This is a genomic window from Glutamicibacter sp. NPDC090743 (assembly GCF_044769125.1).
Lineage (GTDB): Bacteria > Actinomycetota > Actinomycetes > Actinomycetales > Micrococcaceae > Glutamicibacter.
Genome location: NZ_JBIVXE010000005.1, coordinates 1 through 56,590, shown reverse-complemented (window position 1 = coordinate 56,590; position 56,590 = coordinate 1). Strand labels below are relative to the sequence as shown.

The following is a 56,590-nucleotide window of genomic DNA, read 5'->3' as shown; positions in this document are numbered from 1 at the left end:
CAATCCGCTGGCCAAGCTCGGTGCGGTGGCTGCGGCAACACTGCCGTTGATCACCACCTTGGATTGGGTTTCGGCGCTGGTCGTGATCGTGGCGACCGTGGTGTTCTTCCCCCTGGCAGGGCTGAGCCCGCTGAAATTCCTCAAGCGCGCGGGGCCACTGCTGATTGCCGGAATCCTTGCGGCGTGGGGCATCGCCTTGGTGGGCCAGGATAGCGGCATGGTCTACGCCCAATTCGGCGCCTTCAGCATCACCGAGGGATCGGTGGCCGGGGGCATTGCCACCGGACTGCGCGCTTTCGCGCTGGCCATCCCGTGCATCTTGCTGCTGGCCACCACGAATCCAAGCGATTTGGGCGGGGCGCTGTCTCAGCAGCTGAAGGTACCCCACCGGTTTGTGCTCGGGGCCTTGGCCGGCATGCGATTGCTCGGGTTGATGGTGGAAGAATTCACCACGCTCACGCTGGCCCGGCGCGCTCGCGGTGTCGGGAACTTCGGCACCGTGGGCCAACGCATCAAGGCAACCCTGGGTCAGGTGCTGGCCTTGCTGGTGCAAGCGATTCGCCGCGCCGGACGGTTGGCCACCACGATGGAGGCCAAGGGGTTCGGCACGGCCAAGCGCACATGGATTCGCACGGCCACCTTCACCTGGCGTGATGGCATGGTGCTGGCCACGGGGATCCTGTTTGGCACGGCCGCAATGGCTGCGGCCGTGCTGGCAGGGACCTACAACTTGGTGTGGTCCTAGCGGATTGCTTCGCTCAGGGCGCTGAGCTCTTCATGGAGCTCAGCGTCCAGGCGCAACGGCTTGGCATCGATGGTGCGCACCGGGGTCAGCAGGCGGATGGAGGAAACCAGCCACACGCCATCGGCCTGATACAGGTCTTCCGGGCGCAACGGGCCGTAGCCCAGCTCCCAGCCATCCTGGGCCGCAGCGTCGAAAATGGCGCTTTGCGTGGTGCCTGGCAGGATGCCGGTTTCAAGCATCGGGGTCAGCAGCCGCTTGGTCTCGCCATCGCGCTGGGCTACCAGCACGGTCGAGGTCGGAGCTTCCAGGATGATCCCGTCGGCGGAGGTGAAAATGACATCATGGGCGCCGTGCTTGTGCGCGTAGCGCAGGGCGGCCATATTGATCGAATAGGAAAGGGTCTTGGCGCCCATCATGAGCCATGGCGCACGTTCGGCCAGCTTCGAGTCGTAGCCGCGATCCAGCATCAGGACATCCACACCGGTTTCACGCTGTTCCCTGCCCAAAGCCGGGGCAGGGGTCACGGTGACCCAGCAAATGGCAGGATCATTGTCGTGCTCGCCGCGCGCGGCGACCAGCTTGACCACCGCTTCTTCAGCGCCGCCGGTGGCATCGAAATCGGCCACAGCGGTATCTACCGCGGCAAACCAGCTGCGCGCATCGGGAATGGCCAAGTCGGCAACTTCAGCCGAGGTCGCCAAGCGTGCCAGGTGCGCTTCGAATTTGCGTACGGCCTGGTTGGTGTAGAGCATCGATTCAAAGATGCCATCACCTCGCGTGACTCCCTGTGCTGTGACCAGAAGTTGCGGTGCAGTGATGTCTGCAAGACGACCAGCCGGATAGGCCGGATCCAAGAATACAAGTGAGCTCATAAAGACAGATTATCGAACCCCAGCGTCTTCTGCGCGATTTCTGCAGGCGGAGATTCAGACAAGTCCGGCAATGTTCGATAAGCTAAGCGAAGGATTTTGGCCTGTACATCGCAGATCAGAGGCCGATAATGCCGAATTCGCGGGGTGTAGCCAAGGGGGTGCCCGAGTGTGGCCAAGTAATGAAGTCTTCTTGCAGATTGGCGGCGTTCTCTGGAGCGTGCTGGTCGCAATAGAGCTAGCGGTTCGCTACTTCATGATCGGCATCGTTCCGGGCAACCGGCGCCCCACCACCGCCATGGCATGGCTATTGGCTATCTTCTTCCTGCCCGTTGTGGGACTTGTCGCATACTGGCTTTTCGCCAATCCGCACCTGTCGCGCCGCCGCTTGGAAAAGCAGCGGCGTGCGCACGATGAAATCATGAAGGCCACGAGCCACATGCAGCTGCCTGAAGAATTCCATTCCCAGGAGGAATGGGTCGAATCGGCAGTCATGCTCAACCGCAATCTTGGTGCCATGCCGCTGGAAGGCGGCAACCAGGTAGAGGTCATCTCCGATTACCGGGCTTCGCTCGATGCCATGCGCAAGGAAATCGATAACGCCACCCGCTATGTGCACATCCAGTTCTACATCATGGGCGATGACCCGGATTATGTTGGACCGGTACTCGATGCGCTGGAAGCGGCCGCGGAGCGCGGCGTGCACGTCCGGTTGCTCTTCGACCACCTGGGAACCTTGCGCGTCAAGGGCTACAAGGATTTCAAGAAGCGGCTGAAGAAATCCGGTATCAACTGGCGCCCGATGCTGCCCATCGACCTGATCGGCCGTCGTTGGCGCCGCCCGGATCTGCGCAACCACCGCAAGATCCTCGTTGTTGATGGCGAGGTGGCCTTCACCGGAAGCCAGAACCTGATTGAACCCGGCTACAAGCGCGAGTCCTCGCATAAGGTGGGCCGCGAATGGGTTGAAATGATGCTCCGGGTCGAAGGTCCGCTGGTGCGCAGCCTCGACGTCACTTTCGCTACCGACTGGTGGCAGGAGGACGACGACCAGGAAGTGCTGATGGATATGGCTGAGGCCCGCCACCCGCTGGCCTATGAGGAACGTCCCGGTTCCACCCTGGCGCAGCTGCTGCCCAGCGGCCCCGGATACGGTACCGAGAACAACCTCAGGCTGTTCAATACGCTGATCTATTCGGCCTCCGAACGCCTGGAAATCACCAGCCCGTACTTCGTTCCTGACGATTCGCTGCTCTATGCCATCACCACTGCCGCCCAGCGCGGAGTAGAAGTGGAATTGTATGTTTGCGAAGAGGGCGACCAGTTCCTGGTGCACCACGCGCAGCAGTCCTACTACCAGCAGCTGCTGGAAGCCGGCGTGCGCATTCACCGCTACCCGGCACCGATGGTGCTGCATACCAAGTGCTTCACCGTGGATAACGACGTGGCCGTGGTGGGATCCTCGAATATGGACATGCGCTCATTCAGCCTGAACATGGAAATTTCCGTGATGCTGCTGGGCAAGGAAATGGTCGATGCGGTTAACCAGGTGCAGAACCACTACCGCGGGATTTCCTCGGAAATCACCCTCTCGCAGTGGCGCCGCCGTCCTCGCATGCAACGCTGGATCGACAACGTGGCTCGCTTGACGGCCACCTTGCAATAATTCAGTTGGCTTAAGTGTCTTGCGGGAAACTGGCGCCCAGTGCTTGAAGGACGCCGCGGGATTTGGTGATGACCTCGTCCCACTCTTCAGCGGGCACCGAATCAGCGGTGATTGCCCCGCCAAGGCCCAAGCTCAACCGCCATGACTGGTCAGCTAGCCGGTCGCATACCAGGGTTCGGATCACCACGGAGAAATCGGCGGCACCATCAGCACCCAGATACCCCACGGCCCCGGAGTACAGGCCGCGGGCACGGTGCTCTTCGAGCTCATCCAAGATGCTCATCGTGGACAGCTTCGGTGCACCGGTCATGGAGCCCGGCGGGAAAGCTTCGCGCAGGGCTTCGGCGGCCAGCTGCGGGGAGGATAGCGTGGCGTCGATGGTGGAGACCATCTGGTGCACGGTCGCGTAGGTTTCCACCGCGCACAGCCGGGCGACCTTCACCGACCCGGGAATGGCATGGTGCGACAGGTCGTTGCGCAACAGATCAACGATCATGATGTTCTCGGCCCGGTCCTTGGGATGGGTAGCCAGATCATGCTTCAACGCGAGATCTGATTCTTCATTTTCGCCACGCGGCCGGGTGCCCTTGATCGGCTCGGCCCGCAACTGCCCGTCCTTGGACAGCGCGAGGAACCGTTCCGGTGAAATGCTGGCGATTTGCAGATCAGTGAAACGCAGGTAGTGGGCAAACGGTGCAGGGCTGGAGCGGCGCATCCGGCAGTAGGCCTCGAACGGATCGAACAGTTCGGCATGGGCCGTCAGTTCGGTCGTCAGGCAAACTTCGTAGGTGTTGCCTTCATAGATCTCGCGTTGGGCCTGGCGTATCTTCTGCTTGTAACCGGCTTCGGTATCCGCGCAGCTGAACTGCGGGATAGGCAACGGGTGGTGGGCGCGCAGTTCTGGAGGATTGCCCAACAGGATGCTCAGCGCTGCTGCCGGTTCGCTAATGCTGTGCAGATGCATCTGGCCTTCTTGATGGTCAATGACCACCACGGTATCCGGCGCAAAGAACTGGGCATCGGGGCGCACCCGCCCGGGTTCAACGACTGCCTGCAGATCCGCGGCGCCGAGCTCGCGCTTGAGCTCATAACCGAGGTACCCCACCCATGCCGGCAGCGGGTAGCCCGCTTTAGCGGTGGTTCCGGCAGGCCAGAGGCCTGCCAGCGCGCGGAAGAAATCCTCGCCCAGCCGTACTTGCGCTCCGGGCAAGCTGACGGTGGTGCCGTGGCTGGTGGCGCTCAGTACCGGGGGCTGTTCTGCCGCCGAAAGCGCGATCAACGAATAGCGGTTGCGTCCCAACGGGTCGCTAAGCTTATGGCTTGTTGATTCCAGTAGTGCGGCATGCGGACGGGACCGGGCCAGTTCCTCGAAGAGTGACGCCGTATCGGCTGGCGCCTCGTAGCTCTGGCGGAAGGTTGGGGCAGTGGGGGACTGGTTGGAGCGGAGGCAAAGCTGGCGCATCATGGCCGGCAGGTAGCGGCAGGAACGCGCCCAGATCTCGATGGGGTCGTGGTCGCCAGCGGCATCAATGATCAGGGTTGCTGCGGCGTGCGGCTGATGGGCCAGCAGATACCGTTCCTCTTGTTCGGCCCACATCTGCCAGTACGGACGGTAGGCCTGTCCATCGCGTGCCAGCGCCCGGTCGCGGCGGAAGCTTTCGGGTGCTTCCAGCCAGATCCCGATATCGAGGAATTCTTGGGCGTCGGAATGGATCGCTCCTACTCCTTCGATGATCACTACCTCGGCCGGAGTGAAGTTCTTGGATGCGCCAAGGGCACCCGCGGCCCAATCCCAGGTGGGGTAGGTGATCGTGTTGCCTGCTGCGAGCTGAGGCAGGATCCGGTGGTAGAGATCGAAGGACCGGTGCAGCCCGTCCCAACCGTGGTAGAGCTCTTCAAGGCGCAAAATAGCTACGGAGGCGGTGGCTTCCAGGTATTTCGCTAGGTCTGTTGCAAAGGTGCTTTTGCCGGATCCGGAACGCCCGTCAATGGCAATCAGCGTTGGTCTAGCGGTTTCCACGAGAGGCGATGTTACTCCGCACGTAATCTACAAGGGCAGGCAGGGAAGCAGAAATGAGTTTCCAGGTCTCGCGGAAGTCTCCGGCATCACCGTACCAGGGGTCGTAGATGCCCTGCTGGTCGTGCGGGGAGCTCGCGGTTCCCGGATCAAAGGAACGGAACATCCGCAGTTGCGGACGTTCGCTCGGATCGATTTCGGCCAATTCGGGAACGAGTTCCTCGAAGTGGTCGGTGTCCATCGCCAGTACGAGATCCATCTTGGCGATTTCGTCCGAGTCGATCTGGGCGGCAATGTGCTCAGATGCATCAAGGCCATGGCTGCGCAGAGTACTGGCAGCACGCTCATCGATGCGCTTGCCGACTTCACCGTCGGTGATGGCTCGCGATATGACCTCGACCTGCGAGACCTCGGCATCCTTGAGCGCATTCTTGAGCATGTACTCGGCCATAGGCGAACGGCAAATATTTCCCGTGCACACGATCATTATCCGGAACATGGCATCAGTCTATGGGCACAAGGCGATTCGATCGATAGCTACGCGCCCGTTTCCCGGCAACAAATCGGCAACGATTCGGAAATTGGCCCGGGAATCGGTTCACGGCTAGGAGTTCTACGGCAAGAGCGGGGCGAAAATGCTAGTGCATGAGCAGCAGGAGCGCGGCGACCAGGATGAACAGTACGCCGAAGAGGATGTTCAGCAGTTTGACGCCGCGGTAGGTCGCGGTGAAGCGCTGGAAGGTGCGGGCCGTGCCGGCAAAGAAGAAGAACATCACCGCGATGTCCACCACGATGACCGTGCCGATGAAGATGGCGTATTGGGCCAGGAGCGGCTGATCGGTGCGGATGAACTGCGGGGTGAAAGCCAAGAAGAAGACGATGGCCTTCGGATTGAGCAGGTTGACCAGGATGCCCCGGTTGAGCATGGACCAGCGGGTCAGACGGTGCCCGGTGCTGGTTCCATCGGAGGCGACCTCCGGCTTGGAAAGCAGCATGCGGATACCGAGATACACCAGATAGGCAGCGCCTGCGTAGCGGATGATGGCGAACAGCAACGGCGAGCTGGCCACGAGCAAACCGACTCCTGCGGCAACGATCACCACGTGGATCAGCAAGGCGATCTGCTGCCCGAGCACGCCCCAAATGGAAGCGCGCCAGCCTTGGCGCATTGAATTGCTCATCGTGTTGATGGCTCCGGCGCCGGGGGTGAAGCTGATGACGATGCAGGCGCTGAGAAGGGATATCCAGAGTGAAAGGGTCACTGCTTAAGGCTAGTGTCCGTCGCGCTCTTGGCTGGTTTCGTTGTCCGCTGTGTTACGACCTCTTCGCGCGCGCTGTCCACGCCGGCGACGGCTTCTGCCATGAAGCGGGCTATGACCTGCAGCTGCTGCTCGTCGTAGTGGCTGATCACTTCCCGCATTTTGGCACCTAGCGGCATGAACATTTCCATGCCCTTGCCGCGGGCTTTGGGTGTCATGGCGATGCGGATGACACGGCGATCCCGGTCCGAGCGCTGGCGCTCGATCATTCCCAGTTTTTCCAGGCGGTCGAGCATGGCGGTGGTAGCCGGGGAACTCAGTTGCAGGTCGCGGCTCAGGTCGCGCGGGGAAGGCAGAAGGCTGCGCTGCTCGTATTTCATGATGATCGACAGCGCATTCATGTCCGTGCGGTGCGTTGCGTAAAGTGCTCCGGTGGACTCAACGTAGCGGTCCGAGGCTTGGCCGAATTCCTGCAGGAGCATGACCAAATTGTGCTGTTCTCTTGCGCTCATAGGCGCAATCCTAGTCGGAAAAGCATTTAATAGCCTGGGAAGTATTTCTACCATGGAAGTAAGTCTTGTAGTATGGCATTCGGATCGCCCTTTGATCCACCGCCAGCAATCACGAGTGAGGACGGATCAGTGGCGCATGTAGCGAAAACCGACCAGCCATCGGGCAAGAAGCGATTGGACAAGAAGGGTATCGGCATCAGGGCAGGAATCTACGCCCTGCTGATCATCCTCTGGCTGGGTGTAGCAGGAATCGGCGGCCCGACCTTCGGCAAGCTTTCCGAGGTCCAGACCAACGACCAGACCTCGTTCCTCCCGGCCACCGCCGAAGCAACCGAAGCCCTGGAATGGCAGAATAAATTCCGCTCCACCGAAGCAATCCCCGCGGTGGTCCTGCTCACCAGCGATGGCGAGGTCAGCAAGGAAACTGCTGGAGGGATCGGCGAGGCGCTGAAGGACTTCACGCATCTGGACGGGCAGATCACCGGGCCCTTCCTTTCCGAAGACGGCAAGGCCGCTGAATTCATCGTTCCGGTCTCCGGCGAGGTGGAGGCCGATACCGGAGTCGAAGAGCTGCGTTCGCTCCTGGCCGCCGAGAAGCCCGAAGGTACCACCGCCTATGTCACTGGGCCGGCAGGCTTCAGCGCCGACCTGGTCGAGGCCTTCGGCGGCATCGACGGCGTGCTGCTGGGCGTGGCCCTGGTAGCTGTGCTGGTGATCCTGCTGCTGGTCTACCGTTCGATCCTGCTTCCCTTCACGGTGCTGCTCACCTCGGTCGTCGCGCTGTGCGCGGCAATTGTCGCGGTGTACTTCATGGCATCCGAAGGCTGGATCCGGCTCGACGGCCAGGCCCAGGGCATCTTGTCCATCCTGGTCATCGGTGCGGCTACCGACTACTCGCTGCTGTTCGTGGCCAGGCACAAGGAAGCGCTCATGGCCGGCCAGGACAAGTGGCAGGCCGTGGCTTCCGCATGGAAAGGCTCGCTGGAACCGATTGTCGCTTCGGGCGGCACCGTGACGGTGGGCCTGCTGTGCCTGCTGTTCTCCGATCTGAACTCCAATAAGGCACTGGGACCCATTGGCGCCTCGGGCATCATCTTCTCGATCATTGCCGCGTTGACGTTCCTGCCGGCGGTGCTCGGCTTGCTGGGACGGGCCGCTTACTGGCCCTTCCCGCCCAAGCCGGCGGCCGTGGACGCCCAAGGCCAGGAGAAGGAAGGCTTGTGGGGCCGCATCGCGCGGTTCGTTGCCAGCCATCCGCGCCCGATCTGGATCATCACCGCTCTGGTGCTCGCCGTGGGAGCGCTGGGCATGACCCAGCTCAAGGCCCATGGCGTGCCACAGAGCGAGCTGGTCGTAGGCGGTTCGGAGTCGCGTGACGGGCAGATCGCCCTGGGCGAGCACTTCCCTGGCGGCTCGGGATCCCCGGCCACGGTGATTGTCGATGAAGCCGAAGCGCAGACGGCCCTGGAAAAGGCCCTTGATGTCACCGGCGTGGATTCGGCCTACTTGCAGGCTGAAGACGGCGGACCGGCCATGGCCGCCCGCGGGGCCGAGCCAATGAGCGTCGAAGGCCGCAACCTGATGTCGGTGACGCTGGCCGATGCGGCCGACTCGGATGCCGCCAAGCAGACCGTGGTCGAACTGCGCGAGCAGCTGCATGCGGTCGACGCCGACGCGCTGGTCGGCGGCACCACTGCGACCCAGCTCGATACCAACGAGACGGCCATCGCGGATCTGTTCAAGATCATTCCGATTACCCTCCTGGCCATTTTGCTGATCTTGATGCTGCTGCTGCGTTCCATTCTGGCTCCGGTGCTGCTGATCCTGACCACCGTGCTGTCCTACGGCACGGCGATGGGTGTCAGTGCGCTGGTCTTCAACAATGTCTTCGGCTACGTGGGTGCCGATCCATCCGTACCGCTGTTCGGCTTCGTCTTCCTGGTGGCGCTGGGCGTTGACTACAACATCTTCTTGATGACCCGTGTGCGCGAGGAATCCTTGAAGCGCGGAACCCGTGAGGGCATGCGGGTGGGCTTGAAGGTCACCGGCGGCGTGATTACCTCCGCCGGCGTGGTGCTTGCCGCTACCTTCGCCGCACTGGGTGTGGTGCCAATCATGTTCCTGGGCCAGTTGGGCTTCATCGTGGCCTTCGGGGTGCTCTTGGATACCTTCGTCGTGCGAAGCCTGCTGGTGCCGGCGCTGGTCGAAGAAATCGGACCTAAGGTCTGGTGGCCCTCGAAATTGGCGAAGAAGGAATTCGAGCTGAACTAGGCAGCGCGGTGGACTGTCCCGGGAGCCCTAGTGGTGAACGTCTCCCGGGGCGGCAGTGCAAAGCGGGGCCGCTCACAGACGGGCCCCGCTTTTGCACTGTAGTATGGATACTTGTGCGTCACCGGAAAATTCTGTGGCGCATGCGTCGACAGTTTAGATTTCCCTCCTGTGGATCGCCCGGAAAACCTCCGCCGGTCCACTTTTGGCAGCAGGCCTTCCTTGGCCTTGCATGTTGCGGACTTCCTCCTGGCTCGGCGAAACCCAACGCCTGAAACAGGCGTGCGAATCAGAGAGAAAGTTTGAATATGTCCGTAACTTTTAGCGCCCTCGGCGTGCCCGAATACCTGTCGAAGGTCCTTGCTGCCAGCGGAATCGAAGCCGCTTTCCCGATCCAGGAAGCCACCTTGCCGTCGACCTTGGCCGGCGGCGACGTCCTGGGCCGCGGCCAGACCGGCTCCGGCAAGACTTTGGCCTTCTCGCTGCCCCTGGTAGCTCGGCTGGCAGATCGCCCACAGCGCCGCAAGGCCCGTTTCCCACGAGCGCTGATCATGGCTCCAACCCGTGAACTGGCGACCCAGATTGCCAAGACCGTTGACCCCCTGGCAAAGGCCGCAGGCCTGCGTACCACCGTGATCTACGGTGGCGTGGCCCAGAGCCGCCAGGAAAAGGCCATGAATGAGGGCGTGGACATTGTCATCGCCTGCCCGGGCCGCCTGGATGACCTGATCAAGCAGAAGGTCGTGGACCTGTCCCAGCTGGAAATCTCCGTGCTGGATGAAGCCGACCACATGGCCGACATGGGCTTCCTGCCTGTAGTTCGCCGCATCATGGACCGCATGCCAACCGGCATCCAGCACATGCTGTTCTCCGCTACCTTGGACAACGGTGTGGACAAGGTGGTCAAGTGCTACCTGAGCAACCCGACCATTCACTCGGTGGATGCACCCAAGGCCGCTGTGAACACCATGGAGCACCACGTCTTCGTCATCGGCAACGATGATAAGAAGGACCTGATCCGCGTTCTGGCCCAGGGCACTGCCCGTCGCATCATGTTCATGCGCACCAAGCACCACGCCAAGAAGATGGCGCTCACCCTGTCCAAGGCTGGCGTTCCGGCGGTAGACCTGCACGGTAACCTCTCGCAGAATGCCCGTGACCGCAACCTTGCTGCTTTTGCTTCAGGCGAGGCGAAGGTTCTTGTCGCCACCGACGTAGCCGCTCGTGGCGTGCACGTTGATGGTGTGGAGCTGGTTGTCCACGTAGATCCACCAGCAGAGCACAAGGCCTACACCCACCGCTCCGGCCGTACCGCACGTGCGGGTTCGGATGGAACTGTAGTGACCATCTGCACCCCTGATCAGCAGGGCGACGTTTCGACTTTGCTGAAGCAGGCCGGACTGAAGGTGCCTTTCGAAAAGGTCAACCTGAATTCTCCGGTTGTGGCCAAGGTCGTCGGCGAAGTTGCCGAGCCGGTTGCCTACGTTGCTCCGGCTCAGCAGAAGCGCAATCCTGCCAAGAGCAAGCCTGCCGGTGAAGGTGCCGGCCGCGGTGGCCGCGGCCAGCGCCCGGCGCGTGGCGCCAGGCCAGCTGCCGAAGCCCAGGGCCGTGGCGGCGAACGCCGCCGTACGGAACGTGACGGCGCTAGCCAGGGCGAGCGTCCAGCGCGCAGCGCCCGCGGTGCGAACTCTGACCGTCCAGCCCGCGGCGCACGAGGTGCCAACGCTGAACGCCCGTCGAGCCCTTCGCGCTCACCGCGAACCGACGGCCGGAATGCCGCTGGCGGTGCAACCGGTGGCCGTTCGCGTGGCCCGCGTCGCGCATCGAGCCCAGCTGGTCGTGGCAACTAGGCGCTGGCACTAATCCTTGCGGAGTACTCCCTCACATCCATCCCAATGGATGCGGGGGAGTTTTGCGTTATACCCGGGAAATTGCGCGTCAAAAGTTTAGCTCCGCTGATTGATCCCTCCTCGACTAGGCGATACATAGGATTGAAGCAACGAGTCGCCGATTAACCTTCACCGCTTCAGGAGCACCAGCCATGATTGAATCCCTGCAGAACTTCGCCGCGTCCTTCCCAGAACCGCTACAGTTCTTGGCTGTTGCTTTGCTAGCTGCCATTCCGCTGATCGAGTCCTACTTTGGTTCGGCCATTGGCGTGGTTATCGGTGTTCCGGTGGTTGCTGCCATCGCCACCGCCGTGATCGGCAACGTGATTTCCATGCTGTTGTTCGTCAACAGCGCCCACGCCGTGCGCAACAAGGTTCGCAAGGGCAAGGACTCGGAGAAGAAGGAACGCAAGTTCGAGAAGCTGCGCCGAGCTTTCGATAAATACGGCATTGCCGGGGTGAGCCTTCTGGGGCAGACCATCCTGCCTTCGCAGGTGACCTCGGCTGCCTTGGTCTCCTTCGGCGCCAATAAGCAGAAGGTGATCATCTGGCAGATCATCTCGATTATCTTGTGGGGCACCGCGTTTGGCGTTCTGGCTGCCCGGGGAATTAGCCTGATGGGCTAACCGGAAATCGCTGAAAGCGAACAAGCCGTCCTCGAACCAACGAGGACGGCTTGCTTTCCAGTGGCTATGGAATGCCAAGGGATTACTTGCGGCGTCCAAAAGCAAAATAGGCGATGGGGCCAAGGAAATTGATCATGCTGGCCGCTGCCCATGCCGGCTTTGGACCCTTGACTTGTTCGGCAGGGCGCTTGTACAAATCCCGCAGTGCCGCAACCATCAAGGTCAGCTCGGCAATTGCCGCAGAGGCGACCGCGATCTTTCCGCCCGGTGGCAGATCCTGGAACTTGCGCTTCGTTTCCATGAGGTGGCTCCTAGCTGCCGCTTTTCCCGCCCGCTGGAAGCGTTGAAAGCGGATGAATGAAAAATTTTTTCAGGATGGGAATTATTCTCTCACCACGGCAGTTGAAATGAGCAGAACGCAAAGTTGAGTCACCTTCGCTCAAGTTGATTTGACAGTCGAAAGCGGCTGAGTAAACTTGAGTGCAGAACGCTCAATGAGGATAAATGTCCTCAGCGTTAGTACTTTCAACCAAGGCAAAGGAGAGCCATTATGTCGCGTGCCGTAGGTATCGACCTAGGAACCACCAACTCCGTAGTTTCCGTGCTCGAAGGTGGTGAGCCAACCGTTATCGCAAACGCGGAAGGCAACCGCACTACCCCGTCGATCGTTGCTTTCTCGAAGAGCGGCGAAGTCCTGGTTGGCGATATCGCCAAGCGCCAGGCCGTCAACAACATCGACCGCACCATCGCATCGGTCAAGCGTCACATGGGTACCGACTGGACCATTGACGTTGACGAGAAGAAGTACACTGCTCAGGAAATCTCGGCTCGTACCCTGATGAAGCTGAAGAACGACGCTGAGTCGTACCTGGGCGAGAAGGTCACCGACGCGGTGATCACCGTTCCTGCATACTTCAACGACGCAGAGCGCCAGGCCACCAAGGAAGCTGGCGAGATCGCCGGCCTGAACGTCCTGCGCATCGTCAACGAGCCAACCGCAGCTGCGCTGGCTTACGGCCTGGAAAAGGGCCAGGAAGACGAGCTCATCCTGGTCTTCGACCTCGGTGGCGGCACCTTCGACGTTTCCCTGCTGGAAGTCGGCAAGGACGACGACGGCTTCTCGACCATCCAGGTCCGCTCCACCGCAGGCGACAACCGCCTGGGCGGCGACGACTGGGATCAGCGCATCGTGGATTGGCTGCTGGCCCAGGCCAAGGCCAAGGGCGCGGACCTGTCCAAGGACAAGATTGCGCTGCAGCGCCTGAAGGAATCTGCTGAGCAGGCCAAGAAGGAACTGTCCTCGGCTACCAGCACCAACATCTCGCTGCAGTACCTCTCGGTGACCCCGGAAGGCCCAGTGCACCTGGACGAGCACCTCTCGCGTGCCAAGTTCCAGGACCTGACCAAGGACCTGCTGGAGCGCACCCGCAAGCCATTCAACGACGTCATCGCCGAGGCAGGCGTCAAGGTTTCGGACATCGCCCACGTGATCCTGGTTGGCGGTTCTACCCGCATGCCAGCCGTTGCTGAACTGGTCAAGGACCTGGCCGGCAAGGAAGCGAACAAGGGCGTGAACCCAGATGAGGTTGTCGCCGTGGGCGCAGCGCTGCAGGCAGGCGTGCTGAAGGGCGAGCGCAAGGACGTTCTGCTCATCGACGTCACCCCACTGTCCCTGGGTATTGAGACCAAGGGCGGCGTGATGACCAAGCTGATCGAGCGCAACACCGCGATCCCGACCAAGCGTTCGGAGACCTTCACCACCGCCGAGGACAACCAGCCTTCGGTATCCATCCAGGTCTTCCAGGGCGAGCGCGAGTTCACCCGCGACAACAAGGCGCTGGGCACCTTCGAGCTGACCGGTATCGCACCGGCTCCTCGTGGCATTCCGCAGGTTGAGGTCACCTTCGACATCGACGCCAACGGCATCGTGCACGTATCCGCCAAGGACAAGGGCACCGGCACCGAGCAGTCGATGACCATCACCGGTGGTTCCTCGCTGTCCAAGGAAGACATCGAGCGCATGGTCCAGGAAGCTGAAGCACACGCCGAAGAGGACAAGGCACGCCGCGAGGCCGCTGAGACCCGTAACGCCGCTGAGCAGGCTGCCTACTCCGTAGACAAGCTGATCAAGGACAACGAAGACAAGCTGCCTGAAGAGGTCAAGACCGAGGTCCAGGCTGACGTCGACGCCCTGAAGGCTGCCCTGGAGAAGCAGGACAACGACGACGAGGTCAAGGCCGCGTTCGAGAAGCTGCAGGCATCGCAGACCAAGCTGGGCGAGGCAATCTACGCCAACGCGCAGGCCGAGGGCGCCCAGGCTCCTGAGGGCGAGCAGGCACCGAACGCTGATGAAGACATCGTCGACGCCGAGGTCATCGACGAAGACGAAGCCGACAAGAAGTAAGGAGTTTAGGAATATGTCCGAGGCAAAGGACCAGAACGAGAACTCCGGCCAGGAGCCGGAGAACCAGCCAGAGGCCGCCAACGAGCAGCCAACCGCTGACGCCCTGGGTCAGGCCGAGGCGATCCTGAACGAAGCTGCTGCTGGCGCTGAAGCCGATTCGGCGCAGCCGGAAGAGGCCGGTGCGGTGGAAACCGAACTGCGCAACGACCTGCTGCGCCTGCAGGCCGAATACGTCAACTACCGCAAGCGCGTGGAACGCGACCGGGCCGTAGCGCGTGAAAACGCCGTGCAGTCCGTGCTCAACACCCTGCTTCCGGTGCTTGACGACATCGATGCGGCACGAGCCCACGGCGACCTCGCCGACGGCCCGTTCGCATCGATCGCCAACAAGCTGGATGGAATTCTGGCTCAGCATGGCCTGGAGCGCATCAACGAGGCCGGCGTGGAGTTCGACCCGAACATCCACGAAGCCCTGCTTCGCCAGGCTGTTGACGAGATTCCAGCCGACCACGTGGGACAGGTGCTGCGCACCGGTTACCGCAAGGGAACCATCATCCTGCGTGCAGCTCAGGTGCTGGTAGCAACCGGCGAATAGCCACGAATAGCACAATCGATACTGCCCACTGCCGAGTCTTCGACAGTGGGCAGTGTCGAATTGGCACTGAAAGGATGGGGCCCTGATGGCAAGTCAGGACTGGATCGAAAAAGACTTTTACGCCATTCTGGGCGTCTCCAAGGACGCCAGCGAGGCGGACATCAAGAAGGCGTACCGCAAGCTTGCGCGCAAGTACCACCCGGATACCAACCAGGGTGATGCGGCCGCTGAAAAGAAATTCAAGGACATCTCCGAAGCCAACTCGGTGCTTTCGGACAAGGAAGAGCGCGAGCAGTACGACGCGATCCGCGCCATGGGCGGCGGAGCGCGATTCTCTGCTGGTGGCGGACCGGGCGGCCCCGGCGGGCAAGCCGGCTTCGAGGACATCTTCTCCAACCTCTTCGGAGGCGGCGGAGCGGGCCCACGTGGCCGCGGCGGGCAGCCGGACTTCTCCGACCTCTTCGGTGGTGGCGGCGGTTTCGGTGGCGGCGGCTTCGGCCAGAGCGCACCACCGCGCAAGGGTGCTGACCGCACGGCGAGCACCACGATTTCCTTCTCCGGATCTATTAAGGGCACCACCATTGGCCTGCGCGAGCAGAATGGCGAGGTCATTGACGTGCGCATACCGGCGGGCATCAAGGATGGCCAGTCGGTGCGCGTGCGCGGCAAGGGCCAGCCTGGTGCTGCCGGCAACGGCGACCTGCTGGTCAAGGTCAAGGTCAGCGAGCACCCGTTCTTCAAGCGCGAAGAGAACAACATCCGCATCCACGTGCCGGTGACCTTCGCTGAAGCGGTGCTTGGAGCAAAGATCCACGTACCGACCCTGGACGGGGATTCCGTTGCGGTGAAGGTTCCCGCTGGATCCAACTCCGGGCGCACCTTGCGTCTGAAGGGCCGCGGCGTGAAGACCTCCAAGGCCACCGGCGATCTGCTGATCGTCCTGGATGTCGCGATTCCGCAGAACCTCTCGGATGCTGCAAAGAAGGCCGTGGAGGACTTCGCATCAGCCACCGAGGGCGAGGATCCACGAGTGGATTTGGCTGCCAAAGCCAAGCTCTGAACCCAATAGGCTGTCTTCCCTGCCCCGTCATCGAATTGGCTGGGCAGGGAAGATAGACTCGAAGGCAATAGGGACCGAATCCAAGGTCCTTGCAGAAAGGTGGTAGAAGCAACGTGAACGGGGAGTACCTGCGACCTGTCTTCGTCATTTCCGTCGCCGCGCAACTTGCAGACATGCATCCGCAGACGCTGCGCCAATATGACCGCATTGGTTTGGTTTCGCCCAGCCGCCAGAGCGGAAAGCAACGCCGCTACTCGCAGCGCGACGTATCACTGTTGCGCCAGGTGCAGGCCTTGAGCAAGGAAGGCGTCTCGCTCGAGGGCATCAAGCGCATCCTGGACCTGCAAGATCAAGTCGCCTATCTGCAAACCGAAGTCAATGGGCTTCGCCAAGAACTTTCCGCCGTACGCCAGGGCCAATCTCGCATCTTCGCTGCGGGCACCGCTGGAGGCGACATCGTTTCGTTGGCTAGGGGCATGCGCCCTGAACGCCGTGAACCGACCGTGACGCTGTTTACCGCGCGCCGCGCTATCGGACGCTAGATCCGTCCGTGCCGGGCCAAGCGCGCTTCCAATTGGGTGCGCACGGCAGGCCATTCGTGCGGGAGTATTGAGAACACCACCGTATCGCGCAGGGTGCCGCTCTTTGGATCATATTTGTGATTGCGCAGCACGCCATCCTGCTTGGCGCCGAGCCGTGCAATCGCGGCGCGTGAAGCGGCATTGTGCCAGTGCGTGCAGAAAGCCACTGAATAGCAATCCAGTTCCTCGAAAGCCCGGCGCAGCAGCATGAACTTGGCAGCTGGATTGATCCCGGTGCCTTGGGCTGGCATGGCCAGGAACGTTGAGCCGATTTCCACGCGGTGATTTGCCGCGTCGATATTCAAGTAAGTCGTGGCCCCCACCGCTTTGCCGGTGGACAGGTCGATGATCGCAAAGGGAGCCATCTCGCCAGTTTCCTGCAATGCCAAGCGGCGCTGGATATCCAAGCGCATGGATTCGGCCGATGGAGTGGTGGCAAACCACGCTTCATCCAACTGGCCGTTGGCTGCGAGCTGGATCAGATCCGGGGCGTGGTCCATTGACAATTGTTCTAGCCGCACCCCGGCATAGTCCATTCTCGGAGCTTGGGCGTAGTGCAGACTTTGCGCAGAAGAAGAGGCCATGGAATCCATCCTATGGATTCCATGGCCTCTTCAATGCTTTATTTCGGCGACTAGCCGATGCGGGTGTATGCCAGATCGAAGACCAGACGACCAGCCTTGAGCGCCTTGCCTTCGAAGCTGGTCAGGATCCGGCGCTCGAAACGCGGGGCCCAGCCACCCTGGGCATCGGTGAATTCTGGCTCGGGGTCGAAGCCTTCCATGCCCTCGCGGCGCACCTTGGTCAGGTTGCTCTCAGTGCCGGACAGATTGCCATGATGCTGGTTCTCGAAGTCCGGATGGGCTTCGAGGACTTCGCGCATTTGCTCGGCGTAGTTGGACCAGTCGGTGGCCAAGCGCAGGGTGCCTCCCGGCTTGAGCACGCGGGAGACCTTGTCCAGGAACGAGGCCTTGATCAGGCGACGCTTATGGTGGCGCGGCTTGTGCCATGGATCTGAGAAGAAGATCCAGATCTCATCGGCGCTGTTCTCGTCCAGCATGACATCCAGAACCTCTGGTGCATTGGCCTGCACTGCGCGGACGTTGGCGATGCCGAAAGACTCGACCTTCAGCATCAGCTGGGCCAGGCCCGGACGGTAGACCTCAACGGCGAGGTAGTTGCGCTCGGGATCATCCTTGGCGGCGTTGGCGATGCATTCGCCCAGGCCGGTGCCGATCTCCACGATCAGCGGTGCGGTGCGTCCGAAAGCCTCGGCAGGATCGAGCTGGAAGTCATCGGCAACCGAAGTGTCGGCGATCTTGCGGGGCGGCTCAATGACGTACTGATCGGCATTGCGCTCCCAGGCGCTGGCACGGCGGCCCTGCAGGCGGTTGCCGCGGCGCACGAAGGATACCGGCTCGGCACGGAAAAGGTCTGGGTTCCTAGGGGCAGTGCCGTGGGCTGGGCGCTGCTGCTCGCTCGATTCGCTCATGATGATTAATCCTAGCCGAGCTAGCTGCTTCGATGCTTGCCGAACGGTAGGGGATTGGACACCCCTAGAAGAAAATCGGGGGGATCCCCGATGGAGTAAAACAGGCAAAAGACAGAGAATATAACCATGACTGATTTAGTGCGCGGTATTCTCAACATTATTTGGCTGCTTTTCGGCGGCCTGTGGCTGGCCTTGGGCTACGTGTTGGCAGGCATCATCTGCTGCGTGCTGATCGTGACCATTCCATTCGGCATCGCCTCGTTCCGCATTGCCGGCTATGCGCTGTGGCCGTTTGGCCGCACCGTGGTCGACAACGGCCCGGTAGGCGCGTTCTCCACCCTGGGCAACATCATCTGGATCATTTTTGCTGGTATCTGGATTGCCGTGGGGCACGTGGTAACCGCGATCCCGATGTTCATTTCGATTATCGGCATCCCGCTGGGTATCGCAAACTTGAAGATGATCCCGGTTTCCTTGATGCCTCTGGGCAAGGTCATTGTGCCTTCGGACTATTTCATCGGCGGTGTTCGCCGCTAGGCAGCACCAAGACAGCGAATGGCTGCCAACCCTTGATGGGGTTGGCAGCCATTTGCTTTATGTACGAACCTGATCAGCTCTTGAGGTACTCATCGTGCTGGCGGTGCGCTTCGGCGACCTCGACACGGATCTTGTCCACGTCCTTGGCCTTGTCGCGGTACTTCTTTTCCATGGTTTTCACATACGCTTCTTCCTCCACCAAGGCGCGGTAGATGCGTTCGCGTTCGACCGCGTCCGAGGTGTAGCTCAGGTCGTTGTAGCTGTTGGCATGGCGGCGCAGGTTGCCGATGGCAGTCTGGGCCTTGCCTGCCTTGCTGAACAGCGAAGCGAGAATTGTCAGCACCAGGACGCCGATAATGACGCTCAGCGACAGGCCGGTGCTGATTTCAATGACCATCACGTGTTCGCCATCGTTGATGAATGGCAAGTTGTTCTCGTGCAGTGCATGCAGGATCAGCTTCACGCCGATGAATGCCAGGATTGCTGCCAACCCGTAGGACAGGTAGATCAAGCGGTCCAGCAATCCGTCGAGCAGGAAGTAGAGCTGGCGCAGTCCCATGAGCGAGAAGGCGGTAGCCGTGAACACGATGTAGACGTTCTGGGTGAGTCCGAAGATCGCAGGGATGGAATCCAGAGCGAAGAGAATATCGGTACCGCCGATGGCCACCATGACCAGCAGCATCGGAGTCAGGACCTTCTTGCCATCGATCTTGGTGAACAGCTTGTCGCCGTCATAGTTGTCGGTAGTGTGGAATAGCTTCTTGGCGATCCGGATGATGAAGTTGTTGGCCTCATCGGATTCGTCATCCTTCTTCAGCAGGTTGCCCGCGGTCAACAGCAGGATCAGGCCGAACAGGTAGAAGACCCAAGCGAACTGGTTGATCAGCGCCGCGCCGACAAAGATGAAGGCGGTACGTGCGATCAGCGAGAAGACGATGCCGAAGAGCAGGACTTTCTGCTGGTCTTCGCGGGGTACGCGGAAGCTGGCGATGATAATCAGGAAGACGAACAGGTTGTCGACCGACAGGGCCTTCTCGGTAATGTAGCCGGCAAAGTACTCGGCACCCATGTCGATGCCGCCGAAGACCAGCACCAGAACACCGAAAACGAGGGCCAAGCCAACATAGATGCTGGACCAGATGGCCGCTTCACGCAGCGATGGAACGTGGGCCTTGCGGATGTGGAAGAAATAGTCGAAGGCCAGAAGGGCGAGAATCACGACAATCGTGATTCCCCAAATCATAGGGGAAACTCCCATAGGGATTCCTGCTTTCGTAAGTAGCGCGCGAACGCATCTGAGTAAGTCTCTTCACCGACCCCGGGGCTGGCCGCAAAACCCGGCAGGACCATGAAGTCCTGCGTATTGACGGATTCAACGATTATGAATACTCCCTTACGTTCTACCAGCTTATCCTGATGCGATGCTTCTGGAAAAATCTTGGTCCGTGGATGTCATGATGATCTGTAATGTACTTTGTCTTTGTGCAGTTGGGTAGGCATCAATAGCAATTCGAAGAATGCAGTTCGCTTGGAGCAACGTGGGCCAGGGGCAGGAACTAGGCGCTGCTAGAGCGACTTGCGCATCTTGATGCTGGTGGTTTCATATCCAAGCGATTCATAGAGGCCGCGAGCGCTCTGGTTGAAACCGAACACATTCAGCCCCAGGGTACGTGCGCCGTGGGCACGGGCGTATTCTTCGGCCAAATTCATGGCCTGGCGTCCGAACCCCTTGCCGCGGTGCCCGGGGTCGACAACTATGTCCCAAACCCACCATGAAGCCGGATCACCTGAGGTGTCGTGGCCGATCCAGACATAGCCCACATCGCCGAAAATGCCATGCTCCAGGGTGAATACCGCATTGGTGCAACTTGGCAATCCGGTGGGAAAGGCCCGGCCCATGGTCCGGTCTGCATCTTCCTGCGCCTTGCGCTGGGAACTGCCAGCGGCAACAAGGTCCGATACGTACTCGGCGGTACTTCGTGCCATCCACGAATGGAATTCTTCAGCGGGAAGCGGGTGGAGTTCTAATGGCATGCCCGGAGTCTACCGGTTGAGGGCGGCACGCTATTTCCGCGCGGCCAGGATTTGTTCACGCAGGATATCTGCGTGTCCGCAATGCTGCGCCAGTTCACGCAGCATATGCAGCTGGATCCAGCGCAGCGGCAGCGGTCCACGCCGGTTGCTTGAGAAGACGTCATCCCCTGTTTTGCCTTCGACTGCTTGATGCGACAGTTCGATGGCTTGGGCATATTCGTGCCGAATCGAATCGATGGTGTCGGAAGCCTCCAAGTCGAATGATTTGCTGGGCGAAGAGGCAATGCCCAGCTCTGTACGGCTCCGGCCGGTGGCTGCTTCACCGAACCAGACCCGTTCCACGAAGATCGCATGTTTCACCAGCCCGAGCAGCGTGGTCTTGGATTCAACCAACTTCAATCTGGCTTCGGCTTCACTCAGTCCGCCGGTGCAGGAAAGCAGCATCTGCCGGTGCTGATCGATGAAAACTTGGATCAGATCATCGTGGGTCAGTGAAAAAATGTCTTTGGAATCCGGGTTGGCCATGCCTTATTTTAGGTCGGCAAATCATCAGTGACAAGGGGTTTTGCTTCTGGGCAAGTGAAATAGAAAATCTTTCGAAAATCTTGCTCTAGCTGGAATACGAAGAGTGCGGGTAGAGTTGAGTTAAGTACACTCAAGTTTATGGGTTCACCCAATTAGAGAAAGGATGCGCGTGGACACCAAACTCACCACTAAGAGCCAAGAAGCTCTCTCGGCTTCCGGGATGAACGCTTCAACCGCAGGCAATCCGCAGATTGAACCTGCGCACCTGCTGAAGGCCTTGCTGGACCAGCGCGACTCCGTCGCAGTCGCCCTCCTGAAGACCGCCGGATTGGATGTCGACGCGCTTTCGGTCAAGGCAAGCGCTGTCATCAACGCATTGCCTTCCAGCTCCGGCAGTTCAGTGGCCCAGGCCCAGTACTCCCGACAGCTGCTGCAGGTTGTGAGCAACGCCCAAGCGGCTGCCGCAGAAATGGGGGACACCTACGTCTCCACGGAGCACCTGCTTATCGCCTTGGCATCAGACCAGACCAAAGCCGGCGACGCGCTGCGCGAATTCGGGGCCACCCGCGAACTGCTGGTGGGCACCTTGCCCACCATCCGCGGCGACCGCAAGGTCGATAATCCGGATCCGGAGGCCACCTTCCAGTCCCTGGAGAAGTTCGGCACCGACATGACCGCCCTGGCGCGCTCGGGCAAGCTGGATCCAGTCATCGGCCGCGACCGCGAGATCCGCCGCGTGGTCCAGGTGCTCTCCCGCCGAACCAAGAACAACCCCGTGCTGATCGGCGAGCCAGGCGTTGGCAAAACCGCTGTCGTTGAGGGGCTTGCCCAGCGCATGATCGCGGGCGACGTGCCGGAATCCCTGCGTGGCAAGACCCTGATCTCGCTGGATTTGGGCGCCATGGTCGCCGGCGCCAAGTACCGTGGCGAATTCGAAGAGCGGCTGAAGTCGGTGTTGGAAGAGATCAAGGCTTCGGACGGCCAGATAGTCACCTTCATTGACGAGATCCACACCGTGGTCGGCGCCGGAGCCTCCGAAGGCGCCATGGACGCGGGGAACATGCTCAAGCCAATGCTCGCCCGCGGCGAGTTGCGCTTGATTGGTGCTACTACCTTGGACGAGTACCGCGAGAACATCGAGAAGGATCCCGCCCTGGAACGCCGCTTCGCACAGGTGTATGTCGGCGAGCCCAGCGTGGATGACACCATTGCCATCCTGCGTGGGTTGAAGGAGCGCTACGAGGCGCACCACAAGGTTTCCATTGCGGACTCCGCCTTGGTGGCAGCATCCACGCTGTCCAGCAGGTACATCTCCGGCCGCCAGCTGCCAGACAAGGCCATCGACCTGGTTGATGAGGCCGCTAGCCGCCTGCGCATGGAGATCGACTCGGCTCCGGAGGAAATCGATGAGCTGCGCCGCGAGGTGGACCGGCTGACCATGGAGGAGCTGGCGCTGTCCGATGAAACGGATCCAGCCTCGGTGGAACGCCTGGATGCGCTACGCAAGGACATGGCCGACAAGAAGGAACAGCTGGACGCGCTGAACTCCCAGTGGGAAGCGGAGAAGGCCGGGTTGAACCGCGTCGGCGACCTGAAGGTCAAGCTCGACGAATTGCGCAGCCAGGCCGACAAGGCCCAGCGCGAGGGCGACCTGGAGCAGGCCTCTCGCCTACTCTACGGGGAGATCCCAACGCTGCAGCAGGAACTGGATGCGGCGGCTGCTGCCGAAGCCGATAAGGCCGATACGCACACCATGGTTGCCGAGGAAGTCACCGCGGATGACATTGCAGAAGTCATCTCGGCGTGGACCGGTATTCCGGCCGGGCGCATGCTGCAGGGTGAAAGCCAGAAGTTGCTGGATATGGAAGAAATCATCGGGCAGCGCCTGATGGGGCAGAAGCAGGCTATTGCCGCTGTCTCTGATGCCGTTCGCCGTACCCGCGCCGGGATTGCCGACCCGAACCGGCCTACCGGATCCTTCCTGTTCCTGGGTCCTACCGGTGTCGGCAAGACGGAGCTGGCCAAGTCCCTGGCTGACTTCCTCTTCGATGATCCACGGGCGATGGTGCGGATCGACATGTCCGAATACTCGGAGAAGCATGCGGTTTCGCGCCTGGTCGGTGCCCCTCCGGGCTACGTAGGGTATGAAGAGGGCGGGCAGCTGACCGAAGCTGTGCGTCGCCGCCCGTACTCGGTGATTCTGCTGGACGAGGTGGAAAAGGCGCATCCGGAAGTATTCGATATCCTGCTGCAGGTGCTCGATGACGGGCGGCTGACCGATGGCCAAGGCCGCACCGTGGACTTCAGGAATACCATTCTGATCCTCACCTCGAATCTGGGTTCCCAGTTCCTGGTGGACCAGAGCATGGAAGACGAGGCCAAGAAGTCAGCGGTGATGAGCGTGGTCAATGCATCGTTCAAGCCGGAGTTCTTGAACCGTCTCGATGAGGTCATCCTCTTCGATCCATTGAGCATCGAAGAGCTGGGCAGCATCGTCAAGCTGCAGATCGACCTGCTCGCACAGCGCTTGGCCGACCGCCGCTTGAACCTGGAGGTGGATCAGGCCGCCAGCGATTGGCTGGCCCTGACCGGTTACGATCCTGCCTACGGCGCTCGTCCGCTGCGCCGCCTGGTGCAGCGCGAGATCGGAGACCGGCTGGCCAAGGAGATCCTGGCTGGAACGGTGCAGGACGGGGATACCGTAGAGGTCACCCTGGACGAAGTTGGCGACAAGCTCAAAGTTGCCAAGAAGGCCTAGGAGCCTGTCAATGGCGAGGGCACGAACGGATGGAATTCCGTTCATGCCCTCGCCATTTTTCCTGAACGCAGACTTAGCTGTCGGTGGTCTCCTGTGCCTTGGACGGCTCCTCTTCGGAGTTCTCCGATTCTCCATCCGTAGCGCCCTCGGGCAGCAACGAGTTGCGGACGTCGCCCTCGGACAGGCTCAGGAAGCATGAAACGGTGCGGTCGCCCTGGCCCCAGGTGCTCTCAGAGGGACGCGAGAAGTGATAGGTCCATGTGGAGTCCAGCCCTGCACGAGGATCCAGTGACACCGATTTGCACAGGTCTTCGGATTGGGTGAGCAGCACGTTGGCTCCCGGGTACTCCTCGCCGGTGACCTGGAAGATGCCGATCAGCTGGGCGTTGTGGGAGGAATCACAGGTCACGACCGTCTGCGGATCCAATGGCGAATTGAATCCGCGCAGGCAGTCGCCTTGCTCCAACTGGGTTGGAGGCATCTCGGTGGCAACAATGCCGTCGAGGCCTGGATTCTCGTTGCGCTCCACGTTGTTCGCAGTTGGCGAAGCAGGGGGATCCACTAGTCTCAACACCACGAAAACCACTGCCGCGGCCAGTGCGAGAACGGCGACAATCATCAAGGCCCATTGGGCACTTTGACGCTTGGGCTTCTCCGGTTCTGGCTGCAATGGCGGTAAAGCCGCCTGCGGCTCGGGCAGATTGTTTTCCACCACCTGTTGAGCTCCTTCGTGGTTGGGTCGGGCGATCGCTCGCCGGCTCAATACATAGTCGTTGGACTAATCGACAGTCTAGCGGTTTCGGAGGGTGTTGCATTCAGCGCTCGCCGGTGAATCGTGTTAACCTTTAATTACGAAAGAACTGATCACATATTCGGGGGCCTTCATCTTTTCAAGGTGGACCACCTCCCGACTCTACTGAAAAGAGGGGGTCACGCCATGGGGCGCGGCCGTCAAAAGGCTAAAGCACAGCGTCAGGCGCGAGATATCAAGTACTACTCGCCGTCCACTGACCTTTCGGCACTTGAACGCGAGTTGGGCGTTCAGTCCGATCATCATGCTCAGAACACTGAGCGTAATGATTCATCGTATGACGAAGAATATTCGGAATACGACGAGCTGACTAAGAAGTACTCGGGAGATGACGAAGACGAGTAGCCTCGTCTTCTGATGCCGGGAGTCCTTGGCTCAGAGTGCCACACCTTAAGCATTGAGTGGTACAGCTCTTCAGTACATTTTGCGACAAGCCGCAGCGACTAAGCTAAATTAGCTTTTAGTCGTTGCGGCCTTTGTCGTGCCCAGTAATTGTTAGGTGGAACGTGAGCACTCCAGAAGAGCTATCCATCCAGATGGCGCATCATTCGGCCATCCGGTCGATGCAGCGCATTGTCGAGCAGCAGGCACCTGAATCCCCGGAAGCTGAAGCGCGTGCCGGGGTGCGCCACATGCTTTCCGCTGGCGGGGTCCTGGTGGTCACCGGAGCCGGTGTTTCTACCGATTCCGGAATCCCCGACTACCGGGGACCCAACGGTTCATTGCAGCGCCACCGGCCGATGACCTATCAAGAATTCCGATTCCGTCCTGAAGCCCGGCAGCGCTATTGGGCCCGTGGCTACGTCGGCTGGCGCCATATGGACAAAGCCGAGCCTAACCACATTCACCAGCGCTTGGTGCAGTGGGAAGAGCACGGGAAAATCAGTGGAATCATTACGCAGAACGTTGACGGGCTGCACCAGCAGGCCGGATCCAAACGGGTCATTCCGGTCCATGGCGACTTGTCGATCGTCCGCTGCCTGGACTGCGGATACAGCGAGAACCGCAATGACTTTGATTTGCGCCTGCAGGCGGCCAACAAGGGCTATTTGGAGGCCGTGGAAATCGACCCCAGCGCGGTGAACCCCGATGGGGATGTGGAGCTGCCCCAGTATCTGGTTGACCGGTTCAACATGGTGGCCTGCTTGAGCTGCGGCTCGCTGGCCCTGAAGCCTGATGTGGTGTATTTCGGCGAGAACGTTCCGGTTGAACGCAAGGAACGCATTGCGGCACTGGAAGCGGAATCCACATCGCTCTTGGTGCTGGGCTCCTCCCTTGCAGTGATGAGCGGGTACAAGATCCTGTTGAACTTCGTCAAGCGGGATTTGCCGGTGGCGCTGATTACCAACGGCCACGTCCGCGGTGAACAAAAAGCAACCTGGCGCTGGCGTGTGCCTTTGGAGCACGCCCTGAAGCAACTGGACTAGCAGGCCGGTATTTCGTCCCGCGAGGGACACCAATGAAGCGTGCCAAATGCTGCTCTGGGCACTCAGCACGGCAGGAAGCTCGCACTGGTGCAGCACCACCGGCAGCATTGCCTGGCGCCTGGAAGCCGGGCAAGAGGGCTCCGCTCAACCCTGCATCCCCATTCGCATGGCGATGGCGTTTAAGAACCGATGCGCCGCAATGGGATCAGTGCGGCGCATCGGCAAGGAAGCGGATCCTGCGAGTACTACTTGGCGTAGTTGCCGGTCAGCAGCACTGCGCCGCCGTCAACGCCCTTGGCTCCCTGGACGTAGTCCAGTCCGGCATCGGCTGCCGCTGGATCGATATTCTCGACGCCGCCCATGACCCAAGCTCCCATGCCAGCCTTGTTCAGCAGCTCTACGGCACGATCAGCTACAGCTGGATCAACAACAGCAACCATGCCCACACCCAGGTTCAGGGTGCGCTCAAGGTCAGGCTGCGGCACGTTGCCCAGCTGGGCGATGGTGGAGAAGACTGCTGGCAGGGACCAGGTCGAGCGGTCCACACGGGCCATCAGGCCCTGGGGCAGCACGCGAGCCAGGTTGGCAGCCAGGCCGCCACCGGTGACGTGGCTGAAGCCATGCACGCCGAAGTTCTCGCCGTCGTTCAGTTCGCCCACCAGATCCAGGCACGCGGTGGTGTAGATGCGGGTCGGAACCAGCAGTTCCTCGCCCAGGGTCTTGCCGAACTCTGCAACTTCGCGTTCCAGCTCCCACTTGGCGTGGGCGATGACGCGGCGCACCAGCGAGTAGCCGTTGGAGTGGATGCCCGAGGACGCCATGCCGATGACGACGTCGCCGGCCCGCACGCGCTCCGGGCCCAGCAGCTGGTCAGCTTCGATGACACCGGTAGCAGCACCGGCAACATCGTATTCGTCCTCGGCCAGCAGGCCCGGGTGCTCCGCGGTTTCGCCGCCAACCAGCGCGGTGCCGGCCAGCTTGCAGCCTTCCGCGATGCCGCGCACGATATCCGCGATGCGCTCCGGGACGACCTTGCCGGTGGCGATGTAGTCGGTCATGAACAGCGGCTTGGCGCCCACCACGACAATATCGTCGACCACCATGCCGACCAGGTCCTGGCCGATGGTGTCGTGGATGTCCAGCTTCTGGGCGATGGCAACCTTGGTGCCTACCCCGTCGGTGGAGGTAGCCAGGTACGGCTTCTTGTAACCGGTCAGGAACGATACATCGAAGAGCCCGGCGAAGCCGCCGACCCCTCCGACAACGCCCGCGGTGTGGGTTGCCTTGATCGCGCCCTTCATCAACTCAACGGCACGGTCACCGGCCTCAACGTCAACGCCGGCACCGGCATAGGTGATGGAAGTTGGCTGCTGATCATTGCCGCTCATGGCAGTCGGTTCCTTTTCTGTTCTGGGCGCCGCATTTCCGGCGCCCTTTGCAACGAGATGGTTGGGATCGTGGAGGGGATTAGCTGTTGGTTTCGAACTCGGCATCAGGACCTGGCTCGCAGCCGCCCTGGTTGCTGCGCTCCAGCAGGTTCTTGCCGCGGCGCTCCTCGTTCGGCAAGGCGATCGGGTACTCGCCGGTGAAGCACGCGGTGCACAGGCGCTCGCGCGGCTGGCGGGTCGCTTCGATCATGCCGTCTTCGGAAATGTAGGCCAAGGAGTCCGCGCCGATGGAGGTCGCGATCTCAGCCACGGCAGCGCCGTTGGCGATCAGCTCGGCACGCGAGGCGAAGTCGATGCCGTAGAAGCAAGGCCACTTGACCGGAGGCGAGGAGATCTTCACATGCACCTCGGCGGCACCGGCCTCGCGCAGCATGCGCACCACCGCGCGCTGGGTGTTGCCGCGGACGATCGAATCATCCACCACCACGACGCGCTTGCCGCGCAGCACGGTTTCCAGCGCATTGAGCTTGAGCTTGATGCCCAGCTGGCGCAGGGTCTGCGATGGCTGGATGAAGGTACGGCCCACGTAGGCGTTCTTCACGAAGCCGTGGGTGAATGGAATGCCCGATTCCTCGGCGTAGCCGATGGCGGCCGGGGTGCCGGACTCCGGAACCGGGATCACGATGTCCGCGTCCGCGCTGTTCTCGCGGGCCAGCTGGCGGCCCATTTCCACGCGGGATTCGTAGACCGAGCGGCCGGCAATGGCAGCATCGGGACGAGCCAGGTAGACGTACTCGAAGACGCAGCCCTTGGGGGTGGCTTCGGCGAAGCGGGTGGAACGCACGCCGTTCTCGTCGATGGCGATCATTTCGCCGGGTTCGATTTCGCGGATGAACGAGGCGCCAACGGTAGCCAGTGCAGGCTGCTCCGAAGCAACAACCCAGCCTCGGTCCAGCCGGCCCAGGACCAGGGGGCGAACACCATGCGGGTCGCGGGCTGCGTAGAGGGTGTCCTCGTTCATGAAGACGAAGCAGAAGGCGCCTTCGATCTTCGGCAGCAGCTCCAGCGCGGTTTCTTCCAGCGACTGGCCTTCGGAACCGGCCAGCAAGGCGGTGACCAAGGCGGTGTCGGTGGTGTTGCCCTGGGCGAGTTCGCCGCGGACCTTGCCGCCTTCGGCCCGCTGCTTGGCGGAGACCATATCGGCCAGATCAGCGGAGTTGGTCAGGTTGCCGTTGTGGGCCAGGGCGACGGTACCGGCCTGGGTCGGGCCCAAGGTCGGCTGCGCATTGGCCCAGTGGCTGGCACCGGTGGTCGAGTAGCGGCAGTGGCCGATAGCCAGCTGGCCGGCCATGGAGTTCAGCGTATTCTCGTCGAACACCTGGGAGACCAGGCCCATGTCCTTGTAGACGTTGATACGCGCACCGTCGCTCGTGGCAATACCAGCGGATTCCTGTCCGCGGTGCTGCAGGGCGTACAGGCCGTAATAGGTGAGTTTTGCGACCTCTTCGCCAGGAGCCCAAACGCCAAAAACGCCGCATTCATCCTGCGGCCCCTTTTCGTTTGGAAGCAGGTCGTGATTTAAGAATCCATCGCCACGCGCCATGTTGGTTATTCTCTCATGTTCCAGTTGGTCGACACCGACCAAAAATGTGGTGGGTGGCGGCCAGGTGCGCGGCCGCCTGCTCTTCTAATTCAGGAGAAAAGCTGCCTAGCCTTGTAGTCCGCTGGAGTCAGTGTCCTCGGCCAGAGGAACTGCCAGATGCTTGGTGGTTTTGCGTGAGGTCACGCGATCAACAATCACATACGCCAATGCGCCGATGCCTACGCCCAGGCCTGCACCGAATATGGCGAAGAATCCGGACGCCGAGGTGCGGGTGTAATCCTGCGATGGTTCGCCAAGCAGTCCAATGATGAGACCGGCTAGCGCGCCAAGGACCGCGAAAGTCAAAATGAACGGCCAGAACTTGGGCGACGAGTGAATATGCACTTCAACACTCTGATCGGCAGAAGACGGGGTAGCGGGGTGTTGCTCCATACCTTTAAGGGTACTCAATAAGTGGTAGGTGCGCTGACAAGTCTGCCCTAAGTCCCGAAGCATGCAATTGCCCAGTCTGCAAGGCCTCGGCCCAGCCGATACGCCCAGTAGCAAGGGAAAGCCAGAGTTCAGCAGGCATTTCGACCACGTTCGGGGGTGTTCCGCGGGTGTGCCGGGGACCTGCTATGCACTGAGTCACACCGAAGGGCGGAACGCGTACCTCGACCGAGTTGCCCTCGGCGCGGGAGGCCAGCTCCTCCAGCGAAAAGCGCACCGCGGTGGCGAGCACCGGGCGGGCTATTTTTCCTTGTCCCTGCGTGGTTCCGGACCATTCGCGCAGGGCCGCTCGGCCAGCGGTTTCATCAACGCGCCGTTTGATTGCCATGGGTCAATTCCACTTTCTCTCAATGACGGAGAAACGTCATATTTGCGTGCGCTGGGCATCTACTGTGGATCTGGAAAACCAAGAAATCCAGCCATGCCAACTCTAGTTCAGCCAACGCAGCGCTGGTTGGATGCCGGCATGATGCTGTGCCGAAGACTTCCAGGGGGTGCTTTGGGCTTGCTGCTGCCGAATTCGCCCCGCGGCCCGGTGCCAGGCGGGCGGCTTGATGGACGGGGCCTGCGGCTAATGCCTGTGCGTCATAGACGCGGTTGACCCGCTGGATCTCCGGTAAACTCGACCGGGTGAAGGTACTGGTTATTGGCCCAGGCGGCCGTGAGCATGCAATTGTCCGTGCACTGAGTGCAGACCCCTACGTCAACGAAGTTCATTGCGCCCCCGGCAACGCCGGTATCGCACAGGACGTCACTACCCACGCGATCGATGCGCAGGACCCTGCCGCAGTCGTCGCGCTCGCCCAGGAATTGGGCAGCGATCTGGTGGTCGTCGGCCCCGAAGCGCCGCTGGCTTCCGGTGTTTCCGATGCGCTGATCGCAGCGCAGATCCCGGTCTTCGGCCCGACCCAGGCTGCCGCGCAGCTCGAAGCGTCCAAGGCTTTTGCCAAGAACGTCATGGCTGCCGCTGAGGTTCCCACCGCCATGGCCCATGTGGCCACCAACCGCGAGGAAGCCGCCAGTGCGCTGGATGACTTCGGTGCGCCGTACGTGGTCAAGGACGATGGCTTGGCCGCCGGCAAGGGCGTCGTGGTCACCGGCGATCGCGACGAAGCGCTGGAGCACGCAGAAGCCTGCTTTGCCGCCGGCGGAACCGTAGTGATCGAAGAATTCCTCGATGGCCCAGAAGTTTCCCTGTTTGTCATCTGCGATGGCAAGCATGCTGTTCCGCTGGCCCCGGCACAGGACTTCAAGCGCATCTTCGATAACGACGAAGGCCCGAACACCGGTGGCATGGGTGCCTACTCGCCGCTGGAATGGCTGGCTGAGAGCTTCGTCGACGAGGTCATGGACCGCGTCGCCTACCCGACCCTGCGCGAAATGGAAAAGCGCGGCACCCCGTTCACCGGCGTGCTGTACTGCGGCTTGGCGATCACCAAGCGCGGCATCCGCGTCATCGAGTTCAATGCCCGCTTCGGCGACCCGGAAACCCAGGCTGTCCTTGCCCGGCTGAAGACTCCGCTGGGCGGTGTGCTGCTGGCTGCCGCCAAGGGCCGGCTCGATGATGCCGAGCAGCTGACCTGGTCCGCGCAGACCGCAGTTGATGTGGTCATCGCCGCCGAGAACTACCCGGACACCCCGGTCAAGGGAGCGGTGATCTCCGGGCTGGAGGCAGCCAACGGAATTGACGGCGTGCACGTGATGCATGCCGGAACTTCCGCGGATGCTGAAGGAAACATCATTGTTTCCGGTGGCCGCGTACTGGCCGTGGTGGGCCTGGGCGATGACCTCGCCGCGGCCCGCGCCGCAGCGTACGCCGGGGTTGCCGAGATCAGCTGGGACGGTGCCCAGTCACGCACCGACATTGCGTTGAAGGCCGAACGCGGCGAAATCGCCATCGCCAACGAAAGCAAGTAGAGGACTACAGAACTCATGGCAGGATTCCAGACCGAAGTGCTCGACCTAGAAGGTTGGGACCATTACTACTCGGGCAAGGTACGCGACCTGTACGTGCCTGCGGGCGCCAGCTTCGAAGGCACCGACCGTGTCCTCGTGGTGGCCTCCGACCGCATCAGCGCCTACGACTTCGTGCTGGCCAGCGAAATCCCGGACAAGGGCAAGGTGCTGACCCAGCTCAGTCTCTGGTGGTTCGAGCAGCTGGGCGACTTCGCCAACCATGTCATCTCCACCGATGTTCCAGCCGAGGTGGCCGGACGCGCGATGGTGTGCAAGAAGCTGGAGATGTACCCGATCGAGTGCATCGCCCGCGGATACCTGACCGGATCGGGCCTGGCCGAGTACAAGGTCTCGCAAACCGTGTGCGAGCTGCCACTGCCGGCAGGACTGGTGGATGGCTCGCGCCTGGAACCGGCGCTGTTCACACCATCGGCCAAGGCCGAGGTGGGGGAGCACGACGAGAACATCTCCTTCGAGCAGACCGTGGAACGCGTTGGCGCCGAAGTGTCCGAGGCGCTGCGCGAGAAGACCGTGGCCCTGTACGAGCAGGCCGAGCAGATCGCCCGCGCGCGCGGCATCATCCTGGCCGATACCAAGGTGGAGTTCGGAGCTGATCCGGCCACCGGCGAGATCACCCTGGGCGATGAGGTGCTGACCCCGGATTCCTCGCGTTTCTGGGATGCCGAATCCTACAAGCCGGGCCAGGCGCAGGCCAGCTTCGACAAGCAGTTCGTCCGCGACTGGCTGACCTCCGCCGAATCGGGTTGGGACAAGAACTCGGGCGAAGAACCGCCTCAGCTGCCAGCCGGAATCATCGAGAAGACCCGTGCCCGCTACATCGAGGCCTATGAACGGCTCACCGGCCAGGTCTTCAGCGCCTAGGCGCAGGCGAAGAAGAACCACGCACGGCAAAGCCCTCCGCTGATCGAAGTGATCTGCGGAGGGCTTTACGCTGTCCTGGGCGGGATCAGACCAGCGAGTCCTTCCAGGCCTTGTGCAGGGCCGCGAAGCGTCCTTCATCGGCAATCAGCTGCGCTGGGGTGCCGTCCTCGGTGATCTTGCCATCATGGACCACCAGCACGCGGTCCGCGATCTGCACGGTGGACAGGCGGTGCGCGATGATCAGCGCGGTGCGGTTGCCCAGCAGGGTTTGCAGTCCGCGCTGCACGGCCCGTTCCGAAGGGATATCCAGGGAGCTGGTAGCCTCATCAAGGATCAGCACCGCAGGATCGGCCAGGAAGGCGCGGGCAAAGGAAATCAGCTGGCGCTGGCCGGCTGAGACCCGTCCGCCTCGCTTGTTCACGTCGGTGCCGTAGCCCTCAGGCAGATCCATGATGAACTCGTGGGCGCCGACCGCGCGGGCGGCGGACTCGATATCCTCCGGGGAGGCGCCCGGCCGGCCCAGCGCGATGTTCTCGGCCACCGATCCGGAGAAGAGGAACGCCTCCTGGGTGACCATCACCACGTGCTGGCGCAGTTCCTGGTTCGACAGCTCGTTTATCGGCACCGAATCCAGTTCCAAGGTGCCCGAACGCAGGTCGTAGAAGCGGGCAATGAGCTTGGCCAGCGTGGACTTGCCGGCACCGGTCTGGCCTACCACGGCCACCGTTTGGCCCGCCGGGATCCGCAGGTTGAATTCCTCCATGATCACCGGGCCCTCGCCGTAGCCGAAGACCGCGTCCTTGAAGACCAGCTCGCCGGCCACCTTGCGGATGGTGCGCGGGGCCGCAGGCTCGCGGACCGTCGGTTCTTCCTCCAGCAGCCCCGAAACCTTCTCCAGGGCGGCGGTGGCCGACTGCAGCGAGGAATAGAACATGGCGATCTGCTCGACTGGCTGGAACAGGCGCTTGGAGGCCAGCAGGATGGCCACCATCGCACCGACCTGCATGGTGCCGTCGATGATGCGGAATCCGCCGTAGGCGAGCAATGCCGCCACCGTCAGGTTGCCGATCAAGACCAGTCCCGGCTGCAGGACGCCGAAGAGGTTGAAGGAACGCACCGAGTTCACCCGGTACTGCTCCGCGAGATCCGAGTAGTTCGCGTCGTTGGCTTCCTCGCGGCGGAAGGCCTTGACCGCGCGGATGCCGGTCATGGTTTCCACGAAGGTGGAGATGACCTTGGCCGAGACCACGCGGGATTCGCGGTAGAGCAGTTCGGAGCGGCGCTGGTACCAGAAGAAGAGGATCGCTACCGGGAGGGCGGCCACGCAGACCACCAGGCCGCTGCGCCAGTCGAGGAAGAAAATCGAGACCAGGGTGAAGACTACGAACACGCAGGAGGAGGCCAGTTCCGAGACGCCTTGATCGAGCAGCTCGCGCAGCGTTTCCAGATCGGAGGTCTGCCGGGAAATGATCCGCCCGGAGGTGTAATTCTCGTGGAATTCGAGGCTCAGCCGCTGGGTATGGCGGAAGACCTGCTGGCGCAGATCCAGGAGCATCGCCTGGGAGATCTTCGCCGCACTGGTGATGTACCAGGAGAGCAGCACGCCGCTGAGCACGGCGCACACGATGTATCCGGCCCCGGTCATCCCCAGGGCACCCCAGTTGCCTTCGCGCACCTGCGGCAGGGTCCAGTCGATCGAGAAGGCGATCAGCACCGGAAGCAGCACGCGTGCCGCGTTGGAGAACAGCACCAGCACCACGGTGAGGACGAACAGCTTCTTCTGCGGCACGGCCAGCGAGGCCAGCAGCCGGAAGGAACGTTGCCGCACGACCTTGCGTTCGGCGGCAGAGAGCTTGATGGCGTCTTCATTGGCGACGCCCAGTGGCTTGCTCATCGGGAGACCTCCACGGTGGCTGGCTGGTCTTCGTCATCCAGGCTGGCGATGACGAATCGGTAATGCTCATTGGTGCTCAGCAGGTGGGCGTGGCTTCCCACCGCGTCGATGCGGCCATCGCGCAGCAGCGCCACGCGGTCGGCGAGCATCACGGTCGAGGGCCGGTGGGCCACGATCAGCGTGGTGGTTCCGGCCAGGACTTCGCGCAGCCTCTCGGTGACCAGTTCCTCGGTACGCACATCCAGGGCGGACAGCGGATCGTCGAGGACCAGGACGCTCGGGCGCGCCGCGATGGCGCGGGCCAAGGCGATGCGCTGGCGCTGGCCGCCCGATAGCGACAGGCCTTCCTCGCCGATCAAGGTGTCTACCCCTTCGGGCAACGCGTAGGCGAACTGCGCCTGGGCGACGTCCAGGGCTTCGGCGAGCAGGGCTTCGCGCTGCTGCTCATCCAGGTTTTCCGGGGCGCCGAGCAGCACGTTGCCGCGGATGGAGGTGGAGAACAAGGTGGTGTCCTCGAAAGCCACGGCGATCTCGGTTCGCAGTTCCTGGAGGTCCCAGTCCTTGACGTCCTGTCCATGGATGAGCACCTCGCCGGCGGTCGCCTCATGCAGGCGCGGAACCAGATTCAGCAAGGTGGACTTGCCCGAACCGGTGATGCCGACCAGGGCCATGGTTTCCCCGGGACAGATCTCCAGGTTGATGTCGGCCAGGATCGGCCGGTGGCTGCCGGCGGTATCCGGGTAGGCGAAGCGCACATGCTCCAGCTTCACGCTGCCATCGCGTTCTGCAGGGACCCGGGGCTGCGCGGGGGAAGCGATGTCATTGATTGAATCCATGACCTCGAAGTGGCGGTCCAGCGCAGTTTTGGTGCTCAGCGTCATGCCCAGCAGCATTCCCATGCCCTCGACGGGGCCGGCGATGACCGCGGCGATGGCGAAGTAGGCCACCAGCGAGCCGACGCTCAGCGTGCCGTTGGCGACCTGGGCAATGCCGATGAGCAGGCCGATGCCCAGAATGGTTTCAGGCACCGCAACCACGGTGAGCAGGAAGCTGGCCAGGGTCTTGGCCTTGGTTATTTCGGTTTCCTGCAGGGACTTGGCCTGGGCGCTGAAGCCCGCGTAGACATGCGGTCCGCGGCCGAAGGCCTTGATGACGCGGATGCCGTGCACTGATTCTTCCACCGCGGTGGCCAGGTCGCCAGCCTGGTCCTGGCTGCGGCGGCTGGCAGCCCGGTAGTCGTTGCGGAAACGGTAGGCCTTGATGGCAATCGGGATGGATCCCAGCAGGTAGAGCAATCCCAGGATCCATGAATGGGTGAACATCAGCACTAGCCCGGTGATGACGGTGACAGTTTCAACGACCAGCATCATCGCGCCGAATGCGAGCCAGCGGCGCAACAAGGAGAGATCCGACATGGAGCGGGAGAGCAGCTGCCCCGAGCCCCAGCGTTCGTGGAACGCCACGGGCAGGCGCTGCAGGTGCTTGTAGAAGCGGATGCGCATCTGCGCTTCAAGGCCGGCTGCGGGATTCAGCACGAATTGGCGGCGCAGGAAGATCAGCAGGGCTTCGACAAAGCCCAATGCGGCAACGATGCCAACAGAGAGCCACACCTCCGAAGCTGCTCCATCACGATGCAGGACGACATTCACCAGCCAGGCGAGCACCTGGGGGATGGCCAGCGCGACAATGCCGGCGCCGAGCGCGCAGAGGAAACCGCAAAAGAGCCGGGGGAAGATCGGCTTGACGAAAGGAGCAAGCCGTTTCAGTGTTGCGGAGAGCGGGACCGGATCTTTCGAACCGGCTTGTTGAGCTTGAGCCACGGTACCCCGCATTCATCCAGAAGTTTGACAGAGCTACAGACTACCGGCAGTAGTTGGGATAATTCAATCAATAGGCAACTATTGGAAAGAAGTGCTTCATATTGGAGGCAAATAATCCCCGGTCGAGCACCAAGAAGGTGCTTGACCGGGGATTACCCGAAGAAATTTCGTGGCTTAGTCGCGGGCAGCCAGGGTAACCATGACGGCTTCCGGCGGGCAGGCGAAGCGAATCGGAGCGAAGCGCGAGGTGCCCACGCCAGCGGAAACATTCAACGGAACGGTGTTGCCGTTGTATTCCCAATCGCTCAGGCCGCGGGCGCGCCACGTAGGCAGATCGCAGTTGGAGACCAACGCGCCATAGCCCGGGATGCACACCTGGCCGCCGTGGGTGTGGCCAGCGAAAATGACGTCAGCCTTCGCCTCGGTGAATTGGTCAAGAACCCGCTGGTAGGGCGCGTGGGTGAGCGCAATGCGCACGTGGGGCGCCTGGCTGCTTGAGGAGGAACCACGCGGCCAGCCAGCGAAGTGGTCCCGGTCGATGTGCGGATCATCCACGCCGGTAAGATCCAGGCGCAGGCCATTGAGCACCGTGGAATGCGCACGGTTGGACATGTTGATCCAGCCGGCTCCGCCGAAGGCCCGGTGCATTTCTTCGAACGGCAACTGGTCGCGCGGGGCAGGGTTGGGAGTTCCGGTGGAAGGAGCCAAATACCTGAACGGGTTCTTCAGCTTTGGAGCGTAGTAGCAATTGGACCCGGGAACGAAGGCGCCAGGGAAAGCCATCAGCGGTTCCAGCGCCTTGATCAAAGCCGGCACGGCCTTGCGGTGGCTGAGGTTATCCCCGGTGTTGATGACAAAGTCGGGCTTCAGATCAGCCAGACCGCGCAGCCACTGGGTTTTGGCTTCCTGCCCTGGAACCATGTGGATGTCCGAAAGGTGCAGGACCTTGATGTCGCCGTATCCGCGGGGCAGGACCTTAAGCGATTCGTGGCGCAGCCCGAACTTCTGGGCCTCCAGCATGCCATAGCCCACCAGAGCTCCGCCGATAGCCAGAGCGCCGGTGGCGGCAAGGGCCGCAGTACCGCTGGCATGACGTAATGCCGAAGCGAAATTATTCTGTTCAACCATGACTTCTGTGCCATCGTCCTTTCAAGCCCGGAGGCAACTTCTGGTGGAGTTCTCCTATGCCAATCTAAACCGAAAGGCCGCGTCCAACCAAAGTTGAACGCGGCCTTTCGAATATTCAGCTAGTCATCGGACTTCTTGCCGTTGCCGTTTCCGTTGCCCTTGTTATCGGAGTCGGGCTTCGGCGAGGATTCTTCCTTAGGCTTGGAATCTTCCTTCGACTCTTCCTTGTCATTGTCCTTCTCATCCGAGTCGGACTTGGAATCGTCTTCTTCCTTCGGCTTTGGCGGAGGCGGCTGGCGACGGGCCGAACCGAAGTTGTTCCGCTCGTATTCGTGCACGGCCTCCTCCATGAAGTCCACCCACAGCGGGGCGGCGAAGGTCGAGGAATCGACCATCCAAGGGGCCTTCTTGTCGTTGACCATCGCGCCGTGCATCTGGTTCTTCTCTTCGCCGGCCTTGCCCTTGAGTCGGCCGACCCAGGTGGCGGTCGAAATTCCGGTGGTGTAGCCGACGAACCAGGTCGAGGACGCGTAGTTGTTGGTACCGGTCTTGCCAGCGATTGGGCCGTCGACGCGGCCCTTGGAGACGCGGTTGGTGGCGATCTTCTTCAGGGTGCCGTTCAGATCGGCAACGTAGGTCGGGTCGATCTCCTGGGAGCAGGATTCCTTCTTGACCTTGTACTCGTTGCCGTCCTTGTCGGTCACGCTGTTGATGGCACGTGGTTCGCAGTACTCGCCCTTGTTGGCGAAAGCCGCAAAAGCGGCAGCCTGGGACAGCGGGGTGATTTCTGCCGAGCCGATGATGAACGAAGGGTTGGAAGGCGAGATCGGGGCAGGGCCGCCCTTGGCGCCCTGATCCAGTACGCCAAGCTTCTTGGTGTAATCGGCGATGGTGCACAGGTCGGTCTTGTAGGCCTCCTGCACGGTCGCGGTATTGATCGACCAGTACAGGCCGGTATCCACGGTCATCGAGCGGTAGAAGCCAGGCGATGCATTCTTCGGTTCCCAATTAGAACCAACAGTTGTCGTTCCTCCGGGAAGGCAAGATGCCCGCCACTTGGAGCCGGGTACGAAAACCTGCTTCTTGGCATTGATCTTGTCGTACATGCGGTTGCCTTCGGACAGCCAGCCCAAGGTGGTGTACGGCTTCATGGTAGAACCACCCTGGAACCCGCCAGCGCCACCCAGGGAACGCTCGACAGCGAAGTTGTAATAGGTGTTCTCGCCCGAGTTCTTGACTTCCGGACCGTAGGTGGTGTTCTGCGCCATGGTCAGGATCTTGCCGGTGCCCGGCTCGACCGAAACGATCGAGGAGTAAATGTCGGTATTGGACTTGGCCTTTGGATCGATAGCCTTCGCTGCGTCCTTGGCGGCCTTCTTGTTCAGCTTGCTGTTCAGGGTGGTCTTGACGGTCAAGCCGCCACGGTACAGCAGGCCTTCGCGATCTTCCTTGGTCTTGCCATAGGTGTCATCGGAAAGGATCAGATTGGTGACGTAGTCGCAGAAGTACGCATTTTCCTTGGCCGCGGTGCAACCGGAAGGGGACGTGCGCGGATCCAGTTCCAGGTCCGACTTCACCGCCTTGTCGTATTCCTTCTTGGTGATTGCACCGGTGCGGTACATGTTGCCCAGCACCTTGTTGCGGCGGTCGATGGATCGCTCAGGGTTGTTGATCGGGTTGTAGACGTTTGGCAGCTGGACCATGCCGGCAAGCATGGCCGACTGCTGCACGTTCAAGTCCTTGGCATCGGTTGAGTAGAAGTGCTGAGCGGCAGCCTGCACGCCGTACTCGCGACCCGAGAAGAGCACCAGGTTCAGGTAGCCCTCCAGGATCTGGTCCTTGGACATTTCCTTCTCGATGGCCACCGCGTACTTCAGCTCGCGGATCTTATCCGAGTAGCCCTTCTGGCCGGAAACAGTGGATTCGTCCGAACCGGTGAGCACCTGGTTATTCACTAGCAGGTTGTTCACGTACTGCTGGGTCAGGGTGGAAGCACCAGAGCGGCTCGAAGAGGTGAGGTTGCCAACTACTGCACGGGCGATGCCCTTGGGGTCGATGCCCTTGTGCTCGTAGAAACGCTCATCTTCCACCGAGATGATCGCCTTGCGCATGTTCGGCGAGATGTCATCTAGCTTCACAGGCTGGCGATTTTGCTGGTAGAAGTTCGCAATGGCCTTGCCATCAGCGTCAAGGATCGTGGAAGGCTCCGGGATGGGGAGCTTTTCAAACGAGCTCGGGAGCGCGCTGACGATGTTGTTACCGGTGGTCAAACCGGTTTTTGCGATAGCTGCAATGGGCACGAGCATGCCTGCTGCGAGCACACCACACAGGGCGCTGATTCCGAAGAATGCAACGACTTTTCCCAGGGTGGTAGCGGTATCAAAAAAAGGGGACTTCTTGGCTGCCATACCCACTAGTTTACAAGGACGCGCTAACGTATCGAGTATGACTAAATGGGAATACGCCACTTTGCCGCTTTTGATTCACGCTACGAAGCAGATTTTGGACCAGTGGGGTGACGATGGCTGGGAGCTGGTAACCGTGGTTCCAGGCCCCAACGGCTCATCTCCAGTGGCTTACATGAAGCGTCCGAAAGCGTAACTAGCAACATCATTTATTGAAGGAGAAATCCCATGCAAGAAGCTACTTCCTCGCGTGTCGAGGCCCGTCTGGCCGAGCTCGGTCATGCCTTGCCAGCTGTGGCAAAGCCGGTAGCCGCCTACCTGCCAGCCGTTACCACCGGCAACTATGTCTACACCTCCGGCCAGCTTCCGCTGATTAAGGGTGAACTCACAGCCCTTGGAAAGGTTGGCGCCGAGGTTTCAGCCGAGGAAGCGAAGGCCCAGGCACAGACCGCTGCGCTTAACGCGCTGGCCGCCATCAAGGCCGAAATTGGTGATCTAGATCGCATTAAGCGCATCGTGAAGGTTGTCGGTTTCGTGTCGTCGGCACCGGACTTCACCGGACAGCCAGGCGTCATCAACGGGGCATCGGAGTTCTTCGGCGAGGTACTCGGCGATGCAGGTTTGCACGCACGCTCGGCCGTCGGCGTTGCCGTTCTGCCGCTGGATGCACCTGTCGAGGTCGAGGTCATCGCCGAATTTGAGTAATTCAAGCCAGATTCCTGCTGCGCGGTCCCGACGGGCATTCCCGGCGGGGCCGCGCAGCGGTATGGTGCGCCGGCTCTTTGATTTGCCACCGCATCAAATTGCCACCGCCGAAAACTGGTTCTCTTTCGGTTCGCGCACGCCGCGCACCCCGCGGCGCGCCTCCTCCATCTGCCTTGTGAGGGATTCTTCCCACGGCGTGGAGACCTATCTGACTTATCGCCCCGGGGGCTCCCCACTGGGCAACGTGGCCTTTCCCGGCGGCAGCCACGAGGCGAGCGACCGTGCCACCTACCAATGGTTCGGTCCAAGCCTGTCCCAATGGTCCAAGCGCATGGACATGCTGGACCAGCAGTTGGCGCAGGCATACATCGTTTGCGCCATTCGCGAGCTCTTCGAAGAGACCGGAATCCTGCTGGCCGGCACCGATGAGCAATCCGTGGTCGAAATGACCGATGCGGAAGACTGGATGACCGCCCGCGAAGCAATCGCCGGACAGGACCTGGCCTTCGACGAATTCCTGCGCCGCCGCGGACTGGGCTTGCGCACAGACCTTTTGCGTCCGGTATCCCACTGGCTCAACCCGAACTTTGCCCTGCGCCGCTTCGACACCTGGTACTTCACTGCCACCGTGCCCAACCGCCAGGAGGCTGCCTTGCTGCGCGGCAAAGGCAAATGGGGGCGCTGGTGTGCCGCCGGGGAAATATTGGCCAAACGCAGCACCAGCGAGCTGGGGGACAGCGTTGGCCAACCCAACACGGTGAACCTCGCGCTCTCGGAGATCAGCTACCCGGCGGTGGAAATGATCCTGGAAGCCATGGCGGAGGCCAATGGAGTGGTCGCCTACCTTTCGCGGGCCCGTTCGTTGAATCTCAAGCATCCGGACCTGCTGGTGCGCGATGGCATTTACTATCTGGAAGTCCTTGGCTCCATGAGCGCTGAATCCTCCCGCCCATGGCAGACTACTGCCGGGCACTGAGAGCAGAACTTAAACAAAGCAGGCCGGGAATCCTTGAAGGATTCTCGGCCTGTTTGCATCACTGCGGTTTAGCGCGAGCGCTGGCGCAGACGTTGGATGTCCAGGATCACGACGGCGCGTGCTTCCAGGCGCAGCCAGCCGCGCTGTACGAACTCGGCCAGAGCCTTGTTCACGGTTTCGCGGGAAGCACCAACGAGCTGAGCCAGCTCTTCCTGAGTCAGTTCGTGGGCAACCAGGATGCCGTCGGTAGCTGGGCGACCGAAGCGGTCAGCCAGATCCAACAGAGCCTTGGCAACACGGCCAGGAACGTCAGAGAAGACCAGATCGGCCAGGGACTCATTGGTACGACGCAGACGTGCAGCCAGAGCCTGCAGCAGCTGGATCGAGACCTCAGGGGAGTTCAAGATAGCCTTGCGCATGTTCTCGTGGCTCAGGCCCGCCAGGCGGGTCTCGGACACGGCGGTTGCAGTTGCGTTGCGTGGGTGTGGATCGAACAATGCCATCTCGCCAAACAGTTCGCCTGGGCCAAGAACAGCAATCAGGTTCTCGCGACCATCCGAAGAGGTGCGACCCAGCTTGATCTTGCCCGAAACGATGAAGTACAGACGGTCACCCTGATCGCCTTCACGGAACACCGATGCGCCGCGGGAGAGATCAACCTCGGTCAATTCTTCGGTTAGCGCGGCGAATACTTCATCACCAAGCGACGCAAACAGTGGCGCGCGACGCAGTACCTCGATATCCATTAAATCTCCTGTCAACAGTAGTAGGCGCTTACTTCATTGTGCCGTATTCGGTAACAATGTGACAGTTTCCACACGTGGTTTAACCAAGAAAATGTTGAAAATCACGCACATTCGACTAAAACTCGCGAATCTGCTCGCAGAAATCCATCAGCTTCTAAGGGTACCTTGGGTCTATACGAACTTTATGAATGAACTGGGGTCTTGGTGCTCGGAATTTTCAGCTGGCTCGACGTAGTCATCTGCGCTGTTTTGCTGACGTTTTTCGTTGTTGGAGTTCGTCGAGGTTTTCTGCTGACCATTGGCGACATGCTCGGCCTGATTGTCGGCGGCGTCGCCGCATTCTTCGCCATCCCGCTGGTTTCCACCTTCGCCACGAACCCCTGGTGGCGGGTCGGCCTGATGATAGCTACCGCAGCCGTGCTGATCATTCTCGGGCAAGCTCTGGGACGGGTGATTGCAACCCGCATCCGCCACTGGATGAATGTCGATTTCCTGCGTGCCGCGGACCGCATTGCCGGTGGCGTGCTGTCGGTGTTCATTACCGCCACAATCATCGGTGGCTTGGCCTTTTCCACTTCAAGCATGGGTATTCCAAGGCTTTCGCTGGAGATCAGCAAGTCCAAGATGATCGACTCGATTCGTGGCCTGACACCCGAGTTTGTCGATGCCGCGATTTCCACCGCACGCTCCAAGGTGATCGCCGAAACCCTCCCCGCATTCCTGGAGCCTTTCGCGCCCCCGGTCCAGGCGCCGGCCAACACCGAATGGGCAGCTAACGACCTGCAGCTGGCCGCTGCTCAATCGGCCGCCAAGATCTCCGGTACCGCGGTGCAATGCGGTGTGAACCTGACCGGCTCAGGCTTCGTTGTCGACCACGAGCTGGTCATGACCAACGCGCACGTGGTCGCCGGATTGAGCGCGGCAACCGTGGAGGTCGGCGGTGACGAAGTTCACCGCGGAAAGGTTGTTTATTTCGATCCCAAGGCCGACATCGCGCTGCTTTACGTCGAAGGGCTGGGGGCAGAGCCTATCGACCTCGCCGCTGATGACCTGATGCGCGGCGACTCGGCAACCTTTATCGGGCACCCAGCGGGCGGCCCGCAGCAGATCCGCGGAGCCTTGATCGCTTCCCGTGCCTTCGTCTCCATTGCCAATATCTATGGCGCGGACCCATCTCGAATCTCTGTCTACCAGCTCACCGCGGAAGTAGCCCAGGGCAATTCCGGCGGACCGCTGCTGGATGAATCCGGCGACGCGGTGGGCTTGATCTTCGCCAAGTCGCGCAGCGATGACGAGGTCGGCTTCGCCCTGAGCCTCGAAGAGATCGAGAACGCCATGGAGCTGGGCGGCGATCGGCGCACCAGCATCAAAACAGGCGACTGCGTCACCGGCTAGGGCTTGCGGCTATTTGCCCAGCAAATGCGCGAGCTGCTGAACCGCCAGCTTGTAGCCGTGCACGCCCGCACCGATGATGATCGAGCTGGCTACCGGCGAGATGAAGGAATGGTGGCGGAACGCTTCACGCTTGTGCACGTTCGAGATGTGCACCTCGATGGCTGGCAACTGCACGCCGCTGATGGCATCGGCAATAGCCACAGAGGTATGGGTGAATGCGCCGGGGTTCATGATGATGCCGGCTGCGGTAGTGCGGGCCTCGTGAATCGCGTCGATGAGCACACCCTCATGGTTGGACTGCAAGGCGCGCAATTCGAAGCCGAGGGCCGCAGCGGTTTCCCGGGCCAGCTGCTCAACATCGGCCAGGGTGTCGTGGCCATAGATTTCCGGCTCCCGGGTGCCCAGCAGATTCAGGTTGGGGCCGTTGAGCAGCAAGATGGTGTTCGATGCGTTCTCAGTCATGAACTCAAATCTATTACACAACCGGGAAATTCCCGCCCGAATCCTTTGGCCCCGTAATACAAGAAGCCGCCGTTCGTCCACACCAGCGGTGTGGACGAACGGCGGCTTGCTGCACTGGGGCGTGCTGAGGCTATTTGCCCATGGACTGCGCGATCTGGCTCATCACCGTTGAATCGGACAGCGTGGTGGCATCGCCGACCTCGCGGCCCTCGGCCACGTCCTTGAGCAGGCGGCGCATGATCTTGCCCGAGCGGGTCTTAGGCAGTTCCGGAACCACCAGCACATGCTTCGGCTTGGCGATCGGGCCGATGTCCTTGCCCACGTGGTTGCGCAGGGTCGCCACCACATCCTCGCCTTCCGCCGGCTCGGTTTGCAGGATCACGAAGGCCACCACGGCCTCGCCGGTGGTCTCGTCCTTCGCTCCCACCACGGCGGCCTCTGCCACGTACGGGTGGGCGACCAGCGAGGACTCGATCTCGGTGGTGGACAGGCGGTGCCCGGAGACGTTCATCACGTCATCCACGCGGCCCAGCAGCCAGATATCGCCATCGGCGTCCTTCTTCGCGCCGTCGCCAGCGAAGTACATGTTCTCGAACCGCGACCAGTAGGTGTCCTTGTAGCGTTCCATGTCGCCCCAGATGCCGCGCAGCATCGCTGGCCACGGCTCGCGGATGACCAGGAAGCCGCCCTCGCCGTCGGCCACGGATTCGCCGGCTTCATCCACCACGTCAATGGCGATGCCCGGCACGGCCACCTGGGCCGAACCCGGCTTGGTTGCGGTGACGCCCGGCAGCGGAGCGATCATGTGCGCGCCGGTTTCGGTCTGCCACCAGGTGTCCACGATCGGGGCCGGGTGTTCCTTGCGTTCGCCGTTCTTGCCGTTGTTGGCGCCGATGGCATCGCGGTACCACATCCATGCTTCCGGGTTGATCGGTTCGCCCACCGAACCCAGCACACGCAGGGAAGACAGGTCGTAGCTATCCGGGATCTCGCGGCCCCACTTCATGAAGGTGCGGATTGCTGTGGGCGCGGTGTACAGGATGGTGACGCCGTACTTTTCCACCAGTTCCCACCAGCGGCCCTGGTGCGGGGTATCCGGGGTGCCCTCGTAGATCACCTGGGTGGCGCCGTTGACCAGCGGCGCGTAGGTGACGTAGGAATGGCCGGTCACCCAGCCGATGTCCGCGGTGCACCAGTACACGTCGGTTTCCGGGTGCAAATCGAAGGTGTCGCGGTGGGTCACGGCGCCCTGGGCCAAGAAGCCGCCGGTGGTGTGCACAATGCCCTTGGGCTTGCCAGTGGTGCCCGAGGTATACAGCACGAACAACGGGTGCTCGGAGTCGTGGGCTACCGCAGTGTGCTCGGTGGCGGCGGTGCCGACGACGTCATCCCACCACTTGTCCAGTGCGCCGAATTCGGTGGGCTCGCCGTTGCGCTTGACTACCAGCACGTTTTCCACGGTGTGGCCCGGTGCTTCCAGCGCCGCATCCACTGCCGGCTTCAGCGAGGACGGCTTGCCGCGGCGCCAGGTGCCATCGGCGGTGACCACGAGCTTGGCGTCCGCATCATCGATGCGGCTGCGCAGCGCGTCGGCGGAGAAGCCGCCGAAGACCACCGAGTGGATGGCGCCGATGCGGGCGCAGGCCAGCATGGTGATGACGGCTTCCGGGATCATTGGCAGGTAGACGGCCACGCGGTCGCCCTTGGCCACGCCCAGGGATTCGAAAGCGTTGGCGGCCTTCTTGACCTCTTCGGTCAGCTGCGCGTAGGTGTAGGTGCGGGTATCGCCCGGCTCGCCTTCGAAGTAGATGGCGACGCGGTGGCCCAGTCCGTTTTCCACATGGCGGTCCAGCGCGTTGTAGGCCGCGTTGAGCTTGCCGCCGACGAACCACTTGGCCACCGGTGCCTGCGACCAGTCCAGGGTTTCAGTGAAATCGGTGTCCCAGGTCAGTACCTGGCGTGCCTGGTCCGCCCAATAGCCCAAGCGGTCTGCCTTGGCTGCGTCGTAGCGGGCCTGCGTTGCGATGGCCTGATCGCTGAAGTCCTTGCTCGGGGCAAAGGAACGGGTTTCGGTCGACAGGTTATCCAAGGTTTTCGAATCACTCACTGTGTTCGCGTCCTTCCGCGTAGTCACAAATATTTCCCTGTGATCAAAGTTACATCCTCCAGCAGGGCCGGTGTGCTTTGTGTCACCGGGAAAGGGGAAATGGGGTAATTTGTGCGCCGAGCGGTTAGCTGCACGCGATGAACAGCACGCCAAGATGGTGTCCAAGGGTGAAAACTTCACGCCCTCATGACACGATCTAAAGCGTGGCGAAGAAATTGGACAATGAAACCGAGCTGGGGCTGAAGCGCCGGGCACGCAAGATCAACCGGGAACTGGCGAAGGCCTACCCCTACGCGGTGCCCGAACTGGACTTCGAGAACCCCTTCGAACTGCTGGTAGCCACCGTGCTCTCCGCGCAGACCACCGACGTGCGGGTCAATGCCATCACTCCAGCGCTCTTCGCCCGTTTCCCGGACGCCCACGCAATGAGCCAAGCCGAACGGGGCGAGCTTGAGCAGCTGATCCGCCCCACCGGTTTCTTCCGCGCCAAGACGGACTCCCTGCTCGGGCTATCCGCCGCCTTGGTTGAACGCTTTGACGGAGAAGTGTCAGCCAAGCTCGAAGAGCTGGTGAAGCTTCCCGGGGTGGGACGCAAAACCGCCAACGTCGTGCTGGGAAATGCCTTCGGTGTTCCCGGAATCACCGTGGACACCCACTTCGGGCGCCTGGCCAACCGCTTTGGATGGACCGATGAAACCGATCCGGTCAAGGTCGAGCACGCGGTGGGGGAACTGTTCGAAAAACGCGACTGGACGATGCTCAGCCACCGCGTGGTATTCCATGGCCGCCGCGTCTGCCACTCGCGCAAACCTGCCTGCGGGGCCTGCGCCATCGCCAAGCTTTGCCCCTCGTTCGGCATCGGCGAGGAAATACCTGCCAAGGCCACAGCGTTGCTCAAGTATGAGCTCGCACCAGGGCGGGAAGAATTGCTGGCGAAAATGATCGCCGGCGCAACCCGCCGCGAGCTGAGGGCTGAAGGATACGGATTGGACGCATGAGCGCGCGCTTGGAATTGGAAAAAGTAATTGCCCGCCACACGGCACAGGTCGGGGCAACGCAGAAACTGCCCAGCGAATGGGTGATGAGCGATATCGAGCTCGGTGCTGCGCGCCGTGCCGCGGTGCTGATCCTGTTCGGTGCTGCCGGCGAGGCGGCCCTGGAACCGCATTCCCGGGCCGGCGATCTGGACGTGCTGTTCGTGCAGCGCGCCGCGACCCTGCGCAAGCACGCGGGCCAGATCGCTTTCCCCGGAGGCGGCATCGACCAGGAGGATTCGAGCGTTGCCGACGCCGCCTTGCGCGAGGCGTGGGAGGAAACTGGCGTGGACACCTCCGGGATCGAGGTCCTGGGCACCTTGGGGGAAACTGAATTGCCGGTTTCCAACTTCCTGGTCACCCCGGTGATTGGCTGGTGGCATACCGAATCCAAGGTTTATCCGGCTGACCCGGCCGAAAGCGCCGGCGTATTCCGCGCCCCGGTGGCGCACCTGCTGGAGCCAAGGAATCGCCTGACCGGCGTGGTGCAGCGCGGCAATCAGAAGTTCAAGTCCCCGGCCTTCGATTTTGAAGACCGGATCATCTGGGGCTTCACCGCGATCGTGCTGGACAGGCTGTTCAACGAGCTGGGTTGGACCCAGCCGTGGAACAACCGCCGTGAACTGCGCATGGCCTGAAACTGGCTACTTCGCATCCGCGTAGTTCCCGGAGATCGCAACACTGACCGGGAAGCGCGGCGAGGCCTTGCCGAACAGGGAACGCCCGGCGAGCATGGCCGCATGCCGGATGAGCTCCTGCAGTTGCCCAGCCAATTCGGTGGGGCATTCAAAGACAATTTCGTCATGGACAAAGAACACCTGGCGGCAGGTCCGGCTCCACCCGGCCTGATGGATCAGGTGCCGTGCGTGGCCCATCCACACCAAAGCCCACTCCGCGGCGGTCGCCTGTACGACAAAGTTCCTGGTGAACCGGCCGCGGGCTCTCGCCGCGCCGTCAGCAGCCCGCTGCGATGCTTCATCGTTGGTAGCTTTCTGCGCCTGCAGCCACTGCTCATCGGCTGGCGGGCAGCCGCGGCCGAGGAAACTGCGCACGCCTTCACCTTGCTCGCCGGCAAGAGCTGCCTGTTCGACAAAACGCATGGCGGTGGGAAAACTGCGGGTCAGGGCCGCCCCCACTGCACCTGAAGCACCGCCGCCACCGCCGTAGATGACCGAGAGCATGCCCAGCTTGGCATCATCTCGGGAAGCCACGAGCTGGGCATCGAGCAGCCACTGGTACAGGTCATCTTGCTGGCCTGCTTTTTGCAATTGCTGGTCATTGGAAATAGCTGCCAGGATTCGAGGTTCCAGTTGCCTCCCGTCGGCCACCACAAACGTCGAGCCGGGACGGGTGCGCACGACCTGCCGGATGGAATGCGGCAATTGGAGCGCCCCGCCACCAGAAGCGGCCCAGCGTCCTGAAGTCACCGTTCCCAGCACATAATGCGGATGGAAGCGGCCGCCTTTCACCCATTGATCCAACCACGCATCACCATGGGTGCTGGCAAGGCGCGAGAGTTTCTTGTATTCAAGAACCTCAGAAATCAATGGATGCTTGATCTGCTCCAGTTCCCAGGCCCGCACCGAGCTCACCGCGAAACCGGCCTTATGCAGGGCGCGCAACAGCTCTTGCGGCGAATCCGGGTTGAGCCCGGGACTGCCTAATGCCTTGGCCAATTGCTGGGCCTTGGCCGCTAGTTTTGGCGGCCGTCCATAGTCGGATACGCGTTCGCCCAATTGCTCGCGCAGCAGGGCGCGGTGTCCGGCTTCATCCCACGACAAACCGGCCGCTTCCATCTCGCAGGCAATCAACGCACCTACCGATTCGGCGTGGATCAATAATTCCAGACGCTGACGGGTGCTGGGATCCTGCGGCAACGCCTTGCGCTGGGCAACGTACATGGCTACGAGCTCGGAAAGGGATTCGCCGGAGGTCGGGGCGGCAAAGAGCGCATCCTGGTTGGCCCTTTCGTGAGCCTGAACTGGTCGTTCAAGATCGAAGTCTTCGAGCTTTTCAGCACTCAGCGGCGAGCGGTGCAAGATGCGTTGGGCCAAGGAGAGAATGCAAGCCTTGGCCAGATGAACACCGGCAGAAACAAGCGGCTGCATCCACGGGGTGGTGCGGAGCATGGCCCATCGGGGCGAATGCCGTGCTTCGATTTCGGCAACAAATCCGGCAAAATCATCCCGGGATACCGAGACGACCGGCTGCAGCGAGTTGCCAGAGTACTGGTCGCGAAGATCGATCAGGGCATAGCCATCAGGATCGGCAGCAAGGAAAGCGATGGCACTCATGGATCTATTGTGCCGTGCCAGCGGCCGATATCCCCAGTTGGTTGGCGAGCGGCACGCAAATGATTGGGCAGATGCCACGCTCGATGCATGAAATGGCTATCAGAGTCCTCATCGGCTAAACCGCTGAAGAACACCCAACGATTCGTGATGACTGAACTGGATTTCGCGCAGGCGCCTCCGAACAGCACCAGGAGGCCGGCAGCGGCTGACCGCACGGCGGAAGATGAACCGATCTGCACCATCGTGAGCAACGATGCACGGATTATTGAGCGATGCGCAGTGATCGCGGTCGGCGCGGCGGTGAGAATCAACAAATGCACCGACCCGCAGCTGCTGCCCGCCGATGGTTCTGGGCCGGTGCTGTGGGGCAGCGACATGGCAGCACTGGCCGAAAATACGAGCCGGCCGGTGGATGTCCTGGTCGGTCTGGAAGATGGCGAGGCCATCGTGTGGAGCTTGGCCAGCAGAATTCCCAAGGCAAGGGTGGCAGTTTTGCCCTCGGCCAGCCAATGGCTCGGCGAGTACCTGGGTCTATGGGCCATGAGGGCAGGGCATGGACACACACTGGCACTGCATTCCACAGCAGGCGGGCTGGGAACAACGACCCTGGCCCTGTTGCTGGCGCATGCCGGGACATTAAGCGGTCTTCGCAGCGCCATGATTGATCTGGATCCGCATTCCCAGGGCGCTTGGCCGCTGGTTTGCATCCAACCGCCAACGGGGATTGGATGGGAAGAACTGCGGCAATCCGGTGGCGCGCTTGCTGCTCATCAACTGGCTGAAACGCTGCCGAAGCTTCGCGATACCGCGATCTTGACCTGGTCCCAAACAAGCAGAACGCATGAGCTGGAGGACCAGCTGGTGATCCGCCTGCTGGCCGCCGCCCGGCAAGGATTCGATCTGGTCGTAGTGGATGCAGGACGCGCACCGCATCCGCAACGGCTTGCACTGAACCAATTCATAGACCGGAATATCGCCACTGCCAGTTCGCTGACCGTGCCAGCCACTGGGGAAGTGGTGCTGTGCGGGGAACAGAAACTACGCAGCACCCCTGCGGGTTTTCCTCAGATTCTTGGTGCCTTCCCCGATTTTCCCCGGATCGGCAAAGCGATCGAGCGCGGCCAATTATTCGACAGTTTCAAATCCCGGGCATTGCGCCAACACCTGTCCAACCTCTGCCTGATACCGCAAATGAAGGAGCAGCACCCATGAGCCCGGGACGGCATAGCCACAACGCCAACCCATCAACGGGCGGGCCTGTGCTGGATGCCAAAATCCTTGAATCCGTGCGTGAACGCGCATTGCTCACCGGCGGGCAGCTTGATGCGATTGCCTTGGCAGGAGCCGTTCACGACTCCGGCGCGGCTCTGGGTTCCCAAGGTGCCGCACAATCGCTGGAATCGCTGCAGAACGAAGTGGCAGGATTATCAATCCTCGAGCCTTTCGCACAGCGGCCCGAGGTGACCGATGTCCTGGTCGACGGGCAAGGGATGGTCTGGACGGATTCTCCGGCCGGCCTGCAGCCCACCGAATTCCGGTTTTCTTCCCCAGAGCAGGTTCGGACCCTGGCCGTCCATCTTGCAACCCTTGCGGGCCGACGGCTCGATTCAGCTAGCCCGTTCATGGACATGAGCTTGAAGAATTACCGCGTCCACGCTGTACTGCCTCCAATTGCCACAGCCGGACCGCTGATCTCGATTCGCGTCAAGCGCAGTGCCCAGCTCGAACTGGGCACCGTCCTGGAAGGATCGAACGGGTTCTGGCTACCGCTGCTTCAAGCCATCGTGGAACGCCAGATGAACTTCCTGATTACCGGAGGAACAGGCAGCGGCAAAACTACCCTCCTGCAAGCCATGCTTGCCGAAGCCAATCCGCGGCACCGTCTGGTCATCGTGGAAGACTCGCAAGAACTGCATGTACCGCACCCGCATGTTGTGTCCTTGCAAACCCGGTCGGCCAACGTCGAATCTGCCGGCCAGGTGCAGCTGAAGGATTTGGTTGTCCAAGCCCTGCGCATGCGCCCTGACCGCCTGGTCGTTGGCGAATGCCGTGGGGAGGAAATACGCGATTTTCTGGCAGCCATGAACACGGGGCATCAGGGAGCCGCAGGCACCATGCACGCCAACAACCCGCAGTCAGTTCCGGCCCGCTTGGCGGCGCTGGGTGCGCTCGCCGGATGGAGCGTGCAGGCGACTTCGTTGCAGGCCTCCAGCGCCTTGGATCTTGTCATTCACATGAACAGGGGGAGCCAAGGACAGCGCGGACCGGTGGCCCTTGGATGCCTGGACACCGGTAGCGATGGCCAGATGCACATGCGGCGCCTGATAGACCTGGACGCCGCCGAACCGCTGGCCGACTACGGGCACAGCTTCCTGGCGAACAGATTTGGCCCATCGCTCACGCGCACCATTGCCAAGGCGCTAGGCGATGAGCATGCCAAGGAGCAATGACCAATGCTGATCCTCATCTTTGGCGCGCTGGCCTTGTGGCTGTGGATCCCCGCGCACCCGGCAAGCAAAATCAAAGCGGGTTCCCTGCGCAGGCTCCGGGATCGCCGGGCGGAACGCCACACGGACGATGACCAGGTACTGAGCACCGATGCCCGCATCATTCGTGAACTCTCGGCGCTGCTCCGAAGCGGATTGGATTTCCATCCCGCAGTTGATGCGTTGCTGGAGGCCGAGGACGACAGTGGGAACATCATCCGAGCGCTCAAGGACCTCCAAGCAACGCATCGGCTAAGCAACAGCGCTCCCGGACCCGGTCTTCCGGCGGAGCAGGGACAAGGTCCAGCGGTGCGACGACTGCACTGGTGCCTGGAACTCTCCGAACGCAGCGGTGCCAGCCTTGCCGATGTGCTGGAACGGCTAGCCGAAGACCTCGAATGCGCCCTAGTAGCCCAGCAAGCATTCGAAGCGGCCATGGCAGGCCCGAAAGCAACCACTAAGTTGCTGACATGGCTTCCACTAGTCGGGTTTGGATTCGGTCTGCTTGTGGGCATTGATGTTCTGGGCACAATAGGCCGATCATGGGCGGCGCAACTCAGCGTGCTCATTGGAGCATTGCTGTGGATCGCCAACCGGATCTGGTGCCGGCGGCTCATGCAGGCAACCACTAGCCAGGCACTGTCATGATCGTTCTGATTCTGCTTCTAGGGGCGCTTTCCATCGCTTTGGCATTAGGACGGCCCAACTCGAAAAGTCGAGAAGGCAAGGCGCCGCAGTGCCTTGGGAAAAGACGGCAGGAAGATGAAAAACCTGTCGAGCTGATCCTGGATCTGAGCGCCAGCCTGTTGGACTCGGGGATGCCCATCACCGAGATCCTCGATCTGCTCGGTCACAGCATTGAACAGTGCGCGGTGCTGCGCAGCGTAGCGCGCTGCTTGGAAATGAACATGGCGTGGGACAAAGCCTGGGAAGCCGTTCCGCCCTGGCTCGACCCGCTGCGGAGAGCACTGCACTTTGCCCACATGACCGGAGCGCCGGCAGCCAATCTGCTACGAAATACCGCGATTCTGCAACGCCGTGAACATGCACAGAAAGTCGCGCGCCTCGGAGCACAATTCGGTACCAGGCTCGTACTGCCTCTAGGGGCCTGCGCACTGCCGGCTTTCATCGCCCTGGGCGTGGTTCCACTGATCATCGCGCTATTCCCCAGCTACCAGTAATCCCCGGCCGAAGGTTATGCCCAGCTCGTAGGAAACCCATGTTGCTGCCCGCGGCGCTCGCCGATGGTAGAAGCACAACATCCACGGTATCGACGCCGGGGATGACAGTCTAGAAAGGACAACACAATGAACCGACGGTTCCGGGAAATCAGGGATCTGCTGCGAGAAGAGCAGGGATCCACCACCGCCGAATTTGCTATGGTCACGCTGGCTGCCGTGGCTTTTGCCGGCTTGCTGATCAGCATCCTGTCGAGCGGCGACGTACGTGGCATGCTGATGGGCCTGATTACTAAAGCGCTGTCGCTGTAGGCCATGAGCTTCAGCGACGAATCGGGTAGCAGCACCGCCGAATTTGCGGTGCTGCTACCCGCGGTTGCCATGATGCTGTCCTTGGGTTTGTGCTTGGGTGTCGTCGGGATCCAGCAGATCCAAGTTCAGCAGGCAGCCGGGGCCATGGCCAGGGAATTGGCCCGCGGCGAGGACGATGCAACCGCTCGCGCCAGTGGCGTGAGGCTGGCAGGAAGCCAAGCCCGTTTCTCGCTCTCAACAGCCAACGGCTACTGGCAGGTTCACGTCAGCAAATCGGTGAGCCTTCCAATCGTTGGCAGCCTTCAAATCCATGGACAAGCCAGCGTGGCCGTCGAATGAAAAAGCGGCGGAGCCTTCGAAGCGAACAGGGTAGCGGAACGGTCATGGCAACAGCGCTCGTGGTTGTTGCACTGCTAATTGCCGGTGCCGTTTTAGCATGGGTTGCAGCAACCCGAGCCGCGATGCAGGCTGCCAGCGCCGCCGATCTGTCGGCGCTGGCTGCTGCGGATACGGCCCGCGGGTTGCGCCCCGGGGACCCCTGCACAGTTGCGGCGTTGTTGGCCGAATCCAACGGTGCACTGCTGGCAGCATGCACGGTGGAACCCGACGGCCAGTCGGTGCGCGTTACGACTAACGTTCCTGTCGGATTCCGTGCCATGGGCATAGAACTGTATCTGGCCGAAGCCCAGGCACGGGCGGGTGCACCGCCACTGGATGCACCGGGGCGGTGAGCATGGCGGAAGCGGTTAGCGGTGGTGCGCTGGCTCCACGTCGTCAAGCACGGCCGTCAACAGCAAGATCGCTCCAGCCTTGTCCAATGGATTATTGCGATTACCGCACTTGGGGGACTGCACGCAGCTTGGGCAGCCGTGCTGGCATTCGCAGGCCTCGATGGCATCCCGGGTGGCCCGGATCCAATCGGTGAAGCGCTCGAAACCACGCTCGGCGAATCCAGCACCGCCAGGCTGCGCGTCATAGACGAAAATTGTCGGATGGCCGGTATCCATGTGCAGCGCAGTGGATACTCCGCCGATATCCCAACGGTCGCTGGTAGCAACCAGCGGCAGCAACCCGATCATGGCATGCTCGGCAGCATGCAAGGCTCCGGGGAACTGATCTACCTCCAAACCAGCTCGAAGCAATCGCTGCTCGGTCAGGGTGAACCAAATGGACTTGGTATTCAGATCCCGGGCTTCAAGCTCCAACGGTTCTTCGGACAGCACTTCATTAGAAGCCACCGACTTCCGCTGGAAAGACACGACCTGGGTGGTCACAGTGACTTCACCGAAATGAATCGTCAGTTCTCGGTGGTTACGGCTGCGTTCCTCGGAATCAATGGCAACCGTGGTGAGATCACGCGCCGTGGTGTAGTAATCAGGATTCACCCGAGTCACGATCACCACGTGGTTCTGCTCATCAAGTTCTTCCACATGGTAGCTGGCACCCTGATGGACGTAGATGGCCCCGGGATGCGCCTGATAATGCGTTTGCGGGGAATCCATCGTGCCTAGCAGAGCGCCGGTTTCCGCATCGATGATGTCCACTGGTCCACCGCCATCGGCCCGAATGGAGAACATCCCTGCCGCATGTTGCGGATGCGTCCAGAACCATCCAGCCGGGCGCCGGCGCAAGTAGCCGCGTTGCACCAGCGAATCCAGAAGCTGTTCGGTCTGCGGACCGAAAATTTCCAACTCCTCCGGGCGCAGGGGAGATTCTTGCGCGGCGGCGCAGAGGTGGCCGCTAAGCACATACTTATTCTGCGGATCAAAGACTGTCGCTTCGACACCCAAATCGAAGATGGCTTCGGGATGATGTGCCAGGTAGGTGTCCAACGGATCTTCAGCTGCGACAAAGATCGCCAGCGCATCCTGGCCCGAACGTCCGGCACGGCCGATTTGCTGGAAGAACGATGCGCGGGTGCCTGGCCACCCAGCCACCACTACCGCGTCCAGCCCCGCAATATCGATGCCCAGTTCCAGCGCCGAAGTTGAGGTGACACCCAGCAGCTCGCCACTGCGCAATTGCTTTTCCACCTCACGGCGTTCATTAGGCAAGTAGCCCGAGCGGTACGCTGCAAGCCGGACGGATAGATCCGGTGCAAATTTTTCCAGATGCTTGCGGGTGAGCGTTGCGATTGTTTCAGCACCGCGGCGGGACTTGATGAAGACAATGGTTCGAATATGATCAGCCATCAGATCGGTGAGGATCGAAGCGCTCTCGGCTATGGCGGTACGCCGTACCGGTGCACCATTTTCACCGCGGTGATCACTCATCGGAGGTTCCCACAAGGCCATCACCAGTTCACCGCTGGCGGAGAAATCGTTGGCCACCGCTTGAGCTGGCGCCCCAATGAGACGCCCGAAGGATGCTTCGGGGTCTGAGCTCGTCGCGGACGCACCGATGAAGACCGGGCAGCTGCCGTAATAGGCGCAAATGCGACGCAACCGGCGCATCAGGTTGGCTACGTGTGCGCCAAAGACCCCACGGTAGGAATGGGCCTCGTCGATAATGATGTAGCGAAGGCGCTTGAAGAATCTGGACCAGGCCGGATGGTTGGGCAGGATGCCGCGGTGCAGCATATCTGGGTTGGTGAAGACGAAGTTGGCGTGCTGGCGTACCCAAGCACGGGTGGCCTGGTCGGTATCGCCATCGTAGGGAGCGGCTCGGACCCCGGGAACGCCTAGGGACTCCACAGCGGAAAGCTGGTCGGCTGCCAGTGCTTTGGTTGGGCAGATATAAAGCACCGATGCACCGGCATCAGCATCGTTGAATCCGCTGTCCTTCGCCTGGTACAACTGTTCCAGACTTGGCATCAGGTAGGCCATGGACTTGCCTGAGGCGGTACCGGTGGAAACTATGGTGTGGTGGCCCTCGTGGATGAGGTTGGCTGCTTGGGCCTGGTGCAGCCAAGGCTGCTGGATGCCCAGTCCCTGGAATATCCCAACTAGTTCAGCGCTGAGCCACGCTGGCCATTGGCTGGTGATCTCGTCTTTGGCAGCCCTGGTGCGGCGGTGCACCACAGCATCGGGATCATTGGTCCGGTCATAGGGATCTAAGAGAGAACGCACTGACTTCACGAGGACGCCTTCCGGACCGAGAACTGCTGGAGTTAAAGACTATCGCCGTGGGGGGGGGGGGGGGGGGGGCGCCCCCCCCCCCCCCAAAAAAAACCCCGGCAATGCGGATCAACGAAAAAAAAAAGAACCAAAAACCAACAACCCCCACACCAACCAAAAACGCAACAAACAACCACCC

General features: G+C 61.4%; 52 protein-coding genes (1 of these 52 cut by a window edge). 27 read left to right on the top strand and 25 right to left on the bottom strand.

The genetic code is table 11. The features are described 5' to 3' along the window. Positions 1–745, top strand: the 3' portion of a protein-coding gene (locus tag ACIQTS_RS11195) for an ATP-binding cassette domain-containing protein (RefSeq protein WP_402473401.1). The gene continues 1,583 nt to the left of window position 1, outside the view; 745 of the gene's 2,328 nt are visible here — the last part of the coding sequence; the start codon falls outside the window, past its left edge; the stop codon is at positions 743–745. Here the strand turns inward: ACIQTS_RS11195 and ACIQTS_RS11190 are convergent. Then, positions 742–1,617 carry an aminodeoxychorismate lyase gene (locus ACIQTS_RS11190; RefSeq protein ID WP_105657010.1) on the bottom strand — a complete coding sequence of 292 codons (876 nt, stop codon included), beginning with the start codon at positions 1,615–1,617 and terminating at the stop codon, positions 742–744. The two genes, ACIQTS_RS11195 and ACIQTS_RS11190, sit on opposite strands and share 4 nt — an antisense overlap. A gap of 166 nt (positions 1,618–1,783) precedes the next feature. Between ACIQTS_RS11190 and cls the strand changes: the two genes are divergently transcribed. Continuing rightward, positions 1,784–3,280: a cardiolipin synthase gene (gene cls, locus ACIQTS_RS11185; protein ID WP_286134130.1), complete on the top strand. Its 1,497-nt coding sequence runs from the start codon at positions 1,784–1,786 to the stop codon at positions 3,278–3,280. Between the two features lie 10 nt (positions 3,281–3,290). Here the strand turns inward: cls and ACIQTS_RS11180 are convergent, their stop codons facing one another. The 4 genes from ACIQTS_RS11180 to ACIQTS_RS11165 form a co-directional block, all read right to left on the bottom strand. Next, on the bottom strand, positions 3,291–5,300 hold the full coding sequence (locus ACIQTS_RS11180; RefSeq protein WP_402473399.1) for a chorismate-binding protein: 2,010 nt from the start codon (positions 5,298–5,300) through the stop codon (positions 3,291–3,293). Then, positions 5,287–5,796, bottom strand: coding sequence for a low molecular weight protein-tyrosine-phosphatase (locus tag ACIQTS_RS11175; protein ID WP_105657007.1), 510 nt, complete (start codon positions 5,794–5,796; stop codon positions 5,287–5,289). The genes ACIQTS_RS11180 and ACIQTS_RS11175 overlap by 14 nt, the downstream gene beginning before the upstream one ends. A gap of 139 nt (positions 5,797–5,935) precedes the next feature. Beyond that, the gene (locus ACIQTS_RS11170; RefSeq protein WP_402473397.1) at positions 5,936–6,559 is read right to left on the bottom strand and encodes a LysE family transporter; all 624 of its coding nucleotides are present in this window, start codon (positions 6,557–6,559) and stop codon (positions 5,936–5,938) included. Beyond that, complete coding sequence (locus ACIQTS_RS11165) at positions 6,556–7,068, bottom strand: MarR family transcriptional regulator (protein ID WP_332498194.1); 513 nt, start codon at positions 7,066–7,068, stop codon at positions 6,556–6,558. The genes ACIQTS_RS11170 and ACIQTS_RS11165 overlap by 4 nt, the downstream gene beginning before the upstream one ends. A gap of 129 nt (positions 7,069–7,197) precedes the next feature. On the opposite strand from ACIQTS_RS11165, the gene ACIQTS_RS11160 reads away from it, so the two are divergent. The 3 genes from ACIQTS_RS11160 to ACIQTS_RS11150 all read left to right on the top strand — a co-directional run bounded on the left by ACIQTS_RS11160 (position 7,198) and on the right by ACIQTS_RS11150 (position 11,851). Further along, positions 7,198–9,339 (top strand): MMPL family transporter, encoded by a 2,142-nt coding sequence (locus ACIQTS_RS11160; RefSeq protein WP_332594639.1) that lies wholly within the window; start codon positions 7,198–7,200, stop codon positions 9,337–9,339. A gap of 305 nt (positions 9,340–9,644) precedes the next feature. Further along, positions 9,645–11,186 carry a DEAD/DEAH box helicase gene (locus tag ACIQTS_RS11155; protein ID WP_402473395.1) on the top strand — a complete coding sequence of 514 codons (1,542 nt, stop codon included), beginning with the start codon at positions 9,645–9,647 and terminating at the stop codon, positions 11,184–11,186. 191 nt (positions 11,187–11,377) lie between these two features. Next, entirely contained in the window at positions 11,378–11,851 is a 474-nt protein-coding gene (locus tag ACIQTS_RS11150; protein ID WP_105657003.1) for a small multi-drug export protein, read from the top strand. An 82-nt stretch (positions 11,852–11,933) separates the two neighbouring features. On the opposite strand, the gene ACIQTS_RS11145 is transcribed toward ACIQTS_RS11150, so the two are convergent. Beyond that, positions 11,934–12,152: a PLD nuclease N-terminal domain-containing protein gene (locus tag ACIQTS_RS11145; RefSeq protein ID WP_105657002.1), complete on the bottom strand. Its 219-nt coding sequence runs from the start codon at positions 12,150–12,152 to the stop codon at positions 11,934–11,936. Positions 12,153–12,401: 249 nt separating this feature from the next. On the opposite strand from ACIQTS_RS11145, the gene dnaK reads away from it, so the two are divergent. The 4 genes from dnaK (at position 12,402) to ACIQTS_RS11125 (ending at position 16,452) form a co-directional block, all read left to right on the top strand. Further along, entirely contained in the window at positions 12,402–14,255 is a 1,854-nt protein-coding gene (gene dnaK, locus ACIQTS_RS11140; RefSeq protein WP_105657001.1) for a molecular chaperone DnaK, read from the top strand. 13 nt (positions 14,256–14,268) lie between these two features. Next, positions 14,269–14,850 carry a nucleotide exchange factor GrpE gene (locus ACIQTS_RS11135; protein ID WP_105657000.1) on the top strand — a complete coding sequence of 194 codons (582 nt, stop codon included), beginning with the start codon at positions 14,269–14,271 and terminating at the stop codon, positions 14,848–14,850. A gap of 85 nt (positions 14,851–14,935) precedes the next feature. Beyond that, complete coding sequence (locus tag ACIQTS_RS11130) at positions 14,936–15,910, top strand: DnaJ C-terminal domain-containing protein (protein ID WP_105656999.1); 975 nt, start codon at positions 14,936–14,938, stop codon at positions 15,908–15,910. Positions 15,911–16,023: 113 nt separating this feature from the next. Beyond that, entirely contained in the window at positions 16,024–16,452 is a 429-nt protein-coding gene (locus ACIQTS_RS11125) for a heat shock protein transcriptional repressor HspR (RefSeq protein WP_105656998.1), read from the top strand. Here the strand turns inward: ACIQTS_RS11125 and ACIQTS_RS11120 are convergent. After that, positions 16,449–17,075: a GNAT family protein gene (locus ACIQTS_RS11120; RefSeq protein ID WP_332498197.1), complete on the bottom strand. Its 627-nt coding sequence runs from the start codon at positions 17,073–17,075 to the stop codon at positions 16,449–16,451. The two genes, ACIQTS_RS11125 and ACIQTS_RS11120, sit on opposite strands and share 4 nt — an antisense overlap. 50 nt (positions 17,076–17,125) lie before the next feature. Continuing rightward, a complete protein-coding gene (gene trmB / locus ACIQTS_RS11115) occupies positions 17,126–17,983 on the bottom strand; it encodes a tRNA (guanosine(46)-N7)-methyltransferase TrmB (RefSeq protein ID WP_105656997.1) in 858 nt (285 codons plus the stop codon). A 126-nt stretch (positions 17,984–18,109) separates the two neighbouring features. Between trmB and ACIQTS_RS11110 the strand changes: the two genes are divergently transcribed. Next, positions 18,110–18,520, top strand: coding sequence for a YccF domain-containing protein (locus ACIQTS_RS11110; RefSeq protein ID WP_105656996.1), 411 nt, complete (start codon positions 18,110–18,112; stop codon positions 18,518–18,520). Positions 18,521–18,593: 73 nt separating this feature from the next. Here the strand turns inward: ACIQTS_RS11110 and ACIQTS_RS11105 are convergent, their stop codons facing one another. From ACIQTS_RS11105 to ACIQTS_RS11095, 3 genes are all read right to left on the bottom strand, one after another. After that, on the bottom strand, positions 18,594–19,778 hold the full coding sequence (locus ACIQTS_RS11105) for a TerC family protein (protein WP_105656995.1): 1,185 nt from the start codon (positions 19,776–19,778) through the stop codon (positions 18,594–18,596). A 308-nt stretch (positions 19,779–20,086) separates the two neighbouring features. After that, positions 20,087–20,554: a GNAT family N-acetyltransferase gene (locus tag ACIQTS_RS11100; protein ID WP_402473392.1), complete on the bottom strand. Its 468-nt coding sequence runs from the start codon at positions 20,552–20,554 to the stop codon at positions 20,087–20,089. 30 nt (positions 20,555–20,584) lie between these two features. Then, a complete protein-coding gene (locus ACIQTS_RS11095) occupies positions 20,585–21,079 on the bottom strand; it encodes a DinB family protein (RefSeq protein WP_402473391.1) in 495 nt (164 codons plus the stop codon). A gap of 169 nt (positions 21,080–21,248) precedes the next feature. On the opposite strand from ACIQTS_RS11095, the gene clpB reads away from it, so the two are divergent. Then, positions 21,249–23,837, top strand: coding sequence for an ATP-dependent chaperone ClpB (gene clpB / locus ACIQTS_RS11090; RefSeq protein ID WP_402473389.1), 2,589 nt, complete (start codon positions 21,249–21,251; stop codon positions 23,835–23,837). 73 nt (positions 23,838–23,910) lie between these two features. Here the strand turns inward: clpB and ACIQTS_RS11085 are convergent, their stop codons facing one another. After that, entirely contained in the window at positions 23,911–24,552 is a 642-nt protein-coding gene (locus tag ACIQTS_RS11085) for a septum formation family protein (protein ID WP_105656992.1), read from the bottom strand. A gap of 222 nt (positions 24,553–24,774) precedes the next feature. Between ACIQTS_RS11085 and ACIQTS_RS11080 the strand changes: the two genes are divergently transcribed. Next, positions 24,775–24,993 (top strand): DUF3073 domain-containing protein, encoded by a 219-nt coding sequence (locus ACIQTS_RS11080; protein WP_105657086.1) that lies wholly within the window; start codon positions 24,775–24,777, stop codon positions 24,991–24,993. Positions 24,994–25,184: 191 nt separating this feature from the next. Further along, the gene (locus ACIQTS_RS11075) at positions 25,185–26,075 is read left to right on the top strand and encodes a Sir2 family NAD-dependent protein deacetylase (RefSeq protein ID WP_402473611.1); all 891 of its coding nucleotides are present in this window, start codon (positions 25,185–25,187) and stop codon (positions 26,073–26,075) included. A 245-nt stretch (positions 26,076–26,320) separates the two neighbouring features. Here ACIQTS_RS11075 and purM read toward each other — a convergent pair whose 3' ends face one another. The 4 genes from purM to ACIQTS_RS11055 form a co-directional block, all read right to left on the bottom strand. Then, positions 26,321–27,463 (bottom strand): phosphoribosylformylglycinamidine cyclo-ligase, encoded by a 1,143-nt coding sequence (purM, locus tag ACIQTS_RS11070; RefSeq protein ID WP_332485915.1) that lies wholly within the window; start codon positions 27,461–27,463, stop codon positions 26,321–26,323. A gap of 79 nt (positions 27,464–27,542) precedes the next feature. Next, positions 27,543–29,066 (bottom strand): amidophosphoribosyltransferase, encoded by a 1,524-nt coding sequence (purF, locus tag ACIQTS_RS11065; protein WP_402473387.1) that lies wholly within the window; start codon positions 29,064–29,066, stop codon positions 27,543–27,545. Positions 29,067–29,171: 105 nt separating this feature from the next. After that, positions 29,172–29,498, bottom strand: coding sequence for a hypothetical protein (locus ACIQTS_RS11060; RefSeq protein WP_105656989.1), 327 nt, complete (start codon positions 29,496–29,498; stop codon positions 29,172–29,174). A gap of 4 nt (positions 29,499–29,502) precedes the next feature. Beyond that, positions 29,503–29,883 carry a sterol carrier family protein gene (locus tag ACIQTS_RS11055; protein ID WP_105656988.1) on the bottom strand — a complete coding sequence of 127 codons (381 nt, stop codon included), beginning with the start codon at positions 29,881–29,883 and terminating at the stop codon, positions 29,503–29,505. Between the two features lie 302 nt (positions 29,884–30,185). Between ACIQTS_RS11055 and purD the strand changes: the two genes are divergently transcribed. Together purD and ACIQTS_RS11045 are read left to right on the top strand one after the other, a co-directional pair. Further along, a complete protein-coding gene (gene purD / locus ACIQTS_RS11050; RefSeq protein WP_402473386.1) occupies positions 30,186–31,472 on the top strand; it encodes a phosphoribosylamine--glycine ligase in 1,287 nt (428 codons plus the stop codon). 15 nt (positions 31,473–31,487) lie between these two features. Beyond that, on the top strand, positions 31,488–32,393 hold the full coding sequence (locus tag ACIQTS_RS11045) for a phosphoribosylaminoimidazolesuccinocarboxamide synthase (RefSeq protein ID WP_332485918.1): 906 nt from the start codon (positions 31,488–31,490) through the stop codon (positions 32,391–32,393). Between the two features lie 85 nt (positions 32,394–32,478). Here the strand turns inward: ACIQTS_RS11045 and ACIQTS_RS11040 are convergent, their stop codons facing one another. The 4 genes from ACIQTS_RS11040 to ACIQTS_RS11025 form a co-directional block, all read right to left on the bottom strand. Continuing rightward, positions 32,479–34,287: an ABC transporter ATP-binding protein gene (locus tag ACIQTS_RS11040; protein ID WP_365945059.1), complete on the bottom strand. Its 1,809-nt coding sequence runs from the start codon at positions 34,285–34,287 to the stop codon at positions 32,479–32,481. Continuing rightward, entirely contained in the window at positions 34,284–36,119 is a 1,836-nt protein-coding gene (locus ACIQTS_RS11035; protein ID WP_402473385.1) for an ABC transporter ATP-binding protein, read from the bottom strand. Before ACIQTS_RS11035 ends, ACIQTS_RS11040 begins: the two co-directional genes overlap by 4 nt. Before the next feature lie 162 nt (positions 36,120–36,281). Continuing rightward, positions 36,282–37,235, bottom strand: coding sequence for a metallophosphoesterase (locus tag ACIQTS_RS11030; protein ID WP_332594633.1), 954 nt, complete (start codon positions 37,233–37,235; stop codon positions 36,282–36,284). A 119-nt stretch (positions 37,236–37,354) separates the two neighbouring features. Then, complete coding sequence (locus ACIQTS_RS11025; protein WP_332485922.1) at positions 37,355–39,643, bottom strand: transglycosylase domain-containing protein; 2,289 nt, start codon at positions 39,641–39,643, stop codon at positions 37,355–37,357. 225 nt (positions 39,644–39,868) lie between these two features. Here ACIQTS_RS11025 and ACIQTS_RS11020 point away from each other — a divergent pair, with 225 nt between their 5' ends. Then, positions 39,869–40,345 (top strand): RidA family protein, encoded by a 477-nt coding sequence (locus tag ACIQTS_RS11020; protein ID WP_402473383.1) that lies wholly within the window; start codon positions 39,869–39,871, stop codon positions 40,343–40,345. A 61-nt stretch (positions 40,346–40,406) separates the two neighbouring features. After that, positions 40,407–41,321 (top strand): NUDIX hydrolase, encoded by a 915-nt coding sequence (locus tag ACIQTS_RS11015; protein ID WP_105656981.1) that lies wholly within the window; start codon positions 40,407–40,409, stop codon positions 41,319–41,321. Between the two features lie 68 nt (positions 41,322–41,389). On the opposite strand, the gene ACIQTS_RS11010 is transcribed toward ACIQTS_RS11015, so the two are convergent. Further along, positions 41,390–42,067: a Crp/Fnr family transcriptional regulator gene (locus ACIQTS_RS11010; protein ID WP_022874282.1), complete on the bottom strand. Its 678-nt coding sequence runs from the start codon at positions 42,065–42,067 to the stop codon at positions 41,390–41,392. 204 nt (positions 42,068–42,271) lie between these two features. On the opposite strand from ACIQTS_RS11010, the gene ACIQTS_RS11005 reads away from it, so the two are divergent. After that, the gene (locus ACIQTS_RS11005) at positions 42,272–43,462 is read left to right on the top strand and encodes a MarP family serine protease (RefSeq protein ID WP_332502848.1); all 1,191 of its coding nucleotides are present in this window, start codon (positions 42,272–42,274) and stop codon (positions 43,460–43,462) included. Between the two features lie 9 nt (positions 43,463–43,471). Here the strand turns inward: ACIQTS_RS11005 and aroQ are convergent, their stop codons facing one another. Together aroQ and acs are read right to left on the bottom strand one after the other, a co-directional pair. Next, on the bottom strand, positions 43,472–43,924 hold the full coding sequence (gene aroQ / locus ACIQTS_RS11000) for a type II 3-dehydroquinate dehydratase (protein WP_105656979.1): 453 nt from the start codon (positions 43,922–43,924) through the stop codon (positions 43,472–43,474). 130 nt (positions 43,925–44,054) lie between these two features. Then, entirely contained in the window at positions 44,055–46,031 is a 1,977-nt protein-coding gene (gene acs, locus ACIQTS_RS10995; protein WP_402473380.1) for an acetate--CoA ligase, read from the bottom strand. Positions 46,032–46,234: 203 nt separating this feature from the next. Between acs and nth the strand changes: the two genes are divergently transcribed. Both nth and ACIQTS_RS10985 read left to right on the top strand, forming a co-directional pair. Beyond that, positions 46,235–47,029 carry an endonuclease III gene (nth, locus tag ACIQTS_RS10990; protein WP_402473378.1) on the top strand — a complete coding sequence of 265 codons (795 nt, stop codon included), beginning with the start codon at positions 46,235–46,237 and terminating at the stop codon, positions 47,027–47,029. After that, the gene (locus tag ACIQTS_RS10985; RefSeq protein ID WP_365945056.1) at positions 47,026–47,703 is read left to right on the top strand and encodes a CoA pyrophosphatase; all 678 of its coding nucleotides are present in this window, start codon (positions 47,026–47,028) and stop codon (positions 47,701–47,703) included. The genes nth and ACIQTS_RS10985 overlap by 4 nt, the downstream gene beginning before the upstream one ends. A gap of 6 nt (positions 47,704–47,709) precedes the next feature. On the opposite strand, the gene ACIQTS_RS10980 is transcribed toward ACIQTS_RS10985, so the two are convergent. Next, on the bottom strand, positions 47,710–49,359 hold the full coding sequence (locus ACIQTS_RS10980; RefSeq protein WP_402473375.1) for a bifunctional 3'-5' exonuclease/DNA polymerase: 1,650 nt from the start codon (positions 49,357–49,359) through the stop codon (positions 47,710–47,712). A gap of 87 nt (positions 49,360–49,446) precedes the next feature. On the opposite strand from ACIQTS_RS10980, the gene ACIQTS_RS10975 reads away from it, so the two are divergent. The 7 genes from ACIQTS_RS10975 to ACIQTS_RS10945 all read left to right on the top strand — a co-directional run bounded on the left by ACIQTS_RS10975 (position 49,447) and on the right by ACIQTS_RS10945 (position 54,066). Beyond that, positions 49,447–50,571, top strand: a complete 1,125-nt coding sequence (locus ACIQTS_RS10975) for a hypothetical protein (protein ID WP_402473373.1) — start codon at positions 49,447–49,449, stop codon at positions 50,569–50,571. Further along, positions 50,568–51,809 (top strand): TadA family conjugal transfer-associated ATPase, encoded by a 1,242-nt coding sequence (locus ACIQTS_RS10970; protein ID WP_332730737.1) that lies wholly within the window; start codon positions 50,568–50,570, stop codon positions 51,807–51,809. The genes ACIQTS_RS10975 and ACIQTS_RS10970 overlap by 4 nt, the downstream gene beginning before the upstream one ends. Before the next feature lie 3 nt (positions 51,810–51,812). Then, positions 51,813–52,493 carry a type II secretion system F family protein gene (locus ACIQTS_RS10965; RefSeq protein ID WP_332594629.1) on the top strand — a complete coding sequence of 227 codons (681 nt, stop codon included), beginning with the start codon at positions 51,813–51,815 and terminating at the stop codon, positions 52,491–52,493. Then, the gene (locus ACIQTS_RS10960; protein ID WP_332503650.1) at positions 52,490–53,026 is read left to right on the top strand and encodes a type II secretion system F family protein; all 537 of its coding nucleotides are present in this window, start codon (positions 52,490–52,492) and stop codon (positions 53,024–53,026) included. The genes ACIQTS_RS10965 and ACIQTS_RS10960 overlap by 4 nt, the downstream gene beginning before the upstream one ends. A 126-nt stretch (positions 53,027–53,152) precedes the next feature. Continuing rightward, positions 53,153–53,335 (top strand): DUF4244 domain-containing protein, encoded by a 183-nt coding sequence (locus tag ACIQTS_RS10955; RefSeq protein ID WP_105656970.1) that lies wholly within the window; start codon positions 53,153–53,155, stop codon positions 53,333–53,335. Between the two features lie 3 nt (positions 53,336–53,338). Then, positions 53,339–53,674, top strand: a complete 336-nt coding sequence (locus ACIQTS_RS10950) for a TadE family type IV pilus minor pilin (protein WP_105656969.1) — start codon at positions 53,339–53,341, stop codon at positions 53,672–53,674. Beyond that, on the top strand, positions 53,671–54,066 hold the full coding sequence (locus tag ACIQTS_RS10945; protein WP_332727160.1) for an Rv3654c family TadE-like protein: 396 nt from the start codon (positions 53,671–53,673) through the stop codon (positions 54,064–54,066). The genes ACIQTS_RS10950 and ACIQTS_RS10945 overlap by 4 nt, the downstream gene beginning before the upstream one ends. Before the next feature lie 15 nt (positions 54,067–54,081). On the opposite strand, the gene ACIQTS_RS10940 is transcribed toward ACIQTS_RS10945, so the two are convergent. Beyond that, positions 54,082–56,412, bottom strand: a complete 2,331-nt coding sequence (locus tag ACIQTS_RS10940) for a DEAD/DEAH box helicase (RefSeq protein WP_402473368.1) — start codon at positions 56,410–56,412, stop codon at positions 54,082–54,084. Positions 56,413–56,590: the final 178 nt, after the last annotated feature.

What these genes read in the sequence shown, in the direction of transcription:
- ACIQTS_RS11010 (WP_022874282.1), bottom strand. Translation starts at nt 42,067, where the DNA reads ATGGATATCGAGGTACTGCGTCGCGCGCCACTGTTTGCGTCGCTTGGT.
- ACIQTS_RS10980 (WP_402473375.1), bottom strand. Translation starts at nt 49,359, where the DNA reads ATGAGTGCCATCGCTTTCCTTGCTGCCGATCCTGATGGCTATGCCCTG.
- ACIQTS_RS11120 (WP_332498197.1), bottom strand. Translation starts at nt 17,075, where the DNA reads ATGGCCTCTTCTTCTGCGCAAAGTCTGCACTACGCCCAAGCTCCGAGA.
- trmB (WP_105656997.1), bottom strand. Translation starts at nt 17,983, where the DNA reads ATGAGCGAATCGAGCGAGCAGCAGCGCCCAGCCCACGGCACTGCCCCT.
- ACIQTS_RS11015 (WP_105656981.1), top strand. Translation starts at nt 40,407, where the DNA reads ATGGTGCGCCGGCTCTTTGATTTGCCACCGCATCAAATTGCCACCGCC.
- ACIQTS_RS11025 (WP_332485922.1), bottom strand. Translation starts at nt 39,643, where the DNA reads ATGGCAGCCAAGAAGTCCCCTTTTTTTGATACCGCTACCACCCTGGGA.
- ACIQTS_RS11030 (WP_332594633.1), bottom strand. Translation starts at nt 37,235, where the DNA reads ATGGTTGAACAGAATAATTTCGCTTCGGCATTACGTCATGCCAGCGGT.
- ACIQTS_RS10960 (WP_332503650.1), top strand. Translation starts at nt 52,490, where the DNA reads ATGATCGTTCTGATTCTGCTTCTAGGGGCGCTTTCCATCGCTTTGGCA.
- purM (WP_332485915.1), bottom strand. Translation starts at nt 27,463, where the DNA reads ATGAGCGGCAATGATCAGCAGCCAACTTCCATCACCTATGCCGGTGCC.
- ACIQTS_RS11175 (WP_105657007.1), bottom strand. Translation starts at nt 5,796, where the DNA reads ATGTTCCGGATAATGATCGTGTGCACGGGAAATATTTGCCGTTCGCCT.
- ACIQTS_RS11105 (WP_105656995.1), bottom strand. Translation starts at nt 19,778, where the DNA reads ATGGGAGTTTCCCCTATGATTTGGGGAATCACGATTGTCGTGATTCTC.
- ACIQTS_RS10985 (WP_365945056.1), top strand. Translation starts at nt 47,026, where the DNA reads ATGAGCGCGCGCTTGGAATTGGAAAAAGTAATTGCCCGCCACACGGCA.
- ACIQTS_RS11055 (WP_105656988.1), bottom strand. Translation starts at nt 29,883, where the DNA reads ATGGCAATCAAACGGCGCGTTGATGAAACCGCTGGCCGAGCGGCCCTG.
- ACIQTS_RS11130 (WP_105656999.1), top strand. Translation starts at nt 14,936, where the DNA reads ATGGCAAGTCAGGACTGGATCGAAAAAGACTTTTACGCCATTCTGGGC.
- ACIQTS_RS11190 (WP_105657010.1), bottom strand. Translation starts at nt 1,617, where the DNA reads ATGAGCTCACTTGTATTCTTGGATCCGGCCTATCCGGCTGGTCGTCTT.
- ACIQTS_RS11020 (WP_402473383.1), top strand. Translation starts at nt 39,869, where the DNA reads ATGCAAGAAGCTACTTCCTCGCGTGTCGAGGCCCGTCTGGCCGAGCTC.
- ACIQTS_RS11040 (WP_365945059.1), bottom strand. Translation starts at nt 34,287, where the DNA reads ATGAGCAAGCCACTGGGCGTCGCCAATGAAGACGCCATCAAGCTCTCT.
- ACIQTS_RS11150 (WP_105657003.1), top strand. Translation starts at nt 11,378, where the DNA reads ATGATTGAATCCCTGCAGAACTTCGCCGCGTCCTTCCCAGAACCGCTA.
- ACIQTS_RS11100 (WP_402473392.1), bottom strand. Translation starts at nt 20,554, where the DNA reads ATGCCATTAGAACTCCACCCGCTTCCCGCTGAAGAATTCCATTCGTGG.
- ACIQTS_RS10970 (WP_332730737.1), top strand. Translation starts at nt 50,568, where the DNA reads ATGAGCCCGGGACGGCATAGCCACAACGCCAACCCATCAACGGGCGGG.
- ACIQTS_RS10950 (WP_105656969.1), top strand. Translation starts at nt 53,339, where the DNA reads ATGAGCTTCAGCGACGAATCGGGTAGCAGCACCGCCGAATTTGCGGTG.
- ACIQTS_RS10965 (WP_332594629.1), top strand. Translation starts at nt 51,813, where the DNA reads ATGCTGATCCTCATCTTTGGCGCGCTGGCCTTGTGGCTGTGGATCCCC.
- ACIQTS_RS11095 (WP_402473391.1), bottom strand. Translation starts at nt 21,079, where the DNA reads ATGGCCAACCCGGATTCCAAAGACATTTTTTCACTGACCCACGATGAT.
- dnaK (WP_105657001.1), top strand. Translation starts at nt 12,402, where the DNA reads ATGTCGCGTGCCGTAGGTATCGACCTAGGAACCACCAACTCCGTAGTT.
- ACIQTS_RS11080 (WP_105657086.1), top strand. Translation starts at nt 24,775, where the DNA reads ATGGGGCGCGGCCGTCAAAAGGCTAAAGCACAGCGTCAGGCGCGAGAT.
- aroQ (WP_105656979.1), bottom strand. Translation starts at nt 43,924, where the DNA reads ATGACTGAGAACGCATCGAACACCATCTTGCTGCTCAACGGCCCCAAC.
- ACIQTS_RS11060 (WP_105656989.1), bottom strand. Translation starts at nt 29,498, where the DNA reads ATGGAGCAACACCCCGCTACCCCGTCTTCTGCCGATCAGAGTGTTGAA.
- ACIQTS_RS11110 (WP_105656996.1), top strand. Translation starts at nt 18,110, where the DNA reads ATGACTGATTTAGTGCGCGGTATTCTCAACATTATTTGGCTGCTTTTC.
- ACIQTS_RS11045 (WP_332485918.1), top strand. Translation starts at nt 31,488, where the DNA reads ATGGCAGGATTCCAGACCGAAGTGCTCGACCTAGAAGGTTGGGACCAT.
- ACIQTS_RS10975 (WP_402473373.1), top strand. Translation starts at nt 49,447, where the DNA reads ATGAAATGGCTATCAGAGTCCTCATCGGCTAAACCGCTGAAGAACACC.
- ACIQTS_RS11135 (WP_105657000.1), top strand. Translation starts at nt 14,269, where the DNA reads ATGTCCGAGGCAAAGGACCAGAACGAGAACTCCGGCCAGGAGCCGGAG.
- ACIQTS_RS11165 (WP_332498194.1), bottom strand. Translation starts at nt 7,068, where the DNA reads ATGAGCGCAAGAGAACAGCACAATTTGGTCATGCTCCTGCAGGAATTC.
- ACIQTS_RS11075 (WP_402473611.1), top strand. Translation starts at nt 25,185, where the DNA reads ATGGCGCATCATTCGGCCATCCGGTCGATGCAGCGCATTGTCGAGCAG.
- ACIQTS_RS11035 (WP_402473385.1), bottom strand. Translation starts at nt 36,119, where the DNA reads ATGCGGGGTACCGTGGCTCAAGCTCAACAAGCCGGTTCGAAAGATCCG.
- ACIQTS_RS11155 (WP_402473395.1), top strand. Translation starts at nt 9,645, where the DNA reads ATGTCCGTAACTTTTAGCGCCCTCGGCGTGCCCGAATACCTGTCGAAG.
- ACIQTS_RS11145 (WP_105657002.1), bottom strand. Translation starts at nt 12,152, where the DNA reads ATGGAAACGAAGCGCAAGTTCCAGGATCTGCCACCGGGCGGAAAGATC.
- ACIQTS_RS10945 (WP_332727160.1), top strand. Translation starts at nt 53,671, where the DNA reads ATGAAAAAGCGGCGGAGCCTTCGAAGCGAACAGGGTAGCGGAACGGTC.
- purF (WP_402473387.1), bottom strand. Translation starts at nt 29,066, where the DNA reads ATGGCGCGTGGCGATGGATTCTTAAATCACGACCTGCTTCCAAACGAA.
- ACIQTS_RS10955 (WP_105656970.1), top strand. Translation starts at nt 53,153, where the DNA reads ATGAACCGACGGTTCCGGGAAATCAGGGATCTGCTGCGAGAAGAGCAG.